This is a genomic window from Aeromicrobium sp. (assembly GCF_036675695.1).
In the GTDB taxonomy this organism is placed as follows: domain Bacteria; phylum Actinomycetota; class Actinomycetes; order Propionibacteriales; family Nocardioidaceae; genus Aeromicrobium.
Window position 1 is genome coordinate 1 of record NZ_JAKFEL010000176.1, and the last position, 56,295, is coordinate 56,295.

Sequence of the window (56,295 nt, forward strand, 5' to 3'; positions counted from 1 at the left end):
CTGGGCGTGGCGGTGATGATCGGCGCGAGCATGGGCGATCACGTCGGCTATCTCCTCGGCCGGCGCTACGGCGACCAGCTCCGCGACACCAAGCCCGTACGTCGGCTCGGCGTTCGCCACTTCGATCGTGCGACCTCGATGCTGCGGCGTCGGGGCGCGTCTGCGGTGTTCCTCACTCGCCTCGTGCCGATCGTCCGCACGCTGACGCCGGCCGCCGCTGGTGCAGCAGGGCTCGAGTACCGCCGCTTTGCGCCCGCCTCGCTGGCCGGCTCGGCGACGTGGGCGGCCGCGTATGTCGGGGGTGGGTCGGTCGTTGCGACGGTCATCTCAGTGACCAACGAAACGTTCGGTCCCGTCTCATGGTTGTTGCTGGAGCTGCTCGCTCTGGCTGTGGTCCCGGTGCTGATCATTCGCGCCGTCGGGGGCGTACGTCCGGTGGCTGCCGCTCCGGACGTCGCGTCCCTCGAGCTTTCGGCCGGTGCTCACGCGCACAGGTCGGCTTTCACGCCAATCTTCGACGACGTGCCCGTGTACTGAGCTACGCGAAGGTGGCCAGGTCGATCAGGATCCACACCTGTTCGGCGTTGCCGAGCAGCTCACCCTCAGCCGTGTAGAGCGCTGTGTCGGTGAAGAACTTGCGGCCGTCGCGTTCGTGCAGACTGCCCACTGAGATGCAGGGCTCACCCGCGACTGGAAGACGTGTGATCTCGGCGGTCATCAGGCCGAGGACCATCGTGTTGTTCGCGCAGTCGGCGGCCCAGGCACCGGGGCAGTCGAGGGCAGCCCACATGACAGGTACGTCGATCGCGCCACCGTCTCCACCGAAGGCCGGATGTGGTGTCCATGGTGCCGAGGTCTTGCCGTCGGCATACGGGCCGGTGAACAGTCGCAGGCCGTCACCCTCGTCGCGCTGCGTGCCACAGGTGAAGCACCGGTCGAACGGATGGTGGTGGAAGCCCGGGTATGCCGCGAGACCCGACTTCGCCTGCTTGTGTGTCGGGCAAGGCGGGGGATCGCGTCGGAACGACCCGCTGATCGCCTCGCCGACCACCGCTCCGCCGGCCGTCAGCAACCGCGTCGCGTGGTCGCTGGTCTCCCAGGAAAGCGGTGTCGCCAGTGGGGGCGGGATGCGCAGCTTGGACGTCGTAGGGCCGTCGCCGCCCAACTCGTCGGCGATCAGCCCGGCGACATACCCGCCATTGCCTGTGCGATCGGGTCCGTTGAACTGGGTCGAGATCGTGACCATGAGCCCAACCTACTCAGCGCACGGCGTCATAGCGGCGGAGTGACTCAATGCGTTCCTCCGCGTGGTCGACGATCGGCGCGGGATATCCGGCCGGAGGGGGATCGAGCTCCCACGGTGTGTGAAGCTGCTTGGCGGGTATGTCAGCGAGCTCCGGAACCCACCGGCGCACGTATTCACCGTCTGGATCGAACGTCTTGCCCTGGGTCGTGGGGTTGAAGACGCGGAAGTACGGCGATGCGTCCGTGCCAGATCCTGCGACCCACTGCCAGCCGTGTTGGTTCGACGCGAGGTCACCGTCGACGAGGTGGTCCATGAAGTGACGGGCACCGTGGTGCCACTCGAGGTGGAGATCCTTGACGAGGAAGCTGGCGACGATCATGCGGACCCTGTTGTGCATCCAGCCTTCCGCGAGCAGCTGACGCATGCCGGCATCGACGATCGGGATGCCGGTGAGCCCTTGCTTCCAGGCCGCGAAGGCCTCGCCGGGCTCGTCGTACGCCATCTGCTCGTATGCCCGGTTGTAGTAGCCGAAGGCCGAGTCAGGCCGATGGTGCAGGACGTCGGCGTAGAACTCGCGGAAGGCCAGCTCTCGTACGTGGGCCTGAGCGCCTTTTGACCGCAATGGCGCGAGGTCGGCGAGCATCGTTCGTGGGTGGATCGTGCCCCATTTGAGGTGCACGGACATTCGGGAGGTGCGGTCCGGGCCCGGCAGGTCGCGTGCCGAGTCGTAGTCGGCGACGTCCTCGTCCACGAACTGTCGCCAGCGGGCGTGTGCCGCGTCTTCGCCATACGCCGGCAGGCGCATTCCGTCCGGTACCGAGACCTTCGGGATGCTCGTGCCGCCGTCCGGATGGATCCAATGGACGCCGTCGACGGCTGGTGCTGGCGCGCGCCAACCGTGCTCCTGCCACGCACGGAAGTACGGCGTGAACACGCGATGGCCGCTCCCGTCGTCCTTCGTCACGCGTCCGGGTGCGACGGCGTACGGCGAGCCCGTCCGCTCCAACCGGATGCCTTGAGTACTCAATGACCGCTCAACAGAGGCATCGCGACGAGCGCCGTACGGGGTGAATGCCGCCGCGACGTGCACGCTGTCGGCGCCAACCTCCCGCGCAACACGGATGACCTCGGTGCGAGGGTCGCCTCTTACGAGGTGCAGTCCGCCGATGCGGTGGGAGAAGTCGCCCAACAACCTCGAGAGATAGGCCGAACGAGCGTTCCCAGTCCCGAGCGAGTCATCAATCACGAACAGTGGGACGACCCCGTCCTCCCGACCGGCGTCGATGGCCGTTGCGAGTGCCGGATTGTCTTGTAGACGGAGGTCGCTGCGGAACCACATGACAGAAGTCGGCACATTCCCATCCTCATGGCTGCGTGCGTGTCGCGCACGACGTGGAACAATGACACGCGTGAGCGAGCGAAGCGAGCAGAACGATCAGGCTGGATTGATGCCGGCGCCGACGTACCGTGCCCTTTCAACGGAGGTGACGGCATGAGCGACCTCATCGACACCACAGAGATGTACCTCCGCACCGTGTTTGAGCTCGAGGAGGAGGGCATCGTCCCCCTTCGCGCGCGCATCGCCGAACGCCTCCACCAGAGCGGACCGACTGTCAGCCAGACCGTTGCCCGTATGGAGCGTGACGGGCTGCTCACAGTCGAGGGCGACCGCCACCTCGAGCTGTCCCCCAAGGGACGCCAGCTCGCCACCCGGGTGATGCGCAAGCACCGCCTCGCCGAGCGGCTGCTCACCGACATCATCGGTCTCGAGATCGAGTTCGTGCACGAAGAAGCCTGCCGCTGGGAGCACGTCATGTCCGAGCAGGTCGAGCGTCGCCTGGTCGAGCTGCTCGATCACCCGCACGAATCGCCGTACGGCAACCCGATCCCGGGACTGGCTGAGCTTGGCGAGACCAGCGAGGACACCGAATTCCTCGACGGAGTGGTTCCCATGACCAAGGCGATCATCGGCTCCACCGAGCCTGTACGCCTGGTGATCCGCCGGATCGTCGAGGAGCTGCAGAAGGACACGGAAGTCATGTCAGTGCTGCGTCGTGTTGGCGCGCTGCCGGGCAACGATGTCCTCGTCTCGCAGGGTCACGACGGTGTGATCGTCGCGCGTCAGGGTGAGACTGCCGAGATCGACGAAGAGTCGGCGTCGCACATCTTCGTCTCCAGCTGAGCTTTCCATGCGCAAGTCCATCGAGGGTTTGCCGAAGGGGCGTTTACGCCTCGGAGTGACCATGCTCGTTGGAGGCTTGTCGCTGTCCGTTCTGAGCCTCACCGAGCTGGTGCGCGACGACCCCGTTGTGGTCGCCGCGCCGTGGGGTGCGAACCTTCCGGTCCTTGTCATACCGAAGTCAGTCCCGGTTGCCGTGCCCACACGGCTCGTCTTCCCCGGCGCCGGTCTCGATGTACGCGTCCAGGTCGACAAGACACCTCCGGGCGGAGTCATCAAGCCGCCGAGCTACACGGACGTCTATTGGATTGAGGCGTACGGCAAGCCAGGAACGAACGCAGACAACACGGTCTACATCGCCGGACACAGTTCACCCGATCACTCGGTGGTGTTCGATGCCTTGCTTGAGACCGACGGTTCCCCCCGTGATCTGGCAGGCGAGGAACTCACCTTGAACACCCCTTCGGGCTCGCTGGTCTATCGAATCGACGGCGCCGCCCGCCGGTATGACAAGAACGCCCTCGCCAATGATCCAGAGATCTGGAAGATCGTCCCGGGGCGTTTGCTCCTTGTGACCTGTGACCAGGAGATCGAAGGCCGAAACACCGTCTTCTTCGCGACATTGCAGGGAGCATCGAGCTAAATGGACCCTTCACAAGAAGCGGTCAGCACGTTACGGTCTATGCCATTGCTCGCCGCGCGGCACTAATGTGCTGCGCCCTCGGAGGGACTCCCATGCGCCGTCGTACCACCCGCATTGCCTCGCTCACGTTCGCCAGTGGACTTGCCCTGTCGCCACTCGCTCTCTTCGGTCCGGCATCGGCCGCCGAGGAGCCCGAGAGCCAGCAGTTCACCACGGTTGGAACCAACAACTTCGTCGTTCCGGACGACATCACCTGCGTGCAGTTCCAGGTCGATGGCGCCAGCGGTGGCGACGGTGAGGGCGCCGCCGGCGCCGCTGGCGGCAACGGTGGCCGCGTCTCGGGCTGGTACGAGTCGATTCCCGGTGAGTCTCTCTCGGTCCAGGTTGGCGGACAGGGCGGCGACGGATCAACCGGCGGCAACGGGGGTATCGGCGGCACCCTCGGCATTGCGGGCGGTGACGGCGGCGAGTACAACGACGCCCTCGATCCAGAGCCTGAGCTTGAACTGACTGGTGGTGGCGGCGGTGGCGGTTCGGCGCTTGTGGCCAACTTCATCATTGCGACAGCGGGCGCCGGTGGTGGTGGTGGCGCTGGCCCCATCGATACGCCTGGTGGTGGCGGCGGCAACGGTGACGTCGGAGGAGATCCCGGGGCCGGGTCCGAAGGTGGACTAGGAGGTGCTGCCGGCGAATCTGCGTCCGGAATCGGAGAATCAGCGGACGTCCTCGGTGATCCGCCACAGGGGCAGTTCTTCTTCTACGGCGGTGGCGGTGGCGGTGGCGGTGGCAACGGCGGTGGCGCCGGCGGCAGCATCTACGCCCAACTGAGCTCGGCTGCCGCTGGTGGCGGCGGTGGAGGTTGGAACTTCTTCGCGGTCAATTCCAGCGTGATCGACGTGTCCGAGTCGACGGCACCTCCCGGCAATGGTCAGATAACGCTCACGTGGCAGGAAGGGTTCACCGGAGACTGCGGCGACGATTGGGATCCCGTGGACGGTGACGGTGACGGTGGTGGTGACGGTGGTGACACCAATGCTGGCTCGACCTTCGACACCGGTGTGACTCCGAGCAACTCGAGCGACGTGCTTCCCCTGATCGGACTGGTTGAGGGTGCCTTGATTGCCACTGCCGGAGCGGCGGTGCTGATCACGACTCGTCGGCGTGCAGCTACTTCTTCGGAGGAAGCGGGATGAAGCCGCTCGTGCGGCGTACGTATTCGTCGTAGCCGGGTTTGCTCTTCTTCATACCCTTTTCGTTGAGGGCTGCGCCGGTGACCTTCGTCAGGAAGATCGTCATGGCAAGGGGGCTGATGACGGTGGCAAGCCCTGCCCATGAGCTGGCCGTGACGATCCAGATGCCCGTCCAGACACACGCGTCGCCGAAATAGTTGGGGTGGCGGGTATAGCGCCACAAACCCTGGTCCATGATCTTGCCCTTGTTGGCGGGGTCACTCTTGAATGCGGCGAGCTGTGCATCGCCGACCCCTTCAAAGATGTTGCCGAGGGTGAAGACTGCCAACCCGAGACCAACGACCAACCAAACAACGTCCTCATTGTTCGCACCGACCATGATCGGCGTCGCCACGAGCCACATCGCGATGCCCTGGGGCAGGAATACCCGCATCAGGGCAACCTGTGCGAACGGCCGCCCGTCAGCCTCTGCGAGCTCGGCGTAGCGGGGATCTTCGGGCGCCTTGGCGTTGCGGCGGTGCAGGTGCCACGAAAGACGCAATCCCCACACAGCAGTCATGGCGAGCAGGATCCAGCGCAGATATGGGTCGCCATCCCCACCGGACGCCACCAGTGCGGTCTCCGCGGCCACCAGAACGAAGCCAATGCCCCACATCGTGTCAACGACCGTCAGCTTCTTCTTGTTCTGCGCGATGGCCAGACCAATCCCCATGAACGCGACAACAACGCCCAGGCCGGCGGCGAGACTCGTGACGGATTGGGCCAGGTCATTAGGGGTCATGAAAGCCAAGATATCCGCGAGGTACGCGGCGCGCTCACCGAGCGAAGTCGACGGAAGTTACCGGTTCGTACCCCTTGACGTGAAATGGCTCACACGTAGAACGTGTTCTCATTCGTCTATTGGGGGGCACAACAAAATGAATGACACAAACACGAGTGGGACCGATTCCAAGGGTGTATCCCGCCGCAGGTTGATCGCTGGAGCCGGCTCGATCGTTGCGTTGGGAGTTGCGTCCCGCCCGGGACTCGCGAGTGCAGCCAAAGTCCAGACGGCGGCCATCACTGGTCCGATCCTGGGCGGTGCACATGTGCCAGTTCTCGTGGTCGGCACCGGCTACGGGGGTTCCGTTGCCGCTCTTCGACTTGCCCAGGCCGGCATCAACGTCGAGATGGTCGAGATGGGCATGGCGTGGGATACCCCCGGCTCGGACGGAAAGATCTTCTGCTCCACTACGAACCCGGACTACCGCTCCTACTGGTTGCGCACCAAGACCAAGCAGCCGGTCAGCGGCTTCCTGGGTTTCCCGATCGACAAGGACATCCCTCGGCACACGGGTGTGCTCGATGCCGAAGACTTCGCCGGCATCACGGTCTACCAAGGCCGCGGCGTCGGTGGCGGGTCGCTCGTGAATGGAGGCATGGCGGTCACTCCCAAGCGGGAAAACTTCGCCGGTGTCCTCCCCTCGGTCAACGCCGACGAGATGTACAACACCTATTACCCACGAGCCAACGCCGGTCTCGGAGTCAGTTCCATCCGCTCGGCATGGTTCGAGAGCACCGAGTGGTACCAGTTCTCCCGCGTGGGTCGCAAACATGCACAGCGGGCCGGTTTCCCGTTTGTGTTCGTGCCGACCGTCTACGACTGGGCCTACATGGAGAAGGAGGCCGCAGGCACGGCGCAGAAGTCAGCGCTCGCTGCCGAGATCCTCTACGGCAACAACGCCGGCAAGAAGTCGCTGCAGCAGACCTACCTCGCCCAAGCCAAGGCGACCGGTTTGGTGAACATCACGCCGATGCACCGGGTTTCGACGATTACGCCGGCAGCCGGTGGCGGCTATTCCGTCATCATCGAGCAGCTCAACACGAGCGGCGAGACGCTCACCACCAAGACCGTGAAGGCGGACAAGGTCTTCCTCGCCGCGGGCAGCGTTGGCACCAGCAAGCTACTCGTCAAGCTCAAAGCCACCGGAGCGCTGCCCAATCTCAACAGCGAGGTCGGCAAGGGCTGGGGTGACAACGGGAACGTCATGTGTGGTCGTGCCAACCACATGTGGGACCCGACGGGCAAGAACCAATCGACCATCCCCTGCGGCGGCATCGACAACTGGTCCGCGGGCGGCGCATTCGCCGAGGTCGCCCCGCTGCCGACGGGCATCGAAACGTACGCGTCCTTCTATCTGTCGATCACGAACACGCAGAAGCGCGCCGAGTTCTCCTGGAACGCCGGCACCGGCAAGGTTGATCTGAGCTGGCAGAAGGCATGGAAGCAGGACTCCATCAACATGGCCAAGACGATCTTCGACAAGATCAATGCGAAGGAGTGGACGATCTACCGCACTGACCTCTTCGGCGACAACAAGCAGTGGCACGACGGGCTCACCTACCACCCGCTCGGCGGTGCGGTGCTCAACAAAGCCACCGACAACTACGGCCGCCTCAACGGCTATGAAGGCCTGTACGTCATCGATGGCGCGCTGATCCCTGGCAATGCCAGCGTCAACCCGTTCGTCACCATCACTGCGCTCGCCGAACGGAACATCGAGAACATCATCGCCGCTGGCAAGTAGAGCCAGACCAGAGACAGGTCGGTGCGGGTCATGTCAGCCACGCCAGTGGTGAGGTCGGCATGCCCGCGACGCCATTGATGCTCGGCTTGACCGCGAGGATCTGGTCGACGCCCATCCGGTTCTCCTCGAACGCCAGTGCACCGCCGACGAGGTAGAGCCGCCAGACCCGCGCGCTCTCCTCGCCGATCAGGGCCACCGCGGTCGACCAGTTGTGCTCGAGGTTCTCGGCCCAGCCTGCGACGGTCTGCGGGTAGTGCTCGCGCATGGCCTGCACGTCGCGGATCTCGAGTCCGGCGCCGGCGATCAGTCCGATCGTCTTGGCGAGCGGCTTCATGTGCATGTCGGGGGCAATGTACGTCTCGATGAACGGCCCGCCGCCTGGCCGGTCGCCGACCGCATCGTTGCTGCGGGACATCTGCTGGATCAGGACGCGTCCGCCTGGACGCAGGTAGCGGTGGATCGACTCGGTGAACACGACGTACTCCTTGTCGCCGACGTGCTCGCCCATCTCGATCGACGCGATGGCGTCGATCCCGTTGTCGCTGACTCCCGACTCCCTCAGGTCGCGGAAGTGGCGCAGGCTGATCTCGACTCGATCCTCGAGCCCGCGCTCAGCGGCCTTCTTCATGACGTAGTCGCGCTGCTCCGACGACAAGGTGACCCCGGTGACCTGGACGCCGTAGTGCTCCGCAGCGAACAGCGTCAGCGAACCCCAGCCCGATCCGATGTCGACCATCCGCATGCCGGGTTCGAGGCCGAGCTTGCGGCAGATCAGGTGGAACTTGGCGGTCTGAGCTTCCTCCAATGACATCTCCGGAGTGACGTGGAAGCCGCTGGAGTAGGCCATGTTCGGGTCGAGGATCAGCTCATAGAAGTCGTTTGACAGGTCGTAGTGGTGTGAGATTGCCGCTTGATCCCGTTCCTTGCTGTGCAGCTCGCCGGTCAGGTTGGACTCGGCATCAGGGGCAGGTGGGCGGCGTCCGATCGCGCCAAGGCGTACGGCGAGTGCTGCGGCCTTCGCCACCTGCTTTGGCCCGATTCTGGGTCGGCCCGCAGTCCCATCGGTGGCACGCGCGTCACGTACGGCTGCCCACATCGCCCTGAGTCCCTCTCCGAGGTCTCCCTCGATGTCGAGGTCGCCTTGCACGTACGCGCGAGCAACGCCGAGCTCGCCTGGCTTCCATATGACGTGTCGGAGCGCTCGCTTGTTTCGGATCACGACAACGGGCGCGCCAGGTGCCCCGGCCTCGCTGCCATCCCACGCTCGGAGGCGGATCGGCAGCGTGAGGCCGAGCGTCTCCTCGGCAAGATTGAGGAGTGCGGCTGCCTTGTTCATGCGACAAGTGAACTGCCAGTCCGAGGGTTCCGCCATCCGAATTGGTGGGATGCGGCAAACTTGCACCATGGCAGTTGGATCCGCGGTGAAGATGTGGATCCGTGAGACTGGCGCTGAGGTGCTCGGCTGGGTGCTGGTGCCTGTCGGCATCGTGATGATGCCAGCCCCCGGGCCGGGCACACTGGTCCTCGTCGGCGGCGTCGCGCTGCTTTCCCGCCGCTACGTCTGGGCGCAGAGACTGCTGGACCCGCTTGAGCGCAAGGCGATCGAGGCCGCCAAGTTCGGTGTGGCGACGTGGCCACGCATATTCTTCAGTTTTCTCGGCGGGGTCTGGCTGGTAGTCCTTGGTGCGATCTGGTGGGCAAGTCCGACGATCCCGGAGTTCGAGGTGACTCGCTTCACGATCTCGTCGAGCCTGGTCACGATCGGATTCGTGTTGTTTGTACTGCTGCTGTCCGTAGCAGCTGTCGCGGTGCTGCGCGGGCTCCTACGGTCCGGTGACAGCTTGCGGATCGCGATCATCACAATCATCTGGTCGGGTGGTTTGTGGTTCGCCGCGTTTCGCACACCTGACCTGACCTCGCGGGACATAGTGGTTGCCTTCGGACCTCAGCTTCCCGCCGAAGGGTGGGCGACAGCGCTGGGCATCTGGACCTCAGCTGTCGCGGCCTGGGGCCTCCTTGCGTACAGCGTCCTCAAATGGCACACGCCTCGCGTCGTGGAGGGGCCAGAAAAGGAAACGCCCACCAAGGGCTCGAGCACGTGAGATACCCCTACTTGAAGGGGTAGCGGTTGGTCTCCTTGCCCGCGAGGGTGAACACGTAGTAGCCCGACTCGTTGTACTCGTTGGACACGTAGACGGACATCGCCGGGAGCTCGTCACGCTCGTCCAGAATGATGTAGATCGACCGGACCTCTTTGACGTTCAGCTCCTCGGGAGCACGCTTCACCGCGGCCATGAGTGCCGGAACATTGACCGCCGCCATGTCGATGACGGTGTCCTCGCCCTGACGTGTCGACTTGCTCGGATCGCCGTCGTAGCCCTCTCTGAACGACCACCGTTCGGTGCGGCGTGGGTTGTCGGGTACGACGATGTTGACGCTCGCGTAGTCGGGATAGATCGCGGCTGACTCGACTGTGGTTGTCCCGAACGCTGAGCGGGTGGCCGCGACGAACTTCTTGAAGCCTGCGGCCGTATGAAGCCTGAGCATGCCGTCAGGCTGGTCGTTGAGGTTGGGTTCGCTGCTGTTGGTTGACGGGCCTGCCGTCTGTGGGTCATTGCCAGACGACGAGGCGATCCAGATGATGATCGACGCGATGGCCGGGATGAGTGCGCCGATCAGGATCTTGGTCAGCAGGCCCTTGGGCACCGAAGCCGTCGTCAACGCGCTGTTGATCCGCTGTGCGCCCACTGGCCGGAGGTCTGAGGTCAGCTGAGCCAGCTCGTCGAGGGTCTTGGCCTGGAGCGCCGCCTGCGTACGGGCTTCGCGCTCCGTGTTGTCGATGCGACCATCTGCGAATGCAGACTCGATCTCGTTGAGGCAGAGTTCGCGGTCGGCGTCACTCGCTCGGGTTCCCGCCATGGCAGGCACGATATCGCCAAACTCCGCCATAGGGTGAGCAGATGTCTCGTCTTGGCGACCGCTACCCGCACGCTGATCTGCCGCACGTCGGCCTCGGCACCAGCCCTACACCCGTACGCCGCCTCGACGGACTCGGGGTGTCCCAGGAGGTCTGGCTGAAGGATGAAGCCGCGTTCGGCGACGGTGGCTGGGGCGGCAACAAAGTGCGCAAGCTCGAGTGGATCATTCCGGAAGCCCACCGCCGCAAGAAGAAGACGATGTTCACGGTCGGCGGCATCGGCACGCATTGGGGACTCGCGGCAGCGTTGTACGGACGCGAGCACGGGCTGCATACCGTCCTCGGACTCGTCGACCAACCGATCGATGACCACGTACGCGAGCAGACGGCGCGGCTCGATGCTTCCGGCGCCACGATCTATCGCTATCCGACAGTGGCGCGGCTCAAGCTCGCGGCTCCGATGATCCTGGCCCGGCACCGGCTGCCGTACTACCTGCCAGCTGGGGGTTCGTCTCCGGTGGGCAGCCTCGGATATGTCGAGGTGGCCCTCGAGATCGCCGGACAGGTTGCCGCCGGCGAACTCCCTGAGCCCGCCACGGTTGTCTCCGCCGTCGGCTCGGGTGGCACCGTTGCCGGCTTGGCTCTTGGCTTCCGTCTCGCAGGCCTGTCGACGCGGGTTTTCGGCGCTGTCGTCAACGACTCGTTCCGACTCGATGCCGTCACCACCAGTCGGCTCGCAACCAAGACGGCCGAGCTTTTGCGGTCACGCGGCGCCGACATCGGAAACGTCGTCATCGGTCCGGACGACCTGACGGCTACGTCGAAGTTCATGGGTGAGACGTACGGAGCCACGACGCCCGAGGGTGCGCGTGCGCTGGCGCTCGCCGAGCGTGTCGCAGGGTTGGAGCTCGAACCCGTCTACACGGCAAAGGCGCTGGCAGCGATCCTCGAAGGCGACATCCCCGGGCCGATCCTCTACCTCAACACTCACGGGCCACGACCGGCGGCGTAACCCGACCCCTCGTGACGTCGTTGAATAGTCCACAGGGAAGCAAGGGGACTGTCAGTGCATCTGACTCGCACGTTCAAAACCGAATGTCGACGCGCTGTGGTGACGGGCGTCCTGATGTCGACCCTGGTCGCAGCGACGGGTACCACCGCGCAGGCTGACCCCATCAGCGATCTCCTCGCGCAGGCCCGCTCGATCCTTGCAACTGCGCCGCACGGCGATCCCCTGAAGGTTGTCGTCACGACGAGAACCGACGGCGCGCCCTCGATCACCTCGACTCCGGCTAGCTCGGGCGCGAGCGCACTCCAACTCATCACCGCAGCCCTCAAGAAGCCCTCGACGATCGGCGTCGACATGGCGCACCCGGTGAGGATGTCCGCTGACAGCAACGACCCCTACCGGAAGTACCAGTGGGCCCTTGACCTGTTCAATGCCGAGCGTCGTTGGAAGACATCCAAAGGCACGGGAGTCGTCGTCGCAGTCGTCGACACAGGCGTGTCCGGAGCCCATCAGGATCTCAAATACCGGGTGTTGGTCGGCAGGGACTTCATCGATCCGGGCACGAGTGCGAAGGATGAGAATGGCCATGGCACGCATGTCGCCGGCATCATTGCTGCCAACGCCTACAACCGGCTGGGAATAGCCGGATTGGCGTACCGGGCGAAGATCCTGCCCGTACGCGTTCTCGACGAGCGCGGCGAAGGTGACAACGCGGGCGTTGCCAACGGAATCATCTGGGCGGCCCAGAAGGGCGCCAAAGTCATCAACCTGTCTCTCGGCTCGACTCACAATGACAGCGCGATCAAGGCCGCCGTTGCATACGCGCAGTCGCGCAACATCGTCGTGATTGCAGCCGCCGGCAACGCGGGCTGCGGCCTCCTGGGAGCCCCGACGGCCTATCCGGCGGCCTACCCCGGTGTCCTCGGCGTAGGAGCGATCTCGAGCAATCGCGTCGTGGCGAGCTACTCGAGTTGCGGCAGCTGGGTCGACGTCGTTGCTCCGGGCAGTTCGATCGTCTCGACAGGTCTCATGGCTCCCGACCCCAGTCTCGGTTGCGCTGCCGGGAAGCGTTATTGCACTCTCTCTGGCACCTCGATGGCCACGCCGTACGCCTCGGCGACGGCGGCGTTGGAGATCGCTCGCCTTGGTGGCCGATTCAGTCAGTCGTCGATCGTGTCGCGACTGCAGTCGACCGCGACTGATCTCGGAAGAACGGGTCGAGACAACGACTACGGCTACGGATTGATCAGCCCCTACAGGATGCTGGCCGGCGCGCGGTAGCCGTGGCGCCTCGGGCCTGGATGCCGGAGGATGAGGCCATGGCCTCTCATGAGTGTGACGTCGTTGTCGTTGGTCTTGGCCCCGGTGGCGAGGTTGTCGTAGCCCGTCTTGCAGATGCCGGACTGAAAGTTGTCGCAGTCGAGGCCGAGCTGGTCGGCGGCGAGTGTCCCTACTGGGGTTGCATCCCCTCGAAGATGTTCATCCGCGCTGCCAACACGCTCGCCGAGGCGCGCCGCGTCGAGAAGCTGGCAGGCGGAGTCTCTGTCACGCCTGACTTCGCGCTTGTCGCCAAGCGGATTCGGGACGAGGCGACCGACAACTGGGACGACTCGGTCGCGGCCAAGCGGGTCACGGATGCAGGGGCGACGCTCGTACGTGGTCACGGCCGGCTCGTCGGCGATCGGACGGTCGATGTCGATGGTGAGACGTATGTGGCCTCGAAGGGAGTCGTCCTCAACACCGGCACCACAGCGTCCATACCGCCGATCGAAGGCCTCGCCGGCACGCCCTACTGGACCAACCGCGAGGCTGTCAGCACCGAGACGGTTCCGCCGTCGCTGATCGTGATCGGCGGCGGAGCGATCGGTCTGGAGCTTGCCCAGGCGTTCTCCCGGTTCGACTCACAGGTCACGGTGCTCGAAGTGGCTCCACGCATCCTCGCGCCAGAGGAGCCCGAGTCCTCCGAGCTCTTGGCGAAGGTCTTCGAGAGCGAAGGCATCGCTGTGCACGCGGACGTCACGATCGACCGGGTCGATCACGATGGCACCCGCTTCACGGTCACCTGCGGCGACAAGACATACGAGGCCGATCAGCTGCTCGTCGCTGCGGGTCGCAAGTCGCGCATTGATGACGTCGGACTCGACACGGTCGGCGTCGAGGTCGAGAAGGTCCTCGAGGTCGACGACGCGATGCAGGTCAAGGATGGACTCTGGGCGATCGGCGACATTGTCGGACGAGGCGCATTCACGCACGTCTCGATGTACCAGGCGGAGCGCGTCGTCAAGGCGATCCTCGGCAAGCCTCTCGAGGCGTACGACTCGAGCTTCCCGCGCGTGACATTCACGGATCCTGAGGTGGGCGCTGTCGGCCTCACCGAGAAGCAGGCGCGTGACAAGGGCCTCAACGTACGCGTGGGCTCGGGAGAGATCCCGGTGAGCAGTCGCGGCTGGCTCCACTCCGCCGGTAACGAGGGACTCCTCAAGATCGTCATTGACGACGATCGCGGGGTCATCGTCGGCGCAACGAGTGCTGGACCGACTGGCGGCGAGACGCTGTCCGGCCTGGCATTCGCGGTCCGGGCCGAGGTTCCGGTGGCGACTCTCCTGAACACGATCTACGCGTACCCGACGTTCTACCGAGCTATCGAGGCAGCACTCCAAGACGCCTAGGGCATCTCTCCCAGTTCGATGGTCGGCTCGCGCGGCCCCACATCCCGTCTGGCGGCGTTATCGTCGGTCGACGGTCAACCCCGGACCGCCTCCCTCCTCTGCCTTGCCAGCCGGGCGCGGATGCCACGCTCACTGATCGACCACCAACTGGGAGACACGCCCTAGCCGTCCGGCAGACTGTGCCCATGCGGATCACTGTGCTGTCAGGCGGAGTCGGCGGCGCCAAGTTCCTCTCTGGGCTCCTCCCGGCCAAGGCTCCCGACGACGAGATCACGGTCATCGGCAACACGGCCGACGACATCTGGCTGTTCGGTATGCGGGTGTGCCCCGATCTCGACACTGTCATGTACACGTTGGGCAACGGCATCGATCCCGAGCGCCGATGGGGACGTACCGACGAGACATGGAACGCCAAGGAGGAGCTCGGTGCGTACGGCGAGGAGACGTGGTTCGGTCTCGGCGACCGTGACCTCGCGACTCATCTGATCCGTACCAAGCTCTTGCACGAAGGCGTCGGCCTCGCCGAGATCACGCAGCGGCTCTGCGAGCGGTGGCAGCCCGGCGTACGGCTGCTCCCGATGACCGAGCAAGAGGTCGAAACCCACATCGGGATTGACGGGGCTGACGGCATCGACACGATCCACTTCCAGGAGTACTGGATCAGGCTCGGCGCCAAGGTGCCCGTACGTGAGCTGGAGTTCCGCGGAGCCAAAGCTGCCAAGGCTGGACCGGGCGTGCTCGACGCAATTCACGGCGCCGACCTGGTGGTCCTCCCGCCGTCCAACCCGATCGTCTCGATCGGTGCGATCCTCTCGGTCGAGGAGATCGCCGAGGCCGTACGCACGACCGCGGCACCGGTCGTCGGCGTCTCGCCGATCATCGGCACCGCGGCCGTACGCGGTATGGCTGACCAGCTGCTTGAGGGACTCGGCATCGAGATCAGCGCTGGAGCAGTGGCCCGGCACCTCGGTGCACGCAGTGCCGGGGGAGTGCTCGATGCGTGGCTCGTCGACACGTCAGACGCGGACGCCGTTGCCTCGATCGAGGAAGCGGGCATCCGCTCCAGAGCGGTCCCGCTGTACATGACTGACGATGCGACGACCGCTCAGCTGGCCCGAGACACCTTGGCGTTCACGTGACGCTTCGCGCCTGGCCGATCGCAGGCATTGGAGAGATCGCGCCCGGCGACGACCTGGCCACGATCATCGTCGAGCACCTCGACGAACCCCTCGTCGACGGTGACGTCGTCGTCGTGACGAGCAAGGTGGTGAGCAAGGCTGCTGGGCTTGCCACCAGAGGCGATCGCGAAGCGCTGCTCGACGCCGCGACCGACCGGATTGTTGCCCGGCGCGGCCAGACCCGCATTGTGCGCACCCACTCAGGACTGACCCTGGCCGCTGGCGGAATCGACGCATCCAACATCGAACCGGGATCCGTGGTCCCGCTGCCCGAGGACCCGGACCAGTCCGCGAGGGACCTGCGTAACGCGCTCATCGAGCTCGCAGGAGTCCAGCTCGGCGTCATCATCACCGACACGGTTGGCCGGGCCTGGCGCATCGGGCAGACCGACATCGCGATCGGAGCCGCAGGTGTTGCGCCAGTCCTTTCGTTCGAAGGTGTCTTGGACTCGTACGGCAATCTCCTTGCCGTGACTGCTCCGGCGGTAGCCGACGAGATCGCCGGTGTGGCCGACTTGGTCGCGGGCAAGCTCGATGGCTACCCCGTTGTCCTCGTACGAGGACTGCCCGCCGAGTGGCTCAGTGACGCGGCGGAGGGTGCTTCCACGCTGATCCGTGAAGAGCGCGACGACATGTTCGGACTCGGCGCCCGTGATGCCGTGCTGGTGGCCGCCGGGTACGACGATGACATCCGAGGCTTCCCCTCACCTGAACCTGATGACGACCTGCTCGCGATGGCTCGTCAGGGCGTCGACCTGACCCTCGCCGACGCCGAGCTCGTCGACGGCTCGATCGAGGTACGCCCACTCAACGCGTCCCCGGCGGCCTTCATCGAAGCTGGTGTGCTTGCGGAACGTCTCCGCATCCTGGCCCGAGCCCTGGGACAAGACGTGCCTATCAGGGTCGTATAGGGCGTTGCCGTCAAGGCGAATCTCCTATTGCACGTAGGTAGTTCGCTACCTTTCAGTGCGGGATGTCCTGGCTTGGGTCGTCAGGGAAGCGGCGACGGAGGATCCGCCGAGAAATGAGCTGGGATGCTAGGACCACGCCAAACGTCGCCACAACCGCCATGGCGTCTCGCGCGTTCCCGTGCACCATCGCGGAGATTAAGGCTGCCAGCAATATGACGGAAACGACCACGAACGCGACCCCCCAGACTCGGTTGAGTTCCTCGAGGGTTTTGGGAGCTAGCATTTTTCACCTCAATCGCGCTCGGTACGGACAAGTGTCACACCGCCAAGCCAGCAAGTCCCAATACACCTAGCGTCGATCGGTCAGGTGTCGGAACGACTTCGCCAACCTGAAGAGGCCCACGACGATGAATGCTGCCCAAATGGCGAGACTCGCATACGCCAACCGCGCCCACCCATGCACTTCGACAGGCTCCCAGAACGGGCTGAACGACATAAACCCGACGACCCCTATGATGATCAGGCCCACCGCATCGAACCTCTTCCGATCGCCAGACGCACGCCCAACCCACCAAGTCGAGTGTCGTTTCCCTTCGCGGGTGTCATCAGGACGTTGAGGCGACATGGTGACAGTGTCTAGGCCGGGCGACCTAGTCGCAACCGCCTGAGCGATACAAGCGAACCGTCAAGCCCGTTTGTGTTCACCTACTTCGATCGGTCAGGCGGCGTGCTCGCGCGAGTCAAACGGCCTACACCGAGGCGCGGGTGTGGATTCGCTCGATTGCGGCCGCGGTGTGCGGTCCAACGCCAATTCTCTGAGCCTCGAGCAGCTCGTGGAACTCGTCGACATCTCGGCGCAAACCGGCGGGTGCCTGCAGTTCCACGGCGCCGTACGAGCGGTGGCGCTCGGCCGATCCGACACCGTAGCCAGCACGCAACAGCGAAGGTCGCTGGCTGGCCAGGATCGTGGTGCCATCGCCGTTGGCGTCCGCGACGAAGGCCAGCGGATACGCCCTGGCTTCTGTGAGCAGGCGGCCCAGCTCGATGGAAGTCAGCGAAGGCAGGTCCGCGGGGATGACGGCGACGGCTTCATCCGGATGCTCCTGTGCAGCCCAGGCGACACCATCGCGTACGGCCGCTCCGAGCGGATCGGCCACCCGGGCGGAGGATTCCGAGATGACGACGGCTCCGGCGCTCCGGGCGTGCTCGGCCACCTCGTCGCCACTGGTCACGACAACGACACGTCCCACCTCAGCGCAGTCCAGCACTGCATCAAGGGCATCCATCGCGAACGCCATCGCGAGGGCACGTCGAGCCCCCGAGTCGGTATGCAGCCGCGACTTGGCCCCGTCCCACGGTTTGATCGGCATGATCACCGTGAACATGTCAGGCCCCGACCGGAACCACGGCGACTCGGCCGTACGTCGTGGTGCGCTGCACCGCTGGACGACCCGCCAGCGCAGCCATGTGCTCCAGCTCTTCGATCGACTTGCGCGATCCGTTGGTGCTGCCGGCCATGCGGCTGATGGTTTCTTCCATCAGCGTGCCGCCGAGGTCATTGACGCCGCCCTGAAGCACCTGCGTGCAGGTCTCTGGGCCGAGCTTGACCCAGGAGCACTGGATGTTGTCGATCAAGCCGTGCAGCATGATGCGCGACATCGCGTGCACCGCGCGGTTGTCGCGGACCGACGGTCCTGGGCGGGCGACGCCAGCGAGGTAGATCGGCGATGACTGGTGCACGAACGGCAGCGGCACGAACTCGGTGAACCCACCGGTCTCGCGCTGCAGGTTGGCGAGGGTGCGCAGGTGGTTGACCCAGTGGCCCGGATGGTCGACGTGGCCGTACATCATCGTCGAGGTCGTCGGCAGGCCCACTTCGTGAGCCGTACGGATCACGTCGATCCATTCCGACGTCGGCAGCTTGCCCTTGGTGAGGATCCAGCGGACGTCATCGTCGAGGATCTCGGCTGCGGTACCGGGCAGTGAGTCGACGCCGGACTCCTTGGCCTTGATCAGGAAGTCGCGAACCGAGAGGCCGGTGCGGCTGACACCGTTCATGACCTCCATCGGGCTGAACGCGTGGACGTGGAGGCTGGGCTCGCGGCGCTTCACCTCGGCCGCAATGTCGAAGTATGCGGTGCCCGGCAGATCCGGGTGGATGCCGCCCTGCATACAGACCTCGGTCGCGCCGAGCGCGACGGCCTCGGTTGCGCGGTTGCCGATCTCGTCGAGCGAGAGCGTGTAGGCGTCGGCATCCGTACGGCGTTGGGCGAAGGCGCAGAAGCGGCAGCCGGTGTAGCAAACGTTGGTGAAGTTGATGTTGCGGTTGACGATGTAGGTGATCTCGTCGCCCACCGCCTGCTTGCGCAGGTCGTCGGCGTATGCGGCCAGCTCGTCGAGCCGTGAGCCCTCGGCCGTCATCAAGACCAGTGCGTCGGCGTCCGATAGTCCCGCCGGATCGCGTTCGGCAGCACGCATCGCGCTGCTGAAGCCTTCGTCGCCGATACCGACCAGAGCGGCACCTTCGCGGCTCGCCTGTCCGTCGCGAAGCACCGACCAGTCGCCATAGACGTCCTCGAAGTCGCTGCGACGGTCGGTCGTACGTCCGACAGTGTCCACTTCGGTATGGAGCTCGGTGCGTCCCTGCGATAGCCAGCCGGTCGGCGTCCAGCCACCATCGGGCTCCTGCCATGGCAGGCCCTCGGCACGCGCGTCCGGATTGGCCAAGCCGTTGTCGCCGACCAGCGCGTCGACGTGCGGGAGCAAGCGAGGGTCGAGCCACGGCTCGGACAAGAACTGCGGGTGAGCCGTCAGACGCTCGGTCAGGGTGAAGCCCTGCTCGGCGCACAGCTCGGTCAGCGCAGTCAGCTCGGGCCAGGGGCGCTCGGGATTGACGTGATCCGGGGTCAACGGGCTGATCCCGCCGAAGTCGTCGACGCCTGCGTCCAGCAGCGAGCGGCAGTCCTCGAGGTCGACCAGGTTGGGCGGCGCCTGCACCCGCATCGACGGACCCATCAGGATGCGGGTCGTCGCGATGGCCGCGAGGTACTCCTCGACCTGCAGGTCCGGCGTGCCGCGCATCGCGGTGTCGTCCTTGGACACGAAGTTCTGGATGATGACTTCCTGGACCGAGCCGTACGTACGCGCGATCCGGCGGAGCTCGAAGATGCTCTCGACGCGGTCCTCGAGTGTCTCGCCGATGCCGATGAGCAGTCCGGTCGTGAACGGGATGTTGAGGCGGCCGGCGTCCTCAAGCACGCGGATGCGAACGGCCGGATCTTTGTCCGGGCTGGCGTAGTGCGCCTGGCCCTTCTCCTCGAACAGCCGGCGGCTGGTCGTCTCTAGCATCATGCCCATCGACGGAGCGACCGGCTTGAGCCGGGACATCTCCTTCCAGCTCATGACGCCGGGGTTGAGGTGCGGCAGCAGCCCAGTCTCCTCGAGCACCCGGATCGACATGGCGCGTACGTACTCGAGCGTGCTGTCGTATCCGGCTGCCTCGAGCCATTCCTTGGCATCGTCCCAGCGGTCCTCGGGTCGGTCACCGAGTGTGAACAGCGCTTCCTTGCAGCCCATCGCGGCGCCCTTGCGGGCGATGTCGAGCACCTCGTCGGGCGACAGGAACGGCGCAGGCAGACGGTTGGGGGTGGTCGCAAAGGTGCAGTAGTGGCACCGATCGCGACACAACCGGGTCAGCGGGATGAAGACCTTCTTGCTGTACGTCACGACGCCGGGTCGGCCAGCAGCCTCGAGGCCGGCATCGCGTACACGGACCGCCGCGTCCATCAGCTCGCGCAGCAACTCACCGCGAGCGCTGAGCAATGCGGCGGCTTCGTTCGCATCGATCGACTTGCCCGCGACAGCACGCCGTACGGCGCGAGTGATCTCACGCTCGTTGGGGACACCGTCGGTGGGAGACGCGGTCATGGCTCAATCATCACTGGTGGCGTGAAATCTCAGCGGTGCAGGTTCGGCAAGACGTCCTTGCCGAACACATCGATCCATTCGCGCTGGTTGCGACCGACGTTGTGGAGATAGACGGTGTCGATGCCCTCGTCGAGGAACTTCTGGATCTCGGCACGATGCGCGTCGGGATCCTCGGAGATCAGCATCCGGCCTTCGAAGTCCTCGGGCCGAACCATCTTGGCCATCTCCTGGAGGTCGTACGGCGAGCGGATGTCGCCCTTGGGGAACTTCATACCGCCGTTGGGCCACTCGGTCATGGCGTTCTCAAGCGCCTCTTCGTGCGTCGGAGCCCACGAGAGGTGCAGCTGCAGGATCTTCGGCATGGTGTCCGGATCCTTGTCGGCTTCGCGAGCGCCATCGGTGAACTTGCCGAGCAGGCCAGCGACCTTCTCGGTCGTGGCGCCTGGGGTGATGATGCCGTCGACTTCCTTGCCGGCGCGCTTGGCCGTGATCGGTCCTGCAGTGGCGACATAGATCGGCGGCGGATCGTCGAGTGTCCAGAGCCGGGTCTTCTCCAATGTGAAGAACTCACCCTTGTGCTTGACGTCCTTGCCGGTGAACAGCTTCTTGATGATCGTGATGGCTTCCCACATACGGCTGAGCCGTTCTGGTGCCTCGGGCCAGTAGCCGCCCACGATGTGCTCGTTGAGAGCCTCACCCGAGCCGAGCCCGAGCCAGTGTCGGCCGGGGTACATCGCGGCCAGCGTGGCCGAGGCCTGGGCAACCATCGCTGGATGCGTCTTGAACGAGGGGCAGATGACGCCAGGTCCGATGTCTCCGCGCGTACGTTCGCCGGCTGCCGTCAGCACGTTCCAGATGTACGGCGCGTGTCCCTGCGCCGGGACCCACGGCTGGAAGTGGTCGGCGGCCATGACTCCGTTGAACCCGCCGTTCTCGGCATAGGCGCACAGATCTACGAGCTCCGTCGGATGAAACTGCTCGCTCATCGCTGCGTAGCCGACGTGCACCGGTGCCATGGAATCTCCCTGATTGTCGCCAAGAGTAGAACGTGTTGCAGTTTCCATCATCGCCTATTGCGGTCCGATGTGGCCGATTAGGCCCGTTTCAACATTCTCAGCACCTCGCGCTCCAGCGTCCGGCTGATGGTCGAACCCGGTGCGGCATGGCTGTGACCTGCCTTGACGGTAATGCCGTCATTGAACAGGTCGACGACTCGGGGATCGACATAGGACGTACGAGCGATGGTCGGTGTGTTGCCGAGATGATCGGAGACCGTCTCCATGGCGCGGGTGACGGCTCGTTTGCGCGCGGTCGGAGTGTCAGCCTTCGCGCGCGCCAGGGTCAACGCCGCGATCGCGGTGCCGCGCCAGGTACGGAAGTCCTTGGCGGAGAAGTCCTCTCCGAGGACCGCCTTGATGTACGTGTTGACGTCGTCGGCGTCGATCGGGATCCACTTGCCGCGATCCTTGTATGCCAGCAAGCGGTCACCGCCACTGCGTCGTTTGCGGAGCTCGCGGAGCACTCCGCACACCAGATCGTCTCGCACCGTCACCTCGACCTCCTGGCCCGACTTGGCGGCATACGCGAACGACACGGCCTTGCCGTCCAGGTGGACGTGCTGCTTCTCCAGCGTGGTGAGCCCGTAGCTGCCGTTCTCCTCGGCATAGCGGTCCGAGCCGATGCGGAACATGCCCAGGTCGAGCAGGCTGAACGTTGTCGCGGCAACTCGTTCGAGAGTCATCTCGTCGCCACGGAGATCGCGACGCGACTCGGCGCGGTGCTTGAGCAGTGCGGCGGCGAAGCCCTCCATCTTCTCGAACTTCTCGACGTCGCGACGGATACGCCATTCCGGGTGGTAGAGGTACTGCCGCCGCCCAGCCGCGTCGCTGCCGACCGCCTGGAGGTGGCCGTTCTCGACGGGGCAGATCCAGACCTCGGTCCACGCCGGAGGGATCACCAGCTTCTTGCAGCGCTCGAGGTCGGTCTCCCCGAGCGGTACGCCGTCCTGGTCGAGATAGCGAAAGCCTTTGCTGTGCTTGATGCGCGCCCAGCCCGGCGAGCTCGCGGACGTACGGCGCAGGCGGACCATGCCGCAACGCTACGGTCACTTCGGCCTCGGCGCAGATGTCGCGATCGATCCGCACGGTCACGCCTCCCGGTCTGGGACCTAGGTCCCCGCGAATCTGGTCCGGTGACCATGGTCGCGGTGGCTCGCGACTCGCACCGTGGAGGTACCGATTCGAACTCTGGAGGCCTCATGAACACCGCAAGCAGACCCGTTGTCGTTGGGATCATCGACAAGCAGCCCAGCGCTCTCGCGGTTGCGATCCGGCAGGCGAGCGCGGCCGAATGCCCACTCTGGGTCGTCCACTCCGTGGGTGTGCCGGCACAAGCCGCCGGTTTCTACGCCGGCTACGAGGTGATTGAGGACCTGCGCAAGACCGGGCAGGTCGTGCTCGACGAAGCGCGGGACTACATCGTGCGGGAAGCGCCTGGACTGGCAATCGAGTACATCTTGTCGACGGATGAACCGGTGCGTGCGATCGAGCATGCTTCGACTGACGCACGACTCGTCGTCCTCGGCTCCGATGATGTCCCGTGGTACGAGCGGCTGCTGCGGACGAAGGTCGCCGGTCACCTTGCATTGCACGCTTCGTGCCCGGTGATCGTGGTTCCCGAGCACGCCGGATCAGACACCTACACGGGCGACATTGTCGTCACCCTTGGCGCTGATGCCCCGGCGAACGGGCCGATGCACTTTGCGCTTGAGCAGGCCAGCGCACATCATGCGTCGCTGCACGTCCTGCACGCGATCGAGCCGGGGACGGCACCTGATGAGGCGCATCGGCAACGGTCGAAGATCACGGAGATTGTGGCTGGCTGGCGGGCGAAGTTCCCACACGTGACGATCTTCGAGGTCTTCCTACACGAGGATCCTGAGGATGCAGTGTTGCGAGCAACTGAGAGCGCTTCCCTCGTCATCGTCGGTCGGCCCCACCATCCGACACCGTTGTCGCTTACGCGCCCGCTCGCGTCGGACATTCTCAAGCGAACTCACTGCCCCGTTGCTGTCGTGGCCGAGTCGTATCGGGGGGAGTGACCCGCGTCTGCCGCTGCTGACGGTTCGACGATGACGTGCCCGGCGCCTCACCGGACGAACCTGTGGTCCGGCAGGCAGGTCGAACATCGCAGTGAAGACGGGTGAAGCGAGTATTCTCGGGAACAACCAGTTCAGACTCCGAGGACGACGGTCGACAAATCGATGCGCGTGAAGCCGACTACCTTCGGGCCCACGTTCGTTGTCGTCTGGGCGCTGGCGAATCTCGTTCACCATGCGAACGGGACACGCGGGCCTCTCGACCTCATATCGATCCTCAACGTGCTCGCGGCGCTGTGGGTCATAGCCGCGCCACACTCGGCCGGACGCTTGTGCCTTCTTGCCGGGACCCAAGTCCTGGATGCTGTCTGGCATCTCCCTTTCTCGCCGGATCACCAACTACTGGCGGCGTTCGTCAACATCCTCATCCTCCACCGTTGGTTGCGGGCGAGGCCGTCAGACAGTACCGATCTGGTGATGGCGGTCGCTGGCGGCGCCAGGGTCGTCCTGCTGATCGCTTATGCGGCGGCGGCGCTGTCGAAGTACAACGAGTCGTTTCTCGACCCCGCTCGCTCGTGTGCGACCTGGATTGCCACGACGGCATCGGGTGGTCTGATCGATCGTGGTGATGGCGCAGCGACTGGGTTCCTGATCGTGACACTGCTGGCTGAAACCTCGATCCCACTGCTCCTGCTTTTTCCAAAGACTCGGCGTTGGGGCGTCATCTTCGGCATCGGTTTCCATCTTCTGGTCTGCCTCAGCCCAGCGATCGGAGTCGCTGATTTCAGCGTGACCTTGTGGGCGCTCTTCTTGTTGTTCGCGCACCCTGACGACGTCAGCGACGCCGGTGGTGCCGTGCGGTCAACGCTGCGCCGCAGTGCGATCGTGCGGGACCTGAGCCGGGTACCTGCGCCCATCTTGGTGGGTGTGACGACAACCCTGATCGTGCTCGGCGATCGTACTGAAGGCGGCTCAACTGTCCTCATCCTGTTCAGTTGGATCGCGACCATCGTCACGGGAGCTGCTCTGCTCGTGTCCTTGGTCCGAACCACCCTGAGGAACCGGAGCACGACGATCAGGCTGAGCCGCCTACCTGCCGTCAGCGTTGTCGTGTGCCTGGCGATGCTTGCCCTCGTCGCCTCGCCCTATCTCGGCTTCGGTACGTCGTCGCGTTTCACGATGTTTTCCGGTCTTCGAACCGAGGGTTCCGGCACCAATCATCTCTTCCTCCCGTCAGCGCACGTGATCGACTCGCAGAATCGCTGGTGGATCGTCGAAAGAGTCGACACGAGGCGTCCTGGAGAGGGCCGCACCACCAATGCGTCCCCTGTCACAGCCCGCGCAGGCATCCCGGAGGTCGAGATCCGCCGTCACCTCTCGGATCGAGACCTCGGCGGTACGTTCGTTTCTCCAAGTGGGCGGAAGGTCATCATCAAGCCCGGTGTCGACCACCCGATGCGCGGAGGCAACCGCTGGCTGGAAGAACGCACGCAGCACTACCGCCCGTTCGTGGTGACCAGAGTGTCAGACCCGGCGTTCTGCTCCAACTGACTGGACGGATCCAGCCCCGCGCCGTGCTAGAGCCCGGAGAACAGGTCCATGATGTTCAAGATTGCCGGGCCGAGGACGACGACGAAGAGGGCAGGCAGGATGCAGAAGATCAGAGGTAGCAAGATCTTCACAGGCAGCTTCTGCGCCTGCTCCTCAGCGCGTTGCCGCCTCACCACGCGCATCTGACCGGACTGCGCGCGCAGGACGTCGCCGATCGAGATGCCAAGCTCTGTCGATTGAACGATCGAAGAGATGAAGGTACGCAGCTCTGGGATATCGGTGCGGTCGGCGGCCGCGCGCAGCGCGTCGATGCGGGAGCTGCCGAACTGCATTTCTTGGATCACGCGAGCGAACTCGAACGCGGCGGGGCCATCCATGGTCTGTGCCACTCGCCCGAGCGCAGCGTCAAACCCGAGCCCGGCTTCCACGCACACGGTCAGCATGTCGATCGCGTCGGGTAGGTCGGAGCGCATCTCGATCTGGCGCCGCTCGCCAAGGTTGCGAATCCAGATGTCGGGCAGGAAGAAGCCAAAGGCTGCTCCGGCGACAGGGAGGAACACCGTGGTGAGAGGTCCGTACTGCAACCCTGTGTAGAGGCCCAGCAGCATGCCAGCCGTCAGTCCGATGCCCTTGAAGGCCAGGACCCGCTCAGGAAGCCAACCTGCCGGGTTGCCGGCGATGTCGAGCCGACGTTGCAGGCGCCGCGTGTAGTCGGCCGGTGTGAGTCGGCGCGCGACAAAGGCGAATCGCTCATACAGCGGCGGGATCTCTTGCGCACCCAGTGAGCTCTTGGTCGGTCCGGGCGCGGGAGTGGTCGATGTCGATGGGGACGCGTGGTCCGCGGGCACTGGCGCAGTCACGAGGTAGACCGCCAGCGCAATGGCCAGTCCAACGGCCGCGGCACCAATCAGCAGAATCGTCATCAGTTCACACCTCGATCTTCACGAGCTTGCTGAGCCAGAAGATTCCGAACGCGAGAAGCACTGCACCGATCGCGAACATGATCCAGCCGGCCAGCGATTGCGTCATGGGGTCGAAGTATCCCGGCCGAAACACGAACAGGAATCCTGCGACGAGGAACGGCAGGGCACTCAGGATCCACGCCGACATGCGGCCTTCTGCCGAAAGGACCCGCACGGTCCCTCGAAGTTCCGCGCGTTCGCGCATCGTCGACACCGTCGTTCCCATGATTTCAGCCAGATTGCCACCCACTTCGCGGGAGATGCGCACTCCGATGACGACCCACGCCAGGTCCATGCAGTTCATCCGCTGGGCAACTCCGTCGAGCGAGTCCTCAAGGCTGGCGCCGAGGCGGGCTTCGGCGAGCGCGCGACTGAGCTCGCTTGCCGTCGGTTCGGTGCCTTCGCGGACCACGGTTCCCAGCGCCTGAGGCAACGAGAACCCGGCGCGCAATGAGCCGGCAATGAGCTGCAGAGTGTCGGGAATCTGCTCAAGGAACCTCGCTTCGCGTCGGGAACGTCGGATCTTGAGGAAAAGGCGGCAGCCAAGCCATCCGAGCAGCCCGCCAATCGGAACCAGAAGGATGGAACCGATGAGTGCGCCGAGGAGCGCCGCCGTGGTGATGACGACACACACCTGCAGCACTGCCCATTCTTCGGGTTTCATGCGCAGGCCCGCGCCTTCGAGATCCGTGACCACCTTCTGACGTGATCCAGCGGACCGAAGCCGGCGATCCATCAGCGTGAGCGCGTGTCGGCTGACGGCCGAGCCAGTCGAGGTGCCAGGGGTCCGATCAGCGTCTCGCTCTCGCTGTGCGAGAGTCGCCGCTCCGACCCGATATCGACTGGCCTCGGCGAGGCGAGTGGCCGAGGTGATCCGATCGCGAGCCCTCTCCGGGATTCTCAGAAGGCCGACAAACACGAACAACAAGACACCGAAAACTGCGGCAAGCAGCGCGGGCAACAGGAACCCCGACGCGGGTGATTCCGTCGATTCCGTACTCGAGGGGGAGCCCTTCGTCAGAGCGGCGAACTTCACTGAAGCCTCTGCTTGCCAGGACTCATCCCCTGTTCCGCCGCTGACCACGATGGTCGAGGGCTTGCCGGCGAGCTCCTCGGGTACGAGTGCCTCCACCCGAAGGCGAGGCGCGAAGGTGGCGGCCGCGGACCGGAAGGCGTCGGCGAGCTGCTCGGCGTTGTCGGCAGCCCGCACTCGCCCATCTGACACTCCGGAAAGACGTTCAAGCGCTGCCTGGTCGCCCGGGAACCCGAATGCCACCACGTCAGCCTGCACTGAGCTGCGCTGAAGGGCAGCCGCTGCCTCTTCCAGGGACGAGGCGCTGCTCGTGTCCGAGCCGTCGCTCAGGATGAGTAGCCGTTGCTCGTCGGCGCCGGATACCTTCTGCGCTTCTCCCACGGCAGAGCCCACGGCGTCGTAGAGAGCGGTGTCGCCTTCGGGATTGACGTCGTTGAGCGCATCGGGAGCCAAGTCATGGTTCGTCGATGCGACGACGTCGACCTTCACCGTTTCGGAAAATGTGATCAATCCCAGCTCTACGTCGTCAGGAATGGCTTTGGCATAGTCAGTCGCTGCGCGGCGCGCAGCCTCGATGCGTGGGCCGACCATCGAGCCGCTCACGTCGACCACCAGATAGGCGATACGCCGGCCGGTTGCGGCGTCGGTCGGAGGAGCCTCTGCATCGACAGAGGACTTGAGTGCTTGTCCGTCGGTGGTGACCACGATCGACTCTGGAGACGTGACTGCGCCAGGCGGGCCGCTCACGGTGAGCGACACAGTGCCCTCGGCTACCTCGACGGCGCTGACCTTCCACGGGTCGGCAGCGCTCGCGGGGTTCATCGCCATCACCGCTGAGAGCAGGGCCGCCATACACGCAGTCAGCACGATCCGCATGGTGGGTCAGACCTGGCCGTCGAACAGTTCGGGCGCGGGGTAGATCCCCTGGTCCTGAAGCTTGTCGAGAAAGGCGGGCCGGATCCCGGTCGATTTGAGTGAGCCCAGGTAGCGCCCGTGTTCGTCGACGCCAGCGTGGAAGTCGAAGACGAAGATGTCCTGGAGGGTGATCATGTCTCCTTCCATGTGCGTCACTTCGGTGATGTGGGTGATTCGTCGTGATCCGTCCCGTAGACGGGCTTGGTGAACGATGAGATCGAGCGCTGAGGCGACCTGCTCGCGGATGGCCCGGGTGGGCAGCTCGACCCCGGCCATGAGCACCATGGTCTCGATCCTCGACAGGGCATCGCGCGGGGAGTTGGCATGCAGCGTTGTCAGCGAACCGTCGTGTCCGGTGTTCATGGCCTGCAGCATGTCGAGGGCCGCTCCGTCACGGACCTCGCCCACGATGATGCGGTCGGGGCGCATGCGCAGCGCGTTGCGTACCAAGTCGCGGGCGGTGACCTCGCCGCGCCCTTCGATGTTGCTGGGCCGGGTCTCCATGCGAGCCACATGGTCCTGGAAGAGCTGGAGCTCGGCTGCGTCCTCAATCGTGACGATCCGTTCCTCGCTCGACAGGAATGAAGACACGACGTTGAGCGTCGTGGTCTTGCCAGAGCCGGTACCGCCGCTGATGAGGATGTTCAAGCGGCCCTGGACGCAGGCTTCGAGGAGCACGGCGACGTCTTCTGAGATCGTGCCGAAATTGATGAGGTCTTGGACTCCGAACGGGTCAGCGGCGAACTTTCGGATGGTGAGCATCGAGCCGTCAAGGGCGATCGGGGCGATGACTGCGTTGACACGGCTGCCGTCGGTCAACCGCGCGTCAACCATGGGGCTCGACTCGTCGATGCGACGGCCTACACGTCCGACGATCTTGTCGAGAGTGCGGCGCAGATGCCTCTCGTCCGCAAAGGTGACGTTGGTGTCGTGGAGCTGACCGGACCTCTCGACGTAGACCCGGTCTGGGCCGACCACCATGATCTCGGTGACGTCAGGGTCCTGCAGCAGCGGTTCGAGTGGGCCATAACCGAGGATGTCGTCGGAGATCTCCTTCTGGATCTGCTGACGTTCTGCGGTGCTGAGCATCGTGTCCTGGGCCGAGATGACTTGCCCCAGTGTCTGCCGCACGCGGGAGTCGAGCTCTGCCTCGTCCATCTTCGCGTCATACAGGCTCGGGCCGAGGAGCTCGAGAAGCGCGTCATGGACGCGGCGCTTGATCTCGAGGAACGGATCGGCCACTGCGCGGCGACGACCAGCGGTCGCCGGTGTGTTCACGCGAGACTGGAAGGTGCGAGGCGCAGCCGGAACTGTTGGTTCGGCTGGTGTGGAACCAGGCGCCTTGGGGCCGGGGGAGTCTTCGTCCGGTCGCTTGGAGCGTGCGGAGAGTCGATCTGCAAGGTTCATTTTTTCCTCTTCCGTAGTCCAGGCCGCTTTTGACGGAGATCTGTACGGTCGCTATCCGCTGGCGGGAGCCAGCCCGTGACGAGCTCGTGGAGCTTCATGCTGAATGGATGGCCGGGATCCTCCAGCACCAACGGCCGCCCCTGGAGAATGGAGCGAGGCACATCGACTGTGTCGGGAAGCGAGGCAGCCAGCGGGCTCCCGATCACCGAGGACAAGTCGAAGGCGCTGGCGCCGGATGCGACCGCCTTGCGCCCCGGCTCCCGGTTGATGAGCAAGCTGCGTTCAGCTTTTGTGGCGATCAAGTCCAGCAGGTCGTTCTGCTGCCGAAGAGCCTTGGCGTTGAGAAAGTCAGGAGTGGCCACCAACAGGATCCTGTCGGCGGCCCATAGGGCGGCCGAAACCTGCGCGGTTTGGTGAGCGCTCGTGTCGACAACGACATAGTCGTACGTCTCGGCAAGGGCTGGCAGGAGGTCAGCGATCAGGTTCTGGGGGAGTGACAGTGCAGAACGCGGGTCGATGGGCGCAAGGATGCAGTTGAAACCGGGCAAGAACTCTGTTTTCAGCAGATCCAGCGGATCCTCGGTGTCATCCGGGATGTCGGCCTCCACGGCGTCGACAAGCGTGCGCACCGGATCGAGCTTCAGCGACAGGGCGATGTCTCCGAACTCGAGGTCAAGATCGACGAGGCAGACGCGTTGGCCTTGGTGATGCAGTGCCGCCGCGACGTTCGCGGCAATCGTCGTGCGGCCGACCCCGCCCTTGACCGCCGCGATCACCACGATCTTTCCGGCCTCATCCGCTTGATCCACAGGTGATGCGTCCAGAGGGGGATCACCATCGCTCGACATGGCGCTCACTTGCGGAAGAGTGGAGTCGGTGCGAAGTTGCCGAGATTGATGCGACCGCCGCTGTCCTTCGTCACGGAAGAGTTGGTGAGAAGCGTCAGGTAAAGCTTGCCGATTTCCTGGGCGAGGAGGATACGTTCGGCGGCCGCCTGATCAACCGACAAGGTGACGAGCACCTCGGCGTCCACGGCCCGGGAGCCGGCGAGTCCACCAGACTCGTCATCGCCGGTCCCGGAGACATTGCTGGGAGGTGCTTGGCTCACAGCGAGGACAGAAACTCGTGGAAGCAGGAGCTTCGAGGCGAAAGCGTCATCGCCGGCGATTGCCTTCCCGTCAGCGTCCTGCGCTTCCTCGACCTTGAAGGTAGCGTAGACGGCAACCTCAGACCCATTTCGGACAAATCCTGCGACCTCGGCATTGGCCGGCACCTTGATCGTGATCGCCTGCATTCGTGCCGGGATGGCCAGCTTTCCGGTGGCTGGTGCTCGCTCGCCGAACATGGCTCGGACGACGACCTGGCCGGGCTTGATCTCCGCAGTCGCGACCTCACCATCGGGAACATCAGCGTCCAAGTCGCGCAGAGCGGTCGACGGAGTGGCGCGTACGGGAAGCTTCTCCTCGCTGACGAACCCTCCTTCGACGACATCGTTCCACGAGGTGCCCAACGGGATGGTCTCGTCGACGATGAGGACGGACGCAGCTTCGATGCCATCGACTGCCCGCCGATCGGCTGACTTCGCATAGGCGAACACGGCGACCGTCCCGATGAGGGCGAGCACGACGGCGAGAGCGGTCAGTCCGAGACGTCTGTTCATGTGTCACTTTCAGGTTGGTGTTCCGAGAGAAAATGAGTTCAGCCTGCAAGGGATGCGCTGGTGAGTCCGAGATTGGTTCCGCCACCGCCGGACAGCTGCCCGCCCGTCACCAAGGCTTCGGTGAAGTACCCGGAGATGCAGATATCAGAGTTCGCCGTGGTGAAGCCCTGGTTCGGCTTGCCGCAGTAGGTCTGCTTGGAGTGCGGGAACCCGGCCGTCGAGTCCGCCATACCGACACGCGAGTCTCGCTTCTTGTCGCTTCCGAAGTTTCCGACGTTCCACCCCGTGACGACGAACGCGGCGAATCCCTCCAGGGTGTAGGTCATGTTCGAGCCGCTTCCGCTGGCGCTGGAATAGACCGGTAGGTAGATGGGGGTCGCGTTGGTGCGCGACTCCTCGAACAAGCCCTTGCACGATTTCACTGGATTGTTTCCGGAATCGCCCGGGTACGTCGATCCGTTGATTGTCACCTTGCAGGGGTCGTTCGTGCCCGCCAGCCAGCCGAACTGGCCGGGTGCGTTGGCGCCATTGCCCGAACCGCCACAGCCGCCGGCGGTATCGGCTCCGTGGGTGAACAACACGGTTTCCGACCCTCCGATTGATGCCGATCCCTTGGGAGTTTGTGGATCCTCGATATCCGCTTCCACGTAGATGTTTGAGTCCGGATCTGCCGGATCGACTCGGTACTGAGGGTCGGCGCGGCGGGCTTCAATCGTGTCGATGAAGCTGGGCGGTTCGCCGTTCGAATAGGAATTGTCGGTCTGTTGTGGAGCAAACTCCGTGCCTCCGGCGGTGTTCAGCTCCCATTCGCATTGTGAAATGGTGACGGCCGCGCAGTCGTCACATGAAGCCGGCGCGTCGAGGATGGCCTGCGCGCAGGCACCGACTACTTGGGTGCCGGAGGTGAAGTTCTCCATGGAACCCCCTTCCGGCGTCACGAGCACGTCGACATAGGGCGCCGAATGGGGGAGCGGGCACATCTGCCCGTTCTCCACCTCGGAAGCACACGCGGCGAGGCCGGGTGCCGTTCCGCAGACAAACATGGTCTCTCCAGCGAGTTGTCCGTTGGACAGGCTGTCGGCATACTGATTGGCCGCTGACGGGTCGCAGGTGCCGTCAGCGCACGTTTCTGCCACCGCGATCACGGCAGCATCGGCCGAGTTCTGATCCATGCCGCGCGCGACATACCATCCGCCGACATTGACGACGATGGCACCGAGGCCCAGGAGGACGGTGGGGAGGAGGATCGCGATCATCAGCGCTGTCGCGCCGCGTTCGTCTCGGGACGGGCCTTGCCGGGAGTCTATCCGCCGCATGGTGTCGTCGACCTTCCTTGGATGGTGGCCAGGCCGGGAACCGGTAGGACCGGCGCGATGCTGACGGTCGCCGTGGCCGAGGCGGGCGCGCCGCTGAAACAAGGAGAAGAGTTGACGGCTGCAACACCCGCACCGAACCCGGCTGGCCTGTTGGCGACAAACCTCGCTTGACCGACCGCGTTGCACGTCCCAGCGTCGGCGGTTGCCTGCGTGCTGCAGATGGCCGCGCTTCGGGCGGCCTCGCGGGCCAGCTGCGACGCGGTGATCTGCATGTTCAGGATGAACCCGAAGGCGATGAGCCCATAGAGCAGCGGACCCAGCACGAAGGTGAAGAGCAGCGCGAACTCCACGGCTTGGGCGCCGTGGTCGTCTCGTCTGCTTCGGCTGGTCTGCATGGTGGTCATGTGTTGGCCTGACGAGGTCAGAACAAGCTGTCTACTGAGTGAGCCAGGGCTTTGAAGTCGTTCAGTGCCGTACCGAGGGCGTTTGCGACGCGTGCCATGTGAACCTCCAGAAATTGGACGCCGCCACCCCGTTTGGAGTCCGGGAGTGGGTGGATCATCTGGCGCGGGATGGGAGGGCGATGTCAGAAGGAGAGCTCTGACATCGGCTTGGCACCCGAGAGAGGGTGAAGGGTGGTGATCTTCACCCTTTCTCGGGTGCCGCGGTCACTGCCTAGGCGGGACCACGAGAACGATGAGATTCGCTCTCAGCCGCAAGGATCAGTTGGTCGCCCAGCCGTTGACAGTGTTGGCAATGGCCTGGAAGAAGTCGTTCAGAGCCCCACCGAAAGCGCCGACGCCGACGATGAGGGCGATCGCGATTAAGGTAACCAGCAGGCCGTACTCGGTGGCGGTTGCGCCACGTTCGTCCTTCTTCGGCGGGCTGGTCAGCGCGAGGTAGAACTCAAGAAACTTGATCATGGTGAACTCCTAGGGTCGACACTCTCTCCGAGATTCGTACCGGGGTGGGAGTGAAAAGTGACTGCACACTGTATCTACGAGAGTGATAACTCGGTGATGGAAAGATAGTTACGGACACGAATGGACCAGCCCAAAGTTGGCTCGTTGTGACCATCGGAGGTAGTCCAAACGGGTCGGGCTCTGCTGACGCTGCAGACGGAGCCTTTGGCCAACGCGATGTGGCCCAAGAAACGTGGTGCCCTCGACAGGAATCGAACCTGTGACCTACCGCTTAGGAGGCGGTCGCTCTATCCAACTGAGCTACGAGGGCGCTGGGTCAGGTTATCGAGTACTTGCGATTTCATCGAACCCCGTATCCGGGTGGACAATGGATGCATGACGAAGCCCATCGAGTCCTGGCTCACTGACATGGATGGTGTGCTCGTCCATGAGGAGAAGGCAATCCCCGGCGCGCCGGAGTTCATCGAGCGGCTGAAGCAGAGCGGACGCAAGTTCCTCGTGCTGACCAACAACTCGATCTTCACCCCGCGCGACCTGTGTGCCCGGCTGCGTCGCGCCGGCATCGACGTCCCCGAAGAGGCGATCTGGACATCCGCGCTCGCGACCGCGAAGTTCCTGAGCGAGCAGCGTCCCGAGGGCACCGCGTACGTAATCGGCGAAGCCGGTATGACGACGGCACTGCACAACGTTGGCTACGTCATGACGAGCCAGGATCCCGAGTACGTCGTGCTCGGCGAGACGCGTACCTACTCGTTCGAGGCCATCACGAGGGCGATCCAGCTCATCGAGAATGGCGCGCGCTTCATCGCGACCAACCCCGATGCGACTGGCCCGTCGCCGCAGGGCTCGCTCCCGGCGACCGGATCAGTGGCAGCCCTCATCACCAAGGCAACCGGCGTCGATCCCTACTTCGTCGGCAAGCCCAACCCGTTGATGATGCGCAGCGCGCTCAACCAGATCGAGGCACACTCCGAGACGACCGTGATGATCGGCGACCGGATGGACACCGACGTGCTGTCCGGGCTCGAGGCGGGACTCCGCACGATCCTGGTCCTCACCGGCTCGACGGCGGCAGGAGCGGTCGAACGGTTTCCGTTCAGGCCGACCCACGTGTTCGACTCGATCGCTGACGTCACGCCGCTCGTCGAGGGCTGAGACTCGCACCAGATGACGGCTATTGCGGGGATTGTTATCATTCCGTAACCATCCGGGCAGGTGGCACCACCGCCGGTCCGGAGGCACCAACCACTCAAAGGAGTGACGTGAAGGTCTTCCTCACGGGTGCAAGCGGAGTGATGGGCCGATCGTCCATCGACGCGTTGCACCAAGCGGGACACACTGTCATCGGTCTTGCCCGCACAGCCGAATCGGCTGCCCAGATCTCAGCTGCCGGCGCTGAACCCTGTCTCGGTGACGTCTACGACGGCAATGCCCTAGTAGCCGGGATGCGCGGATGCGATGCCGTGGCCAATCTGGCCACGAAGGTGCCGGTCGGCATCGCCGCGCTGCGGCCTGGCTCGCTCAAGGAAGTCGAACGCATCCGCGTCGTTGGCTCCAAGGTCGTCGCCATCGCGGCGCGCGAGGCAGGCGTCGAACGTATCGTCCAGCAGAGCCTCAGCTTCATCTACGCCGACAACGGCGACGAATGGATCGACGAGCACAGCCCGATTGACCTCACCGGCGCCACCGAACCTGTGGTGGTTGCTGAGCACCGCATGGCCCGATTCGCTGAGAAGGGCGGCACGTCCGTCAGCCTCCGCTTCGGTCTCGTCACCGGCGATGACCGCAACACCGCCTGGATGTTCCGCCGAGCTCGTGCTGGCAAGGCGATCGGCATGGGCGCGAGGACTTCCTGGATGCACGTCATCCATCCCGCAGACGTCGGCTCGGCCGTCGTACACGCGCTTTCCGCTCCCGGCGGCATTTACAACGTTGGTGCGGAGCCGGTTCAGCGTGGCGACTACGTCGACACGATCGCGCAGGCTGCAGGCCAGGAGCAGGGCCACTTCCTGCCGAAGTGGGTCGAGCGTCTCGGATCCGACAAGCTCGAGATCCTCACCCGGTCGCAGCGCATCAGCTCACAGCTGTTCAGCGACCGTACGGGCTGGCACCCGACCTACCCCAAGCTGACACCGGACTGGTTCGATGCCTTCGCCCGAGTCTGAGCCTGAGCTGACCGAAAAAGAGGTAGCTCGCCGTCGCCGTGCCGCCGAGCTGCTCGGCGATCTCATCCCTGACACCACCTCGGACGACACCGACGAAGGCTGGGGCGAACGTGCCGCCCCAACATCCGACGAGGAATACCTCAGGGACGTCCCGCCGCACCACGGTTGATCGATCAGGCGGCCAGGAGCAGGAGGCCGCCGCCGACCAGTTCGACGCCGAAGTAGAACCAGATCGGGTAGAACTTCACCGACGTGTCGGCCAGACGAGACACGAGTCGACCCGCAGCCATGCCGATGAGGGCGAAGCCGACGGTCGTCGCAACGCCAGTACGTATGTCGCCGAGATCGAGCGCGGCCGCGCCCAGAACGCCGGCCATCGCGATGCCGAATCCTCCGTAGACAGCGCGCACCTCCGATCGAGCCTCTGGAGTCGCAACCGTGAGGTGAAATGGGGAAGCTAGCGCTGCAGGTGCGGCCAGGGCGTAGACACCCATCGCGAAGCAGAACACGGCGATGCTGGCGATGATCAGGCTGTCCATGGTGCTCCTCTAGATTGTTCCGACCGTGAGATCATCGCTCCCATGTCGGCCAGGGCGCTTCCAGAAACGCGCTCTCAGGCGACGGTGTGGTTGTGGTCTGGGCACGCAACGTACTGGGGGCCGTCGCTCCAGCTGGACGTTCACTCAGGATCGGTTCACTGCTTCGCGCTCGGCATCGACTCAACCTTCCTGGTGCGATCAGGGGGCGAGGAGCAACGCGTGCGCAGTGCGCTCATTCCGGCTCGGACAGCTCATCAGGTCGTCGCCGACGGGCGGATGGTGTTCTTCTACATCGATCCGAGTGCCGTCAGTGCCGAAAGGGTGCGCGACCAGATGCTGGGGCACACCGCCACCATCTCGTACCAGCATCAGGCCGAATCGTCGTTGATCTCGGCCTGGCAGGACACCGCCGAGCCGGATCCGGAGACGCTGTGGCGGTATCTCGATGAAGCGGCGAAAACGGGCGCAATGGACGAGCGGATTCGCACGGCAATGCGTCTCCTCCGGTCTCGACCCAACGAGAACGCGAAGGACATTGCGGCCGCGGTCAATCTTTCTTCCTCACAGTTCCTGCGCTTGTTTGCTCTGCACGCTGGTACCAGCTTTCGCCGCTACCGGCTGTGGGCCAAGATGTGCCGCGCGGCGGATGCGGTCAGCAATGGCGCTGACCTCACCACAGCTTCGACTGAGGCCGGATTCGCCTCGCCAAGCCACTTCAGCGACGCCTTCCGCGCCATGTTCGGGCTCTCGGCCACGCAGCTGATGTCCGGCCCGACGCGCATCATCGTTGCTGATTCAAAGCGCGCCGGGCTGGGACGTGACTAGCGCGCCTTGAGCGAATCGCGGATCTCGCGCAGCAGTGCGATGTCCTCAGGTACGTCCTCCGGCTCGGGCTCCTCTCCCGCCGCGCGGCGAGCCTGCAGCGCCTTGAGCGGCACCATGATGACGAAGTAGACGACCGCAGCGGTCAGTACGAACGTGATGATCGCGGTGATGAAGGCGCCGAACGTGAAGATCTGGTCATCGACGATCCACGACATGCCCGTCGGTCCGCCACCGCCGATCAGCCCGATCAGCGGGCTGACGAACGAGTCGGTGAACGACTTCACCAGTGCCGCGAATGCTGTGCCGATGACGACCGCGACGGCGAGGTCGACGATGTTGCCGCGAAACAGGAAGTCTTTGAAGCCTTGAATCATGGTTGCCCTCCGATGGGAGTTGAGTTGTGCGTCCGACCCTAGCCAGCGCTCATGACGACTGCATAACGGTGAAACGTGACTCGAGACCTGCCGAAGCCAGGTCGAGGGCCACCTTCTCGGTAGTGACGATTCCGAGTGCCAGGGCATCGCGCTCGTCGACCGACGGAATCGTCACGACTTCGACGCCCCGCGCCACGACCTCGGCCTTGGACTCACCGTTCGGATCGACGGCGATGACATCGATGCGGTCACCAACCTGCACGCCGGTCAGGGCATCGGAATCAGGGATCGAAACGCTGGTGAGCACGGCTCCTTCGCCATACGCGTCGAGTGCATCTGGCCGGAGTACGCGGTAGTCCGTGAACGGCTCACCGGCACGCATCGGTCCAGCGACGCGTCGACCGATCGCGCTCGTGGAGGTCAGCGCGTGGTCGGGGGCCGACGTCAGGGTGGCAACGCGTAGGTCTGACTTCTCGACAACATGACCGCTCACGAGGTCATGACGGGCAACGACGACATGTACGCCATCGGGGTCCTGGCGAACGGCGCTCAGTCCGGCAAGCACAGCGAGACCAGCACAGATCGCGGCGATCAGACGGTGGTGGAGAAAGACGAAGCGGCGAATGGAGTCCATCGCCGGACTCTAGGAAAGATCGCGACTGTCTTGCAGCCGACGATCCACAGTCGCACCACGCGTCAGTTCAGCCATCTCAACCAGCGAGTGGGTCGCTCAGGCGGCGGAGTCGGAGCCAGACTTCTTGGCCGGGGCAGCCTTCGTCGTGGTGGTAGTCGACGAGTCGCCGGAGGACTTCGCTGCGGACTTGTCGGACGACGTCGACGCAGTGGAGGTCGAGCTGGACTTCGACTTGCTGTCATTGACGTAGAAGCCCGAACCCTTGAACACAACGCCGACAGCGTTGAAGACCTTGCGCAGGCGACCGCCGCACGCGGGGCATTCGGTCAGGGCATCGTCGGTGAAGCTCTGCTGGATCTCCAGCGGCTCACCGCAATCGGTGCACTGATATTGGTAGGTCGGCACGGCCTGCTCCTGAGTTTGGACTGCGTACCAAGGGTACAGTTGCCGCATCGTGACCACGTCCTTGGAGCGCAGTCTTGGAGGCTCTGTCTTGGAGCACAGTCTTGGAGCGCCGCGTTGACTGAGTGGCTCCTACTGGCCCTTTCCTTGTTGCTCGTCCTGAGTTGTGGCGTCTTCGGCGCCGCCGAGTACTCACTCGTCACTGTCGACCGGGCAACCATCGAACGTGCCGCCGAGGCCGGCGACAAGAGATCCAAGGGCACGCTCGCTGCGCTTCGCACGCTCTCGACTCAGCTCAGCGGCGCGCAGCTCGGCATCACCATCACGAACCTCGCGATCGGCTTCCTGGCTGAACCTGCGCTCGGCAAGCTCCTCCACGATCCGCTCGAAGCGCTGGGTCTCACTGGTGGTGCGCTGCGCGGTATCTCGTACGCCGTCGCGCTGACCCTCAGCACCATCGTCACGATGCTGTTGGGCGAGCTGGTGCCCAAGAAGCTGGCCATCGCCATTCCGCAACAGGTTGCCGCTCGTACGCAGTGGTTCCAGCGAGCCTTCACCCGAGCGATGTTGTGGCCGATCCGAGGACTCAACAAGGTCGCGAACGGAATCCTGCGATCGGTGGGCGTCGAGCCCCAGGAAGAGCTCCGCTCAGCCCGATCGCCCCTCGAGCTGCGGTCGCTCGTGCTCCGCTCGGCGCAGCAGGGTGCGATCGACGACGAGACGGCCGACCTCGTTGCCCGAAGCATCGCGTTCGGCGACCGGACAGCCGCTGACGTGCGAACCCCGCGCGTACGCGTGCACTTCCTGGAGGGCAAGGACTCGGCACTCGATGTCATCGATGCGGCTCGGCAGACCGGCCACTCTAGGTTCCCTGTGATCGGTCGAAGCCCGGACGACATCCTCGGCATCGTGCACGTCAAGCAAGCCGTCAGCGTTGAGCCTGACCGCCGCCGCAACGTACGTGTCGCCGACCTGGCCGACCCGGCCACGACCGTTCCCGACAGCATCGAGCTCGACCCCCTGTTGACGCTGCTGCGTGAGCAGGGCATGCAGATGGCTGTCGTCGTCGACGAGTACGGCGGCACCGATGGTGTTGTCACTCTTGAGGACCTGGTCGAGGAAATCGTTGGAGACATCGCCGACGAGCACGACCGCTTGTCAGCCCGTAGCCGCCACCGTCGTGACGGCACGTGGTCGTTGTCCGGCCTGCTGCGACCCGACGAGGTCGAGGAGCAGACCGACATCGCGCTACCCGAGGGCGAGGACTACGAAACCATCGCCGGACTCATTCACGTCGAGCTCGGACGTATCGCCGCGCGTGGTGATGAGGTCGTGCTCCACCTGGAACGCCGGGGCGAAGATGATGAGGAGACCGAGCAACTCAGGGTCACGCTCCGGGTCGACCGTATGGAAGGTCGTCGTATCGACCGGGTGTCGCTCACCGCTGAATCCGAGGTGGAGCTGTCATGAACCCCGGACTCGCGATCGCGCTCACCGTGGTGCTGCTGGCGCTCAACGCCTTGTTCGTCGGTGCTGAGTTCGCCTTGATCTCCGCCCGACGTACGCAGCTCGAACCACGTGTCCAGGCGGGTTCCGCTGCCGCGAGGATGGCGTTGCGAGCCATCGAGAGCCTGACGCTGGTGATCGCCGCAGCACAGCTCGGCATCACGATCTGCTCGCTTGGCCTCGGCGCCGTGGGCGAGCCCGCCATCGCGCACTTGCTCGAGCCCGCGTTCGAGGGCCTCAACGTCCCGCACGGTCTGGTGCATCCGATCTCGTTCGTGATCGCGATGACCATCGTCGTGTTCTTGCACGTGGTGCTCGGCGAGATGGTGCCCAAGAACCTTGCCCTCGTGGGGCCCGAGCGGGCGGCGCTCGTCCTCGGACCGTTCATGCTCGCCGTGGTGGCGATCCTGAAGCCGTTCGTCGTGGTCCTCAACGGCGCGGCCGACCTGATCATCAGGGCGCTGAGGGTCGAGTCCAAGAGCGAGGTTGCCTCGACCTTCTCGCATGACGAGGTCGCCGGACTGGTCGAGGAGTCACGTCGCGAGGGGCTGCTCGATGCCCATGAGTATGGGCTCGTCTCCGGAGCGCTCGAGTTCTCCCAGGGCACGATCGACCAGGTGCTGCTCGCGCGGGAGGGTCTCGTTACGATCAAGCCGAGTGCCACACCGGTCGACATCGAGAAGGCGTGTGCCGAGACCGGCTTCTCGAGGTTCCCCGTGTCGGACTCCGAGGGGGATGTCACCGGCTACCTGCACATCAAGGACGTCCTCGAGACGGACGAGGCATCACGCCTCGAACCGATTGCTGACAAATGGGTGCGTCCGCTCGCCACAGTTGTCGCCGGTTCGGGCTTGTATGAGGCCCTCCGGACCATGCAGTCGCGTGGCTCCCACATGGCTCGCGTTGCAGACGAAACCGGCAATGTGCTCGGCGTGATCATGCTCGAGGACGTGCTCGAAGAGCTCGTCGGCGAGATCCGGAGCAGTGCCGGACGCTGACAGTGGCGACACCACGGCAAGGCACAATGGCCCGGTGCGTCGCATCCTGATCGTCCTGGCCGTTCTCCTTTCCGCAGTTCTGATCGCCGGGTCGGTGTTCGCATTCGTCACAGTCCGCAAGTCGTTCCCCGACACGTCGGGCGAGGTTCGGGTCAACGCTCTGCGCAGCGAAGTGACGGTCCAGCGCGACGACAAGGGCATTCCGCAGATCTACGCCGACAACTCCGAAGACCTGTTCTTCGCGCAGGGCTACGTGCATGCGCAGGACCGCTTCTTCGAGATGGACTTTCGACGCCACGTCACCTCCGGACGTCTGGCCGAACTCGTCGGAGACGGCGCTCTCGACACGGACAAGTACGTACGCACGCTCGGCTGGCGCCGCGTTGCCGAGAAGGAAGTCGAGCTCCTCGATCCCGAGACCAAGATGCTCGTCGAGGCGTACAGCCGCGGGGTCAACTCCTACATCAATGACAAGTCGGGCTCGGAGCTGTCACTCGAGTACGCGATTCTCGGGCTCACCGGGCCGGACTACCGGCCGGCCGCCTGGACCCCGGCCGACTCTCTGGCCTGGGTCAAGGCCATGGCCTGGGACCTGCGCAGCAACATGAGCGACGAGATCACCCGTGCGCTATCGACCAAGGACCTCTCACCGCAACGCGTCGAGGAGCTCTACCCCGACTACCCGAAGGACCACGACACGATCGTCGGCGAAGACGCGAACGTCTACGCCGGCGCGTTCGACCAGGACGGCTGTCAGGACACGGTGGATCCGGTGACATTGCTCATCCCCCTGCCGCGATGCACGGCGCCAGGCCTCGCTCGGTCAGCCGTGGCATCGCTGAAGTCCGCCCAGAGCGGTGCCAACGCCTTGCCCGCCCTCTTGGGCATCGGCGACGGCATCGGCTCCAACTCGTGGGTGGTCGACGGCGACCACTCGGTGACCGGCAAACCGATCCTTGCCAATGACCCACACCTCGCTCCGTCGATGCCGGGTATTTGGTACCAGGTCGGACTGCACTGCCGCACCGTCAGCGAGGAATGCCCGTACGACGTTGCAGGCTTCTCGTTCTCGGGTATGCCCGGAGTCGTCGTGGGCCACAACAAGCGCGTCGCCTGGGGCGTGACGACGATGTACGCCGACGTAGCCGACCTCTACCTCGAGAAGGTCAGCGGCGACACGTACGAGTTCAAGGGCAAGAAGCTGCCGATCGAGACGCGCCGCGAGACATTCAAGGTGGCCGGGGGCAAGACCGAGCACATCACCGTGCGATCGACCAGGCACGGACCGATCCTGTCTGACCTCGACGACGACATCGAGGATGTCGGCACCAGCAAGACCAAGGGTGTTCCCGAGAGCACGTACGAGGTGGCGTTGCGTTGGACCGCGCTGACGCCCCGGCCGACGATCAAGGCCGTGTTTGCGCTGGACAAAGCGCAGAACTGGGACGACTTCCGCGCAGCCGCCAAGCTGTTCACGATCCCGTCGCAGAACCTTGTGTACGCCGACGTCGACGGCAACATCGGCTATCAGGCTCCGGGCGTCATCCCGATCCGGGAGCAGGGCGACGGACGCTGGCCCGTACCCGGCTGGACGGGGGAGCACGAGTGGATCGACACGATCCCGTTCGAAGCGCTGCCCAGCGTCTACAACCCGGACGAGGGTTTCATCGTCACGGCCAACAACAAGGTCATTGGCGATCAGTACCCGCTCGTGCTGGGTGCCGACACGGCTGATGGCTATCGCTCGCAGCGCATCCGCGACCTGATCGAAGCCAAGACAAAGCTGTCAGTCTCGGACATGACCACGATGCAGATGGACACGTACAGCCCGAACGCCGAGCAGCTCGTGCCCTTGCTCCTCGATGTGAAGCTCGACGGCCGCTACTACCGCCAGGGCCAGGCAACGCTTGAGAAGTGGGACTACAAGCAGACTGCGGACTCGGCAGCGGCTGCCTACTTCAACGTCGTGTGGCGCAACCTGCTCAAGCTCACGTTCGACGATGAGTTGCCCAAGGGTCAGGGACCCGAAGGCGGAGAACGCTGGTTCAACGTCGTGGGCTCGATCCTCGACAAACCCCGCAGCCAGTGGTGGGACGACGTGACGACCAATGGTCGTATCGAGTCGCGCGACGACATCCTCGCCGAGGCGATGCGGGATGCCCGCGACGAGCTGACCATGTTGCAGTCCCGGCACACCAGCGAGTGGAGCTGGGGACGCCTGCACAAGCTCGAGCTCGTCAACCCGACCCTGGGCGACTCGGGCATCGGCGTGATCGAGGCGTTGTTCAATCGCGGGCCGTTCCACCTTGCTGGCGGCGGCGGACTCGTCGACGCAACGGCCTGGGATGCGACCGAGGGCTATGAGGTCATTGCGGTGCCATCTATGCGTATGGTGATCGATCTCGACAACCTGGACCGCTCGCGTTGGATTCAGCTGACGGGCAACTCCGGTCACGCGTTCCAGAAGCACTATCTCGACCAGGCGCCGTTGTGGGCCGAGGGCAAGACCCTTCCGTGGGCGTTCTCGCCGAAGGCGGTCAAGAGTGCCACGGAAGACACTCTCACGATGAAGCCCAGCGTGCCTCGAGGCTGACGTTTCGGTACCGCAATCTGTATATCGGGTTTACCGTTGAGCACATGCGTGCCTTCCCCCTCGCATGGCGCGGCCGTCTCTTGGCGGGTCTCGCCATTGCCGTCGTACTCGCTATAGCGACTACGACGAGCGCGCGTGCCGACAAGCCAACGGTGAGTGAGCTCCAGGTCCAGCTGGTCGAGTCACGCCAGCAACTCAACGATCTGTATGCCCGGTCGGCTGCGGCGTCCGAGCGACTCAACGGCGCGAAGTACGAGCTTGAGATGGCCAAGAAGGCCGTGACCCGGCATCGCGCCGAGGTCGCAAGCGCACGCAAGAAGCTCCAGGCGCAGGAGGTCGTGGTCGCCGCCATGACCGTCGAGCAGCTTCAATCGGGATCGTCTGTCTCGAGACTGTCTGCGATGTTCAGCAGTTCTGGTCCGCAGCAGCTGTTGGAGCGTGCGTCGGCCTACGCCAGCACGAACGAGGCAACGGTGGCCAGGATCGCGACACTTACAGCTCGCAGAGTTGTGCTCGACGCGGCGGCTCGAGAGGCACAGGACGCACTCGATGCGCAGAACAAGGCGACGGCCGAGCACAGGGCGGCCAAGGCGGAGATCGAGCAAGCCATTGCCAAGGCTGAGGGCGCGGCGTCGACTGCCGCGCGCGAACGCCACAGGCTGCTCGTTCAGCTTGCCGAAGCCAGTGGCACCACGGTCGATGAGGTCACCGAGGCTCAGGACCAGATCGATGAGCAGCTCGATGAGTCCGGCCCGAGCACGCCGCCACGACCAGGGCCCGACCCCACGCCCACTCCGACCCCCACGCGTACAACGCCGCCCCCGCCGCCTCCGCCCAACCCGCCGCCGCCATCGAGCAGCAAGGTTGAGAAGGCCATCGCGTTCGCCAAAGCGCAGCTCGGTGAACCGTACAAATGGGGTGCCGCCGGACCAAGCTCTTGGGACTGCTCGGGTCTGACGATGCGAGCCTGGGGAGCCGCGGGTGTCTCGCTCTCGCATTACGCAGGTGCCCAGTACACGAGTACCAAGGCGGTGCCGGTGAGCAAGATCGTCCGCGGTGACCTGCTCTATTGGAGCGACGGTGGCGCGAAGTCGATCTATCACGTGGCGATGTACCTCGGCGGTGGGCAGATGATCCACGCGCCAAGGCCGGGCCGGAATGTCGAGATCGTCTCGATCAACTACTGGATCAAGCCGGACCTCGCGTCACGCCCCGGTTGAGCCCGGCCCCCGCGATTTGTGACGCTGAGAGCGTTACGACGCTCTCGTAGCGCCCTCACCGTCACAAATCGCGGTCGAAGAGCTAGGGAACGTGGAAGATCCCGTTCGGGGTGACGGCCATGCTGACCGGTACGTCGTGCGGCTCGTGCGGAATTGACTCGAGCAGCTCGTGCGCGAACACCAGGGCACAAACCGGGCGGGTGGTGTTGGCCAATGCGCGGTCGTAGTAGCCAGCACCGCGACCCAGCCGTATGCCGGAGTGGTCGACGGCGAGAGCCGGAACGATGACGAGCGCACAATCCTGGACCGCTGTCGAACCAAGTGGCGGGCCCTCGGGCTCGGCAATGCCGAGCGGCGTGACGGTGGTTGTCGCAGCAGGGTCGTACACGGCCCAGTCGAGTGTTCCGTCGGCCAGGCTGAGCGGCACGATCACCTCAATGCCACGAGCCAGTAGCCCTTCGATCAGAGGCGCAGTGCCGGGCTCGGTCGCCATCGATACGTAGCAGGCAACTCGGCTGGCGGACGAGATGAGTGGCGCAACGAGCAGGTGCAGCGCGATGGCCTCGGCAGCCTCGGCGCGCGCGTCGTCACTCATCTCCCGGCGCCGCCGCAGGAGGTCCGTGCGCAACTCGTCCTTCGACATCCCGCTAGCGTATGACCCGATGAGCGGACTGGAGCAGGCACAGCGACGCATGGCGGACGCGGACGTGCCACAACATGCGATCGATGTGTTCTCCGACTTCTACGCGCAGCTGGAGGGCGGTGCGACCGGTCTGGTCCGTGAAGCGGACGTCGACCCGCTCGTCGACATCTCTCACGCGAGCGAAATCGCGCACGACGAGGAAGCCAGCCGAGCCGCTGCCTCGGTGACCGCCGTCATCAAGCTGAATGGCGGGCTCGGCACCGGTATGGGTCTCGACCGGGCCAAGACCTTGTTGCGTGCTCACGGCGACCTGACCTTCCTGGACGTCATCGTCGGCCAGGTGAGGTCAGTGCGAGCTTCACTCGGCGCGCCAGTACCGCTGTTGTTCATGAACAGCTTCCGCACCCGCGAAGACACCCTGGGAGCGCTCGCGGCGTACGAGGACCTTGCGGTCGAGGGTCTGCCAATCGACTTCCTGCAGAACCAAGAGCCCAAGCTCCGCGCCGATGACCTCACCCCTGTCGACTGGCCCGCCGATCCAAGTCTTGAGTGGTGTCCTCCAGGCCACGGCGACCTCTACACCGCGCTCGAGGTGTCGGGCATTCTCGACGCCCTGATCGATCGCGGCTTCCGGTACGCGACGGTCTCGAATGCCGACAACCTGGGAGCAGCGCCCGATCCCGCGATGATGGCGTGGTTCGCGGCCTCAGGAGCGCCGTATGCCGCCGAGGTGTGCCGACGTACACCGGCGGACGTCAAGGGCGGGCACATCGTCGTACGCAAGCGCGATGGACGACTCGTGCTGCGTGACACCGCACAGATCGCGGCCGAAGACGTGGCGCTGGCCGACGACCCCACGCGGCACGCCTACTTCCACACCAACAACTTGTGGCTCGACCTTGAGGCCGTACGAACGACGCTCGCCGAGCGCAACGGCATCCTCGGGTTGCCGCTGATCCGCAACGAGAAGACGGTCGACCCGACCGACCCTTCGTCGCCCAGGGTCATTCAGATCGAGTGCGCGATGGGCGCCGCCGTCGAGGTGTTCGACGGGGCCACGGCGATCGAGGTGGACCGCTCCCGGTTCCTGCCCGTCAAGACGACCAACGACCTGCTGCTGCTGCAGTCCGATGTGTACGAGCTCGGCGACGACTTTCGGTTGCGGACCGCCGGCGAGGCGCCTCTCGTCGATCTCGATCGGCGGTTCTACGCGTCGATCACCGACTTCGATCGGCGTCTGCCGGAGCCGCCGTCGTTGGTTCATGCTCGGTCGTTGACGGTCCGCGGCGACTGGACATTCGGCCCTGGTGTCGCCGTGAGCGGCGACGTGGCGCTTGAGGACACCGGCGTGCCCGAGACTGTTGCTCCGTCCACACGCCTCGGTGACGGTTAGGCTGACCGCATGTCCCCAGAGGAGACCGAGGGTGGGTCGGAGCAGAACATGCTTCCGTTGGACCCTCTTCCCCCTCATGAGGTCGAGTCTGAGGTAGAGCCTGAAGAGGACGAGCCGAACGACATCGAGCGCACCGAACAGGTGTCGACGTACATACCTCCATCAGACGTTCCCATCCCGGATGAGCCGCCGGATGAGGAACCTCCGCCCGAGGACGCCGCCGAAGCTGTTGTCGTAGAGCCAGAGCCGACGCCGACGCGAGAGCCGACCCCGACCTTGGGTGGCTCTCCGCCGACGGCAGCCGACCTCGCCCGCAGTGGCGGTGCGCCCGTGGAGCCAAAGCCCGAAGTACCTGAGTCGGCCACACCTTCCAATCGTGTGGACACCGGACGAGCCCGACCGGCCAGCATCCGCGATGGACTGCTGACGGTGGAGGAACACCTCGAGAAGGTCCTGCGCGGCATCGGTCCGCTCGGCGCCTACGACCAACCACTCGTGGAGTCGCTGGGGCTGCCGTTGCTCGAAGGTTTTGTCAGCCCGGCGAACCTTCCGCTCTTCGACAACTCTGCGACCGACGGATATGCCGTACGAGCTCAGGATGTCATCGGCGCGAGTCGCGAGACCCCCATCGTGCTTCCCGTGGTGGGGGAGATCGCGGCTGGATCCGCCAAGCCGTTCGCCATCAGCGCCGGCACCGCGGTCAAGATCATGACCGGCGCGCCCATCCCACGCGGCGCAGACGCGGTCATCCCGTACGAGAAGACCGATCACGGAAACGCCCGGGTCGAGATCCATGCACCGACGACTCCGGGTGACTTCATTCGTCGCCAAGGCAGCGACGTCAAGGAAGGCGATCGCGTCCTCGAAGAGGGCGCAGTCCTCGGTCCACGCGAGATCGGTCTGCTGGCCGCGCTCGGCTCGCCGCGCGTCAAGGCTCGTCCGCGCCCTCGCGTCGTCGTCATCTCGACCGGCAGCGAGCTTCGCGAGCCCGGCACCCACCTCGACTACGACTCGATCAACGACGGCAACAGCTACATGCTTGCCGCCGCCGTGCGCGCTGCCGGCGCGATCTGTTACCGAGTCGGAGCGGTCGACGACAACCCCAAGGCGTTCCGCCGGGTCCTGTCCGAACAGCTCGTACGCGCCGATCTGGTCGTGACCAGCGGCGGCATCGGCAAGGGTGAGCATGACGTCGTCAGAGAGACTCTGTCGGCTCTCGGGACGGTCGACTTCGTCGATGTCGCGATGCAGCCGGGCATGCCGCAGGGCTTTGGTCGGGTGTTCGACGAGCAGACCCCGATCATCACGCTGCCCGGCAACTCGGTGTCGGCCTACGTCTCATTCGAGGTTTTCGTCCTCCCGGCGATCCGCCGGATGATGGGTCGCACGCCCTACCGCCGCCCGATGGTCCATGCGGTGCTCGCGTCCGACCTCCAGTCACCTCCAGGCCTTCGCCAATACGTACGCGGCGTCTTCGAGGTCACCCACCGCGGAGCCAAGGTCACACCGATCCCGGGTGACGGCTCGCACCTGGTCGGATCGCTGGCGCAGGCCAATGCGTTGATCATCGTCGGGGAGGACCAGACCGCTCTCAACCTCGGCGACACGGTGCGCACTCTGGTTCTGGATCGGCCCTACTAGCTTGACTCCGGGCTGGCCAGTTGTCCTGAGGCATGGCGCGGTGGGCGTACGGCCCCTGCGTCGCCGGGATGCTCGTACCTGGGCACGGTTGCGAGCCGAGAACGCTGAGTGGCTCGGCCCGTGGGAGGCAACGCTCCCGCGCGAAGCCGGGCAGCCCGCGACCTCATACGTCGGGATGGTGGGCACCCTGCGACGTCGGGCACGTCAAGGACACGCCATGCCGTTTGCCGTCACCTGGCATGACGAAATGGTGGGCATGCTGACGGTCAACGGCATCACCTGGGGTTCTGCGCGCTGGGCGAGCATGGGCTACTGGGTGGCCAAGTCGCATGCGGGACGCTCGATCACCCCGACCGCAGTCGCGCTCGTCACGGATCACCTGCTGACTACGACCGGCCTGCATCGCGTCGAGATCGCCATCCGTCCGGAGAACGCTGCCAGCCTGCGGATCGTCGAAAAGCTGGGTTTTACCGAGATCGGTCTGGCTCCCAGATTCCTGCACATCGCAGGCGCGTGGCGCGACCATCGGGTCTTCCAGGTGCTCGCCGAGGACGCTCAAGATGGGGTCCTGTCGCGATTGGGACCCACCCCGCCCGTCTGAGTCACACCAGTCACACAAGTTCTCAGCCGACACACGGCCGAGGCTGCCCCGTATGGCAGCGCTCACCGCATACCGTTTTGCACGTGGGTTCAAGCAGTGGGCTGATCATCGCGTTCGTCGTCGCCGTGTGGGCGGCGTACTTCGTGCCGCTCGCCCTGCGCCGCTACGACGAAGCCACGAAGAACGCCTCGGTCGAGTCCTCCGGATTCCTGAGCCGCGTCATCAATCGCCCCGAGCAAGCCTCCCAACCAGAGCTCACGGTGAGCGAACCGGTCATCGAGGCCGCCGTGGTGACCCCTGAAGCTCCCAAGATCTCGAGCAAAGCAGCTCGTGTCGCTGCTGCCCGACGTCGTCGCACCCTGCTGACTCTTCTCGCGCTGGCCGCCATCGTGGGTGGCGTCGCCGGTTTCGGTGTCATCCCGCTCTACTCGATCGCTGCCCCTGTGGCGCTGATCGTCGCGTGGCTCGTGGCTTGCCGCCTTCAGGTTCGCACAGAGCTGGGCATCAGTCGTTCAGCCCGCCAAACGGCCGCGGAGTCCGAGGACACCATCACCATCTCGGGCCAGTTCGAGGACATCAACCCGGGCCGCAAGCACGTGATGGAAGACGTACCGCTCGAGACGGATGCGCTCGACGATCAGATCGTCATCGCCGTTCCGAGTGTGTCGACGACAGGCGAAGCACTATGGGACCCGCTGCCGGTCACCCTGCCGACCTACGTCACGAAGCCTCGCGCTGGACGTACGGTTCGCACGATCGACTTCGGCGCGGCAGGCGCGTGGACGTCAGGTCACATCGAGGGCGAGGACGTTGAGATGCCCGGCCGTGAAAGTGCTGACGAGGAACGTCGCGCCACAGGGAGCTGACCTCAGCGGGCTCGGGTCCACAGGTAGACGAACGGCGACTTCGGCGTCGACATGTTGAGATATCCGCCCTCGCAGGTTGTCGTCATCGGAACCTCTCCGAACTGAGCTGCCGGGCTCTCGAACGGGAAGTCTGCCGTCGGGTGCCCGTCATAGAACGCCTTCGACGTGGTGTCGAGGCCGCCGCTCCAGTCGGCTGACGGCGTCAGGACATTGCCGGCGAGCGACCACGGTCCACTCGCCGTACCGCGCTGCTTCTGCACGATCTTGATCTCGTGTCCGCCGGAATCAACGGCGATCGTGATCCTGAGGTTGGTGGTGAATGTCCCCGTCACGGCTCCGGTGACGACGAGGGTCTGGGTGCCGGTCACGCGAGCCTCGGTAACGTTCACCCCGCTCATGACGCCGGCGAACTGGCTCTCGAGATCAGTGGTCGAAATGCTCCAGGGACTTCCAGCGATCATGCAGGCGATGAGTGCCTCGGCCGGGTTGTCGTTGGTGGCTTGTGATCCGGAGGGCGTGGCCGACGCACTTGCCGTCGGTTCGCCGCCTTCCGAACCTTCTCCGCCGCACGCGGAGGTCAGGGCGATGAGGGTGATCGCAACTACTCCCAAGATGCGCTTCATGTGCTGCAACCTAGACCCTCGATGGGCCATTGGGCGAGCAAAGCCAGGTACGGCTCCGATGCTAAAGTTGCCGGGCAGTAGGGGCATTGGCGCAGTTGGTAGCGCGCTTCGTTCGCATCGAAGAGGTCAGGAGTTCGAATCTCCTATGCTCCACAAATCAAATGGACCCGGTTGCTCTTTGACCGGGTCTTTTGATTTGTATCAAAGCGAGTGATTCGGGGAGGAGCGGCACGCGCGCGTGAGTTGAGCAAGAAACGCGAGGGCCGCGACGGAGTCTCCTATGCTCCACGCGTGAGAACGGCCCGGTTGCTCCTTGACCGGGCTTTGTCGCGTGTAAAGAAGTTGGCGATTCGGGTGGGGGCTCCTCTTGCGGGGGCGGAGCGGCAAACCCGGGTGAGCCGGTGAGCTGTCAGTGATGCCCGGAGATGACCAGGCGCAGGATCCGGAGGTTGAAAGCCACGAATCGAAGGAGCTGGGTGGGCAGACTCCGTCGCATCTTGAGCGTCTGCGCGGTTGGCAGGGGGGCGGCGCTCAGATCGACAACGGGTTGATCGCAGTCCTGACGGACTGTGGCGAAGGTTGGCACGTTGGACTTCATGGGTTCACTCCGGAATCAGATGCCAGCCGAAGCGGGCCTTGGCCTTGTAGATGAACAGGTAGTGGAGCATCAGCTTGGCCCAATGGCCACTCAAGCCCACCTCACCCTTGGTTCCCTTGAGATCCCGGCCGGTCGCGAACCGGGAATAGTCCGGCACGACGGGCACCATGGTCATCGAAGCGGCAGAGCCGTTTCGCAGTCCTGAGCCGACGGAGGCGACGCAGGCTGCGCCCATACGCGCCATCGAGGCGGTGTGAGCCTTCCTGCTCGGCCCGTGCTTGATCCGATCGGCGATGGTAAGTGCTGCCGTCTTTCCCATGATCCCGCTGGGCATCCCGGTCCGTGGCGGGGACGGCGTGATGATGGTTCCGTTCACGCTCTTGAGAGGCCGCGAGATCTGGTGCGGAGGAGCAAAGGCGATCCCGACGGCGAAGATGTTCGAGTAGCCCGGCGCAAGGTAGGCCTCGGGCCAGTCGGAGGCGGTCCAGTCGTCGAAGTCCTTGGCGCTGTAGTCAGCGTCGACCTTCATGAAGCCGCTTGGGGCAAACATGGTGTCGGTGATGTCGGTGCCTGACCGATCAAACGCTTTGAGAGGAACGCCACCGAATGGGGGTAGGAGCATCGCGAAGTCGAACGGGAGGCGGTGGTGGGTGCCGTCCAGCGTCTCGAACGAGACAACACCGGGTTCGACCCGTTCGACGTGCGCGCCGAGAATGGGCTCGACGTTGCGCTCGCGAAACAGTGACGCGGTCCAGAGCTCGCTAGTCGTCTGGAACCCACCGTCCTCGAAGGTCATCCCGCCGACACCGAAATCGCCGAGTGAGGCTTCATTCGTGAGGTAGATCAGTCGGGCAAGGTCGCGCACGCCTGCTTCGCGCAGGGTGTGATCGACATTGAACACGTACTCGAAGGCAGCACCTTCGCAGGTGCACGTGCCGTGACCCATGCCAACGACCAACGTCTGGGGCCTGCCGGAGCGCATGATGTCGATCGACCTGTCCAGAGCGCGGGCTGCTTCGACCGCATGGTCGGCCGTACAGACCGAGACGCTGTGCCCACCGTCGGGGCCCAGGCCCTCGGTGGCACCGAACTTCAGCTGAGGGCCGGTGGCATTGATGAGGTAGTCGAAGCGAATCCGCTGCTCCGTGCCGCGTGACTCCGAGCTCGTGTGCACGATGTCAACGGCTCCCCGAGGATCATCGAGGTCACCCTCGGGGCGAATCGCCACGGCTTTGGCCTGGAGGAACCTGATTCCCTTGCGCTTGTAGACCGGTGCCAGTGGAAATACCACGGACTCCTTCGTCATCCGGCCGACTCCCACCCAGATGTTGGACGGGATCCAGTTCCAGCTCGCATTGGGGGAGACCACCGTGATGGTGTCGCCCTTTCCCAGGAGTCGTGTCAGGTGGAGTGCGGCGGTATGGCCCGACACCCCTGCTCCGAGTACTACGACGTCTGCCACGAAATCCTCCTGGTGCGCGCCCCGTGCTTGATGGGACTACTTCGAGCGTAGATTCGCTCCCGCTGTGAGGTAGGGCCGTCAGACCCTAGTTGGCGAGGACCCTCGGACGCGTGGCGAAACGACCGAAACGTCGCGGTGCGGGTCGCCTTCTGGCGCGTCATCTCGCCTCGCCGGCAATCCGACGATCGGTGGGCAAATCGGCCGTTGCGCCCGGATCGAACGCGCAGCCTGGCGAGAGCCCGAGCCTTGTGAAGATCGTGGCGGCCGGGCAGAAGCCGGTCAGGCTCGACTGAAGCAGGTTGAGGCCGACGAATGTCGTCAACAGCAACCACCACGGCGAGAGCGCGGCGGCCAGCAACGTGCTCAGCAGGATCAGGGTGCCAGCGAGCGCAAGAACGGCTCGGTCGATGTTCATCGTCCTCCTCCGGTTCGCCCCATCAGCCGGCGCGCCCACGAAGATGGTTGCCCGGGGTCATCGGCGTGGCCCGAGCACCACTGGCCTGCTGGGACGCGAGCCCGGACCTGTGCCACGTGGGCACCGCATCCTGACCACGTGGTCTTGCCGCACTTGCGGCAACGGACTGGGTTGCACATATTCGCTCCTCTCAGGCCGGCGCGGAGCCGGAGGCGATGTCGTCAGCGAAACCGCAGAACGCGTCGTATGCGCGTGGACCGTAGATCGTCGCCGGTCCACCCTTCATCAAGAAGGTCACCCCGATCGCTTCTGCGGCTTCCTGTCGAGTCGCACCGGCCCGTGCCGCGGCCTGGGCGTGGGATGCGATGCAACCGTCGCAGCCTTCGACGACGCCGATGGCAAGGGCGATGAGCTCCTTGGTCTTCACCTCGAGCTCGCCGGGGGTGAAGGCCGCCTTGTGCAGTTCGCCGAATCCCTTGTAGACATCGGGAATCGCGCGTCGAAGCTCTCGGTGCAGCGGGGAGAGCTCCTGCAGCACGTCTCTGCCGTGCTCGGAATGGGTCATGGTGGTCATGGAACTTCCTTTCGTTGGGTCTCTCGTTGTCAGTACGGAGGTGTTCAGTTGTGGGCGAAGCGGATGCTGGGCAGAACCTTCTTGAGCCATCCAGGCGCCCACCAGGCCGCGTGTCCGGTGAGGCGGAGCAGGGCCGGCAGGAGGACGAGTCGTACCAGGAACGCATCGAGCAGAACGGCGACGCCGAGCACGATGCCCATCTCCTTGGGTGGCAGCGGACCAGACAGTGCGAAGGTGAAGAACACGGCCACCATGACGGCGCCTGCCGCGAAGATCACCCGGCCCGAGTGGGCCACGGCACCGACCATCGCGTCGTGCGGATCACCGCTGTGCTCGTAGTGTTCCTTGGCCGACGCGAGCAGGAAGACCGTGTAGTCCATCGCTATCGCGAAGATCATGGCGAAAAAGAACACCGGTGCCCAGGCGTCCAGGAAGCCCTGGGACTCAAAACCGAACAGGCCTGAACCCCAGCCCTCCTGGAAGATCAGCCGAGCGACCCCGAACGCCGCCGCCGTCGAGAGCAAGCTGACCAGGGTGCCCAGCAGCGCGATCAGCGGAGCCTGCAGCGCCACCAGCAGCAGAAGGAACCCGAGCGCGAGTATCACTGTGATCACGACGGGAGTGGACGCATCGAGCTGCTTCTTCAGATCGAGGTTTTCAACGGCAGCACCTCCGACCAGCGCTGACGCGGGGAGCTCAGCACGCAGCCTCTCGACAGTGCGGGCGAGCGCCGGATCTGACGGGTCGACCGAGGGGACTGCCTGGATGAGGACGAGCCCGCTGTTGTCTGGGGCCGGCGCTGCTGGCATCGACCCGGTGATGCCGGGGTCATCGTCCAGTACTGCTGACGCATCGGTGGACTGACTCCGCTTGACCACGATCTGCAGCGTGCCGGGCGCGCCCTCGCCGAAGCTCTCCTGAACCAGGTCGTAGCCGAGCCGGGCCGACGAGTCGGCGGGAAGCACTTTGATCGAGGGCATGGCCGTCTTCAACCCGAGTATGGGCGCAGCCAGGACCAGCAGGATGACAAGTGAGCCCAGACCCCAGGCCACCGGACGCTTCCAAAGCCGCTCGCCCCAGGCCGCGAACTTGGCGGACCTGTGCTCACCTGTGTGCACCCACGGCAGTGAGAACTTGTTGATGCGCTCGTCGAGCTTGAACAGCACCAGCGGTAGCAGGGTCAGCGTTGCACCGAGTACGAAGATGACGGCCAACATGATCCCGCCGGCCATCGACCGGAACGCCGGTGAGGGAACGAGCAGGACGGCGGAGAGCGAGATGAGCACGGTCGCGCCCGACAGGAGCACCGCCTTGCCCGCAGTGTCCATTGTCTCGGCGACCGCCCGACGTGGCGGCTCGTGCCAACCCATTCGGGCGGCGCGATAGCGGACCACCATGAAAAGCGCATAGTCGATGCCCAGGGCCAGCGCGAACATCATCGCGAAGTTCATCGCCCAGACCGACACCGGCACGAACTGGTTGATCAACACCAACGAGCCTGCCGAGGCGACCAGGCCGGCCAGGGTCAGGATCAGCGGCAGGCCGGCGGCGACGAGCGCACCGAACGCAAGCACGAGGATGCCGAGCGTCACTGGCCAGGAGATCATCTCCGACTTCAGCATCGCGCTGAGGTTGGCTTCATTGAAGTCAGACCACAGCAGCGATGCTCCGGTTGGGTTGACCTGTAGTCCTTCGCCCGACAGAGCCTGCAGGGGACCTTTCAAGTCATCAGCGGCCCGCACCATCTCGTTCGGGTCGGCGCCTGCTCCGGCAAGCAGAACAGCCGTACGACCGTCACTGCTCAGTGTCGCCCCGGCGACCGGCTGGAGGATCTCTCCGATACGCGGGTCGTCGGCCAGGATCGACGTGGCCCGGGACAGCACGTCTTGGCCCGCTGCTGAGGTGACCGGGTCCTCGGCCGAGCGGATCACGACCTGGATCGCCGTGCTCGCGTTGCCGCCGAAGTGTTCTTGGGCCAGCTCTCGTGCAGCAACGGAGTCAGAGCCGTCGGCCTGCCATCCGGCGCCGGACAGCTGAGACTCGACCTTGGGCGCGAAGACACCGAGCCCGACGATCAGGATTAGCCAGACGGCGGCAGTGGCGCGTCGGTGGTACGTGACCCATACGCCAAGCCTCCCGAGCGGGCCTGGGTGGTAGCCGATCTCGGTATCGATGTCCGGACGGGTGGGGCGGGACGTTGTGACGGTCATGGCTCTCTTTCCTGTGATCAGGAATACCCTAGGGGGTATTGCTACACTCAGTCAAACACCCCCTGGGGTATTCTCATTCCCGCCCCCCGAAAAGATGCAGAGGACCTGCTGATGAGCTCATACACGCTGGCCGCGACGGTCAGCCGGAACTTCCCGGACACCGTCGGCATGGTGCGAGACGCCTTGGCTGATCAAGGGTTCGGCGTCCTCACCGAAATCGACATGAGCGCCACCATGAAGTCCAAGCTCGATGTGGACCTTCCGCCGCAGCTCATCCTCGGTGCGTGCCGTCCTGTACTGGCCCATCAGGCACTGTTGGCAGATCCGTCGATCGCCGCCTTGCTGCCATGCAATGTCGTGATTCGAGCTCTCGACGCCCAAACCACCGCGGTCGAGACATTTGATCCGGCCTTCATGACTGAGCTGGCGAACGGGGACGCCCTGAAAGCAGTGGCGACGGACGCGCGCGAACGACTTGTGAGCATGCTCGATTCCCTGACGAAGGAGGACTGAGGAGATGCAGCTCGATTCAGAGGCGATGAAGCCGGTAGTGAACCGGATCAAGCGGGCCCAAGGGCAGCTGGCCGGCGTCGTCCGGATGCTCGAGGAGGGTCGCGAGTGCGAGGACGTCGTCATGCAGCTGGCTGCGGCATCGAAGGCGCTGGACAGGGCCGGATTCGCGATCGTCGCCAGTGGCCTGCAACAGTGCATCG

Annotated in this window: 55 protein-coding genes and 2 tRNA genes (1 of these 57 only partly in view); 28 read left to right on the forward strand and 29 right to left on the reverse strand. The window is 64.7% G+C overall.

What is annotated here, in order from left to right:
- Window positions 1–537: DedA family protein (locus tag V6M39_RS11310; RefSeq protein ID WP_332643920.1), on the forward strand; the 537-nt coding region annotated here is incomplete at its 5' end.
- Between the two features lies 1 nt (window position 538).
- Here the strand turns inward: V6M39_RS11310 and V6M39_RS11315 are convergent.
- Both V6M39_RS11315 and V6M39_RS11320 read right to left on the reverse strand, forming a co-directional pair.
- Entirely contained in the window at window positions 539–1,246 is a 708-nt protein-coding gene (locus V6M39_RS11315) for a hypothetical protein (RefSeq protein ID WP_332643921.1), read from the reverse strand.
- Between the two features lie 13 nt (window positions 1,247–1,259).
- A complete protein-coding gene (locus V6M39_RS11320; RefSeq protein WP_332643922.1) occupies window positions 1,260–2,600 on the reverse strand; it encodes a cryptochrome/photolyase family protein in 1,341 nt (446 codons plus the stop codon).
- A 138-nt stretch (window positions 2,601–2,738) separates the two neighbouring features.
- Here V6M39_RS11320 and V6M39_RS11325 point away from each other — a divergent pair, with 138 nt between their 5' ends.
- From V6M39_RS11325 to V6M39_RS11335, 3 genes are all read left to right on the forward strand, one after another.
- Complete coding sequence (locus tag V6M39_RS11325) at window positions 2,739–3,428, forward strand: metal-dependent transcriptional regulator (protein ID WP_332643923.1); 690 nt, start codon at window positions 2,739–2,741, stop codon at window positions 3,426–3,428.
- Window positions 3,429–3,489: 61 nt separating this feature from the next.
- Window positions 3,490–4,068: a class F sortase gene (locus V6M39_RS11330; protein WP_332643924.1), complete on the forward strand. Its 579-nt coding sequence runs from the start codon at window positions 3,490–3,492 to the stop codon at window positions 4,066–4,068.
- Between the two features lie 92 nt (window positions 4,069–4,160).
- Window positions 4,161–5,261, forward strand: a complete 1,101-nt coding sequence (locus V6M39_RS11335; RefSeq protein ID WP_332643925.1) for a hypothetical protein — start codon at window positions 4,161–4,163, stop codon at window positions 5,259–5,261.
- On the opposite strand, the gene V6M39_RS11340 is transcribed toward V6M39_RS11335, so the two are convergent.
- On the reverse strand, window positions 5,236–6,039 hold the full coding sequence (locus V6M39_RS11340) for a DUF1295 domain-containing protein (RefSeq protein WP_332643926.1): 804 nt from the start codon (window positions 6,037–6,039) through the stop codon (window positions 5,236–5,238). The genes V6M39_RS11335 and V6M39_RS11340 overlap by 26 nt on opposite strands.
- A 190-nt stretch (window positions 6,040–6,229) precedes the next feature.
- On the opposite strand from V6M39_RS11340, the gene V6M39_RS11345 reads away from it, so the two are divergent.
- Entirely contained in the window at window positions 6,230–7,825 is a 1,596-nt protein-coding gene (locus V6M39_RS11345; protein ID WP_332643927.1) for a GMC oxidoreductase, read from the forward strand.
- A 28-nt stretch (window positions 7,826–7,853) separates the two neighbouring features.
- Here the strand turns inward: V6M39_RS11345 and V6M39_RS11350 are convergent, their stop codons facing one another.
- On the reverse strand, window positions 7,854–9,161 hold the full coding sequence (locus V6M39_RS11350; protein WP_332643928.1) for a cyclopropane-fatty-acyl-phospholipid synthase family protein: 1,308 nt from the start codon (window positions 9,159–9,161) through the stop codon (window positions 7,854–7,856).
- Window positions 9,162–9,228: 67 nt separating this feature from the next.
- On the opposite strand from V6M39_RS11350, the gene V6M39_RS11355 reads away from it, so the two are divergent.
- Window positions 9,229–9,927: a PGPGW domain-containing protein gene (locus tag V6M39_RS11355; protein WP_332643929.1), complete on the forward strand. Its 699-nt coding sequence runs from the start codon at window positions 9,229–9,231 to the stop codon at window positions 9,925–9,927.
- Window positions 9,928–9,934: 7 nt separating this feature from the next.
- On the opposite strand, the gene V6M39_RS11360 is transcribed toward V6M39_RS11355, so the two are convergent.
- Window positions 9,935–10,744, reverse strand: coding sequence for a DUF1707 SHOCT-like domain-containing protein (locus V6M39_RS11360; RefSeq protein ID WP_332643930.1), 810 nt, complete (start codon window positions 10,742–10,744; stop codon window positions 9,935–9,937).
- Between the two features lie 41 nt (window positions 10,745–10,785).
- Here V6M39_RS11360 and V6M39_RS11365 point away from each other — a divergent pair, with 41 nt between their 5' ends.
- From V6M39_RS11365 to cofE, 5 genes are all read left to right on the forward strand, one after another.
- Window positions 10,786–11,754 (forward strand): 1-aminocyclopropane-1-carboxylate deaminase/D-cysteine desulfhydrase, encoded by a 969-nt coding sequence (locus V6M39_RS11365; protein ID WP_332643931.1) that lies wholly within the window; start codon window positions 10,786–10,788, stop codon window positions 11,752–11,754.
- 114 nt (window positions 11,755–11,868) lie between these two features.
- Window positions 11,869–13,032, forward strand: a complete 1,164-nt coding sequence (locus V6M39_RS11370; RefSeq protein WP_332643932.1) for a S8 family serine peptidase — start codon at window positions 11,869–11,871, stop codon at window positions 13,030–13,032.
- Window positions 13,033–13,070: 38 nt separating this feature from the next.
- A complete protein-coding gene (locus V6M39_RS11375; protein WP_332643933.1) occupies window positions 13,071–14,420 on the forward strand; it encodes a dihydrolipoyl dehydrogenase family protein in 1,350 nt (449 codons plus the stop codon).
- Between the two features lie 185 nt (window positions 14,421–14,605).
- A complete protein-coding gene (gene cofD, locus V6M39_RS11380; RefSeq protein WP_332643934.1) occupies window positions 14,606–15,559 on the forward strand; it encodes a 2-phospho-L-lactate transferase in 954 nt (317 codons plus the stop codon).
- Window positions 15,556–16,509 carry a coenzyme F420-0:L-glutamate ligase gene (gene cofE, locus V6M39_RS11385; protein ID WP_332643935.1) on the forward strand — a complete coding sequence of 318 codons (954 nt, stop codon included), beginning with the start codon at window positions 15,556–15,558 and terminating at the stop codon, window positions 16,507–16,509. Before cofD ends, cofE begins: the two co-directional genes overlap by 4 nt.
- A gap of 749 nt (window positions 16,510–17,258) precedes the next feature.
- Here cofE and cofC read toward each other — a convergent pair.
- From cofC to V6M39_RS11405, 4 genes are all read right to left on the reverse strand, one after another.
- Window positions 17,259–17,879, reverse strand: a complete 621-nt coding sequence (cofC, locus tag V6M39_RS11390) for a 2-phospho-L-lactate guanylyltransferase (RefSeq protein WP_332643936.1) — start codon at window positions 17,877–17,879, stop codon at window positions 17,259–17,261.
- Between the two features lie 16 nt (window positions 17,880–17,895).
- Window positions 17,896–20,436, reverse strand: coding sequence for a bifunctional FO biosynthesis protein CofGH (locus tag V6M39_RS11395; protein WP_332643937.1), 2,541 nt, complete (start codon window positions 20,434–20,436; stop codon window positions 17,896–17,898).
- 29 nt (window positions 20,437–20,465) lie between these two features.
- Window positions 20,466–21,452, reverse strand: a complete 987-nt coding sequence (locus V6M39_RS11400) for a TIGR03557 family F420-dependent LLM class oxidoreductase (RefSeq protein ID WP_332643938.1) — start codon at window positions 21,450–21,452, stop codon at window positions 20,466–20,468.
- 77 nt (window positions 21,453–21,529) lie between these two features.
- Complete coding sequence (locus V6M39_RS11405) at window positions 21,530–22,525, reverse strand: DNA topoisomerase IB (protein WP_332643939.1); 996 nt, start codon at window positions 22,523–22,525, stop codon at window positions 21,530–21,532.
- Between the two features lie 168 nt (window positions 22,526–22,693).
- Between V6M39_RS11405 and V6M39_RS11410 the strand changes: the two genes are divergently transcribed.
- Both V6M39_RS11410 and V6M39_RS11415 read left to right on the forward strand, forming a co-directional pair.
- On the forward strand, window positions 22,694–23,536 hold the full coding sequence (locus V6M39_RS11410; protein ID WP_332643940.1) for a universal stress protein: 843 nt from the start codon (window positions 22,694–22,696) through the stop codon (window positions 23,534–23,536).
- 168 nt (window positions 23,537–23,704) lie between these two features.
- Window positions 23,705–25,084: an HTTM domain-containing protein gene (locus V6M39_RS11415; protein ID WP_332643941.1), complete on the forward strand. Its 1,380-nt coding sequence runs from the start codon at window positions 23,705–23,707 to the stop codon at window positions 25,082–25,084.
- Window positions 25,085–25,110: 26 nt separating this feature from the next.
- On the opposite strand, the gene V6M39_RS11420 is transcribed toward V6M39_RS11415, so the two are convergent.
- From V6M39_RS11420 to V6M39_RS11460, 9 genes are all read right to left on the reverse strand, one after another.
- The gene (locus tag V6M39_RS11420; RefSeq protein WP_332643942.1) at window positions 25,111–26,007 is read right to left on the reverse strand and encodes a type II secretion system F family protein; all 897 of its coding nucleotides are present in this window, start codon (window positions 26,005–26,007) and stop codon (window positions 25,111–25,113) included.
- 4 nt (window positions 26,008–26,011) lie between these two features.
- A complete protein-coding gene (locus V6M39_RS11425; protein ID WP_332643943.1) occupies window positions 26,012–27,931 on the reverse strand; it encodes a type II secretion system F family protein in 1,920 nt (639 codons plus the stop codon).
- Between the two features lie 30 nt (window positions 27,932–27,961).
- Window positions 27,962–29,401 carry a CpaF family protein gene (locus V6M39_RS11430; RefSeq protein WP_332643944.1) on the reverse strand — a complete coding sequence of 480 codons (1,440 nt, stop codon included), beginning with the start codon at window positions 29,399–29,401 and terminating at the stop codon, window positions 27,962–27,964.
- Window positions 29,398–30,210: an AAA family ATPase gene (locus tag V6M39_RS11435; RefSeq protein WP_332643945.1), complete on the reverse strand. Its 813-nt coding sequence runs from the start codon at window positions 30,208–30,210 to the stop codon at window positions 29,398–29,400. The genes V6M39_RS11430 and V6M39_RS11435 overlap by 4 nt, the downstream gene beginning before the upstream one ends.
- A gap of 44 nt (window positions 30,211–30,254) precedes the next feature.
- Complete coding sequence (gene cpaB, locus V6M39_RS11440) at window positions 30,255–31,061, reverse strand: Flp pilus assembly protein CpaB (protein ID WP_332643946.1); 807 nt, start codon at window positions 31,059–31,061, stop codon at window positions 30,255–30,257.
- Window positions 31,062–31,099: 38 nt separating this feature from the next.
- On the reverse strand, window positions 31,100–32,377 hold the full coding sequence (locus V6M39_RS11445) for a TadE/TadG family type IV pilus assembly protein (protein WP_332643947.1): 1,278 nt from the start codon (window positions 32,375–32,377) through the stop codon (window positions 31,100–31,102).
- Window positions 32,365–32,781, reverse strand: coding sequence for a TadE/TadG family type IV pilus assembly protein (locus V6M39_RS11450; RefSeq protein ID WP_332643948.1), 417 nt, complete (start codon window positions 32,779–32,781; stop codon window positions 32,365–32,367). Before V6M39_RS11450 ends, V6M39_RS11445 begins: the two co-directional genes overlap by 13 nt.
- A gap of 318 nt (window positions 32,782–33,099) precedes the next feature.
- Entirely contained in the window at window positions 33,100–33,300 is a 201-nt protein-coding gene (locus tag V6M39_RS11455) for a Flp family type IVb pilin (RefSeq protein WP_332643949.1), read from the reverse strand.
- Window positions 33,301–33,533: 233 nt separating this feature from the next.
- Window positions 33,534–33,610: transfer RNA gene (locus V6M39_RS11460), tRNA-Arg, on the reverse strand.
- A gap of 65 nt (window positions 33,611–33,675) precedes the next feature.
- Between V6M39_RS11460 and V6M39_RS11465 the strand changes: the two genes are divergently transcribed.
- From V6M39_RS11465 to V6M39_RS11475, 3 genes are all read left to right on the forward strand, one after another.
- The gene (locus V6M39_RS11465; protein WP_332643950.1) at window positions 33,676–34,455 is read left to right on the forward strand and encodes an HAD-IIA family hydrolase; all 780 of its coding nucleotides are present in this window, start codon (window positions 33,676–33,678) and stop codon (window positions 34,453–34,455) included.
- A gap of 107 nt (window positions 34,456–34,562) precedes the next feature.
- Window positions 34,563–35,465, forward strand: coding sequence for an NAD-dependent epimerase/dehydratase family protein (locus V6M39_RS11470; protein WP_332643951.1), 903 nt, complete (start codon window positions 34,563–34,565; stop codon window positions 35,463–35,465).
- Window positions 35,446–35,634 carry a hypothetical protein gene (locus tag V6M39_RS11475; protein WP_332643952.1) on the forward strand — a complete coding sequence of 63 codons (189 nt, stop codon included), beginning with the start codon at window positions 35,446–35,448 and terminating at the stop codon, window positions 35,632–35,634. The genes V6M39_RS11470 and V6M39_RS11475 overlap by 20 nt, the downstream gene beginning before the upstream one ends.
- Before the next feature lie 4 nt (window positions 35,635–35,638).
- Here the strand turns inward: V6M39_RS11475 and V6M39_RS11480 are convergent, their stop codons facing one another.
- Window positions 35,639–36,004 (reverse strand): DUF4345 family protein, encoded by a 366-nt coding sequence (locus V6M39_RS11480; RefSeq protein ID WP_332643953.1) that lies wholly within the window; start codon window positions 36,002–36,004, stop codon window positions 35,639–35,641.
- 219 nt (window positions 36,005–36,223) lie between these two features.
- Between V6M39_RS11480 and V6M39_RS11485 the strand changes: the two genes are divergently transcribed.
- Entirely contained in the window at window positions 36,224–36,829 is a 606-nt protein-coding gene (locus V6M39_RS11485; RefSeq protein WP_332643954.1) for an AraC family transcriptional regulator, read from the forward strand.
- Here V6M39_RS11485 and mscL read toward each other — a convergent pair.
- The 3 genes from mscL to V6M39_RS11500 form a co-directional block, all read right to left on the reverse strand.
- Complete coding sequence (mscL, locus tag V6M39_RS11490; RefSeq protein WP_332643955.1) at window positions 36,826–37,203, reverse strand: large conductance mechanosensitive channel protein MscL; 378 nt, start codon at window positions 37,201–37,203, stop codon at window positions 36,826–36,828. The two genes, V6M39_RS11485 and mscL, sit on opposite strands and share 4 nt — an antisense overlap.
- Before the next feature lie 49 nt (window positions 37,204–37,252).
- Window positions 37,253–37,837, reverse strand: a complete 585-nt coding sequence (locus V6M39_RS11495; protein ID WP_332643956.1) for an SAF domain-containing protein — start codon at window positions 37,835–37,837, stop codon at window positions 37,253–37,255.
- Window positions 37,838–37,933: 96 nt separating this feature from the next.
- Window positions 37,934–38,242, reverse strand: coding sequence for an FmdB family zinc ribbon protein (locus V6M39_RS11500; protein WP_332644001.1), 309 nt, complete (start codon window positions 38,240–38,242; stop codon window positions 37,934–37,936).
- Window positions 38,243–38,356: 114 nt separating this feature from the next.
- Here V6M39_RS11500 and V6M39_RS11505 point away from each other — a divergent pair, with 114 nt between their 5' ends.
- Genes V6M39_RS11505 through V6M39_RS11520 form a run of 4 tightly spaced genes read left to right on the forward strand, consistent with a single transcriptional unit; the run spans window position 38,357 to window position 44,556 of the window.
- On the forward strand, window positions 38,357–39,709 hold the full coding sequence (locus tag V6M39_RS11505; protein WP_332643957.1) for a hemolysin family protein: 1,353 nt from the start codon (window positions 38,357–38,359) through the stop codon (window positions 39,707–39,709).
- Window positions 39,706–40,743: a hemolysin family protein gene (locus tag V6M39_RS11510; RefSeq protein WP_332643958.1), complete on the forward strand. Its 1,038-nt coding sequence runs from the start codon at window positions 39,706–39,708 to the stop codon at window positions 40,741–40,743. The genes V6M39_RS11505 and V6M39_RS11510 overlap by 4 nt, the downstream gene beginning before the upstream one ends.
- A 34-nt stretch (window positions 40,744–40,777) precedes the next feature.
- On the forward strand, window positions 40,778–43,336 hold the full coding sequence (locus tag V6M39_RS11515; protein ID WP_332643959.1) for a penicillin acylase family protein: 2,559 nt from the start codon (window positions 40,778–40,780) through the stop codon (window positions 43,334–43,336).
- 44 nt (window positions 43,337–43,380) lie between these two features.
- Entirely contained in the window at window positions 43,381–44,556 is a 1,176-nt protein-coding gene (locus V6M39_RS11520; RefSeq protein WP_332643960.1) for a C40 family peptidase, read from the forward strand.
- Between the two features lie 82 nt (window positions 44,557–44,638).
- Here V6M39_RS11520 and V6M39_RS11525 read toward each other — a convergent pair whose 3' ends face one another.
- Entirely contained in the window at window positions 44,639–45,199 is a 561-nt protein-coding gene (locus V6M39_RS11525; RefSeq protein WP_332643961.1) for a 5-formyltetrahydrofolate cyclo-ligase, read from the reverse strand.
- A 19-nt stretch (window positions 45,200–45,218) separates the two neighbouring features.
- On the opposite strand from V6M39_RS11525, the gene V6M39_RS11530 reads away from it, so the two are divergent.
- The 4 genes from V6M39_RS11530 to sepX all read left to right on the forward strand — a co-directional run bounded on the left by V6M39_RS11530 (window position 45,219) and on the right by sepX (window position 49,700).
- Entirely contained in the window at window positions 45,219–46,592 is a 1,374-nt protein-coding gene (locus V6M39_RS11530; RefSeq protein WP_332643962.1) for a UTP--glucose-1-phosphate uridylyltransferase, read from the forward strand.
- A 9-nt stretch (window positions 46,593–46,601) separates the two neighbouring features.
- Entirely contained in the window at window positions 46,602–48,233 is a 1,632-nt protein-coding gene (gene glp / locus V6M39_RS11535; RefSeq protein ID WP_332643963.1) for a molybdotransferase-like divisome protein Glp, read from the forward strand.
- Window positions 48,234–48,273: 40 nt separating this feature from the next.
- Complete coding sequence (locus tag V6M39_RS11540) at window positions 48,274–48,834, forward strand: GNAT family N-acetyltransferase (protein WP_332643964.1); 561 nt, start codon at window positions 48,274–48,276, stop codon at window positions 48,832–48,834.
- 83 nt (window positions 48,835–48,917) lie between these two features.
- Window positions 48,918–49,700, forward strand: coding sequence for a divisome protein SepX/GlpR (gene sepX, locus V6M39_RS11545; RefSeq protein WP_332643965.1), 783 nt, complete (start codon window positions 48,918–48,920; stop codon window positions 49,698–49,700).
- Window positions 49,701–49,702: 2 nt separating this feature from the next.
- On the opposite strand, the gene V6M39_RS11550 is transcribed toward sepX, so the two are convergent.
- Window positions 49,703–50,323: a hypothetical protein gene (locus V6M39_RS11550; protein WP_332643966.1), complete on the reverse strand. Its 621-nt coding sequence runs from the start codon at window positions 50,321–50,323 to the stop codon at window positions 49,703–49,705.
- Between the two features lie 80 nt (window positions 50,324–50,403).
- Between V6M39_RS11550 and V6M39_RS11555 the strand changes: the two genes are divergently transcribed.
- Window positions 50,404–50,476, forward strand: a tRNA-Ala gene (locus tag V6M39_RS11555).
- 256 nt (window positions 50,477–50,732) lie between these two features.
- Here the strand turns inward: V6M39_RS11555 and V6M39_RS11560 are convergent.
- From V6M39_RS11560 to V6M39_RS11585, 5 genes are all read right to left on the reverse strand, one after another.
- Window positions 50,733–50,921, reverse strand: a complete 189-nt coding sequence (locus V6M39_RS11560; RefSeq protein WP_332643967.1) for a hypothetical protein — start codon at window positions 50,919–50,921, stop codon at window positions 50,733–50,735.
- A gap of 4 nt (window positions 50,922–50,925) precedes the next feature.
- On the reverse strand, window positions 50,926–52,383 hold the full coding sequence (locus V6M39_RS11565; RefSeq protein WP_332643968.1) for an NAD(P)/FAD-dependent oxidoreductase: 1,458 nt from the start codon (window positions 52,381–52,383) through the stop codon (window positions 50,926–50,928).
- 157 nt (window positions 52,384–52,540) lie between these two features.
- The gene (locus V6M39_RS11570) at window positions 52,541–52,798 is read right to left on the reverse strand and encodes a YgaP family membrane protein (protein WP_332643969.1); all 258 of its coding nucleotides are present in this window, start codon (window positions 52,796–52,798) and stop codon (window positions 52,541–52,543) included.
- A 190-nt stretch (window positions 52,799–52,988) separates the two neighbouring features.
- Window positions 52,989–53,372 carry a carboxymuconolactone decarboxylase family protein gene (locus V6M39_RS11580; RefSeq protein WP_332643971.1) on the reverse strand — a complete coding sequence of 128 codons (384 nt, stop codon included), beginning with the start codon at window positions 53,370–53,372 and terminating at the stop codon, window positions 52,989–52,991.
- A 44-nt stretch (window positions 53,373–53,416) separates the two neighbouring features.
- The gene (locus V6M39_RS11585; protein ID WP_332643972.1) at window positions 53,417–55,582 is read right to left on the reverse strand and encodes an MMPL family transporter; all 2,166 of its coding nucleotides are present in this window, start codon (window positions 55,580–55,582) and stop codon (window positions 53,417–53,419) included.
- A 111-nt stretch (window positions 55,583–55,693) separates the two neighbouring features.
- On the opposite strand from V6M39_RS11585, the gene V6M39_RS11590 reads away from it, so the two are divergent.
- Together V6M39_RS11590 and V6M39_RS11595 are read left to right on the forward strand one after the other, a co-directional pair.
- Window positions 55,694–56,095, forward strand: a complete 402-nt coding sequence (locus tag V6M39_RS11590) for a DUF302 domain-containing protein (RefSeq protein WP_332643973.1) — start codon at window positions 55,694–55,696, stop codon at window positions 56,093–56,095.
- Between the two features lie 4 nt (window positions 56,096–56,099).
- Window positions 56,100–56,295: the 5' portion of a metal-sensitive transcriptional regulator gene (locus V6M39_RS11595; RefSeq protein ID WP_332643974.1), read on the forward strand. 65 nt of this gene lie beyond the right edge of the window; the window shows 196 of its 261 coding nt (coding positions 1–196); its start codon is at window positions 56,100–56,102; its stop codon lies off the right edge, out of view.

Excerpts from the sequence above, each read along its gene's own strand:
- V6M39_RS11355 (WP_332643929.1), top strand. The coding sequence starts at position 9,229 with ATGGCAGTTGGATCCGCGGTGAAGATGTGGATCCGTGAGACTGGCGCT.
- V6M39_RS11445 (WP_332643947.1), bottom strand. The coding sequence starts at position 32,377 with ATGCGGCGGATAGACTCCCGGCAAGGCCCGTCCCGAGACGAACGCGGC.
- V6M39_RS11550 (WP_332643966.1), bottom strand. The coding sequence starts at position 50,323 with ATGAAGCGCATCTTGGGAGTAGTTGCGATCACCCTCATCGCCCTGACC.
- V6M39_RS11395 (WP_332643937.1), bottom strand. The coding sequence starts at position 20,436 with ATGACCGCGTCTCCCACCGACGGTGTCCCCAACGAGCGTGAGATCACT.
- V6M39_RS11425 (WP_332643943.1), bottom strand. The coding sequence starts at position 27,931 with ATGGCGGCCCTGCTCTCAGCGGTGATGGCGATGAACCCCGCGAGCGCT.
- V6M39_RS11400 (WP_332643938.1), bottom strand. The coding sequence starts at position 21,452 with ATGGCACCGGTGCACGTCGGCTACGCAGCGATGAGCGAGCAGTTTCAT.
- V6M39_RS11590 (WP_332643973.1), top strand. The coding sequence starts at position 55,694 with ATGAGCTCATACACGCTGGCCGCGACGGTCAGCCGGAACTTCCCGGAC.
- V6M39_RS11450 (WP_332643948.1), bottom strand. The coding sequence starts at position 32,781 with ATGACCACCATGCAGACCAGCCGAAGCAGACGAGACGACCACGGCGCC.
- V6M39_RS11430 (WP_332643944.1), bottom strand. The coding sequence starts at position 29,401 with ATGAACCTTGCAGATCGACTCTCCGCACGCTCCAAGCGACCGGACGAA.
- V6M39_RS11350 (WP_332643928.1), bottom strand. The coding sequence starts at position 9,161 with ATGAACAAGGCAGCCGCACTCCTCAATCTTGCCGAGGAGACGCTCGGC.
- V6M39_RS11475 (WP_332643952.1), top strand. The coding sequence starts at position 35,446 with ATGCCTTCGCCCGAGTCTGAGCCTGAGCTGACCGAAAAAGAGGTAGCT.
- V6M39_RS11420 (WP_332643942.1), bottom strand. The coding sequence starts at position 26,007 with ATGACGATTCTGCTGATTGGTGCCGCGGCCGTTGGACTGGCCATTGCG.
- V6M39_RS11405 (WP_332643939.1), bottom strand. The coding sequence starts at position 22,525 with ATGGTCCGCCTGCGCCGTACGTCCGCGAGCTCGCCGGGCTGGGCGCGC.
- V6M39_RS11335 (WP_332643925.1), top strand. The coding sequence starts at position 4,161 with ATGCGCCGTCGTACCACCCGCATTGCCTCGCTCACGTTCGCCAGTGGA.
- V6M39_RS11585 (WP_332643972.1), bottom strand. The coding sequence starts at position 55,582 with ATGACCGTCACAACGTCCCGCCCCACCCGTCCGGACATCGATACCGAG.
- V6M39_RS11375 (WP_332643933.1), top strand. The coding sequence starts at position 13,071 with ATGGCCTCTCATGAGTGTGACGTCGTTGTCGTTGGTCTTGGCCCCGGT.
- V6M39_RS11315 (WP_332643921.1), bottom strand. The coding sequence starts at position 1,246 with ATGGTCACGATCTCGACCCAGTTCAACGGACCCGATCGCACAGGCAAT.
- V6M39_RS11465 (WP_332643950.1), top strand. The coding sequence starts at position 33,676 with ATGACGAAGCCCATCGAGTCCTGGCTCACTGACATGGATGGTGTGCTC.
- V6M39_RS11480 (WP_332643953.1), bottom strand. The coding sequence starts at position 36,004 with ATGGACAGCCTGATCATCGCCAGCATCGCCGTGTTCTGCTTCGCGATG.
- V6M39_RS11580 (WP_332643971.1), bottom strand. The coding sequence starts at position 53,372 with ATGACCACCATGACCCATTCCGAGCACGGCAGAGACGTGCTGCAGGAG.
- V6M39_RS11560 (WP_332643967.1), bottom strand. The coding sequence starts at position 50,921 with ATGAAGTCCAACGTGCCAACCTTCGCCACAGTCCGTCAGGACTGCGAT.
- V6M39_RS11410 (WP_332643940.1), top strand. The coding sequence starts at position 22,694 with ATGAACACCGCAAGCAGACCCGTTGTCGTTGGGATCATCGACAAGCAG.
- V6M39_RS11520 (WP_332643960.1), top strand. The coding sequence starts at position 43,381 with ATGCGTGCCTTCCCCCTCGCATGGCGCGGCCGTCTCTTGGCGGGTCTC.
- V6M39_RS11495 (WP_332643956.1), bottom strand. The coding sequence starts at position 37,837 with ATGGACTCCATTCGCCGCTTCGTCTTTCTCCACCACCGTCTGATCGCC.
- cpaB (WP_332643946.1), bottom strand. The coding sequence starts at position 31,061 with ATGAACAGACGTCTCGGACTGACCGCTCTCGCCGTCGTGCTCGCCCTC.
- V6M39_RS11325 (WP_332643923.1), top strand. The coding sequence starts at position 2,739 with ATGAGCGACCTCATCGACACCACAGAGATGTACCTCCGCACCGTGTTT.
- V6M39_RS11455 (WP_332643949.1), bottom strand. The coding sequence starts at position 33,300 with ATGATCAAGTTTCTTGAGTTCTACCTCGCGCTGACCAGCCCGCCGAAG.
- V6M39_RS11340 (WP_332643926.1), bottom strand. The coding sequence starts at position 6,039 with ATGACCCCTAATGACCTGGCCCAATCCGTCACGAGTCTCGCCGCCGGC.
- V6M39_RS11365 (WP_332643931.1), top strand. The coding sequence starts at position 10,786 with ATGTCTCGTCTTGGCGACCGCTACCCGCACGCTGATCTGCCGCACGTC.
- V6M39_RS11330 (WP_332643924.1), top strand. The coding sequence starts at position 3,490 with ATGCTCGTTGGAGGCTTGTCGCTGTCCGTTCTGAGCCTCACCGAGCTG.
- V6M39_RS11530 (WP_332643962.1), top strand. The coding sequence starts at position 45,219 with ATGAGCGGACTGGAGCAGGCACAGCGACGCATGGCGGACGCGGACGTG.
- V6M39_RS11510 (WP_332643958.1), top strand. The coding sequence starts at position 39,706 with ATGAACCCCGGACTCGCGATCGCGCTCACCGTGGTGCTGCTGGCGCTC.
- V6M39_RS11525 (WP_332643961.1), bottom strand. The coding sequence starts at position 45,199 with ATGTCGAAGGACGAGTTGCGCACGGACCTCCTGCGGCGGCGCCGGGAG.
- V6M39_RS11360 (WP_332643930.1), bottom strand. The coding sequence starts at position 10,744 with ATGGCGGGAACCCGAGCGAGTGACGCCGACCGCGAACTCTGCCTCAAC.
- cofC (WP_332643936.1), bottom strand. The coding sequence starts at position 17,879 with ATGCCGATCAAACCGTGGGACGGGGCCAAGTCGCGGCTGCATACCGAC.
- cofD (WP_332643934.1), top strand. The coding sequence starts at position 14,606 with ATGCGGATCACTGTGCTGTCAGGCGGAGTCGGCGGCGCCAAGTTCCTC.
- mscL (WP_332643955.1), bottom strand. The coding sequence starts at position 37,203 with ATGATTCAAGGCTTCAAAGACTTCCTGTTTCGCGGCAACATCGTCGAC.
- glp (WP_332643963.1), top strand. The coding sequence starts at position 46,602 with ATGTCCCCAGAGGAGACCGAGGGTGGGTCGGAGCAGAACATGCTTCCG.
- V6M39_RS11370 (WP_332643932.1), top strand. The coding sequence starts at position 11,869 with ATGTCGACCCTGGTCGCAGCGACGGGTACCACCGCGCAGGCTGACCCC.
- V6M39_RS11570 (WP_332643969.1), bottom strand. The coding sequence starts at position 52,798 with ATGAACATCGACCGAGCCGTTCTTGCGCTCGCTGGCACCCTGATCCTG.